This window comes from Undibacterium sp. 14-3-2 (assembly GCF_016595265.1).
In the GTDB taxonomy this organism is placed as follows: Bacteria; Pseudomonadota; Gammaproteobacteria; order Burkholderiales; family Burkholderiaceae_D; genus Undibacterium; species Undibacterium aquatile.
This window is the reverse complement of record NZ_JAENGS010000001.1, coordinates 403,469-461,139: the sequence shown is the minus strand read 5'-3', so window position 1 is coordinate 461,139 and position 57,671 is coordinate 403,469. Positions and strand designations below refer to the sequence as shown.

The window sequence follows — 57,671 nt, the reverse complement described above, 5'->3', positions numbered from 1 at the left end:
GAAGACCAGCGGGATATGCTGCGTGAACTTCAGATGCTGTGCGCTCAGATGCCACACTCATTCAGTCGCATTCATCAGCATCTGAAAAAATTAGCCCTCGGCGGCGGACACTTGCTCAATCGTATGGAACAAATGCCTGAAGCAGTCATGGATCGCTGGGCACTTGCCTTTGTATTGCAATGTCAGCAGCAGCTCGCTGAAATAGAGATGCTGGCGCCATGGCTGGCGTCACCGGCAGTCACGGATTACATAGCGATCTACCCGCAACTGGATATCGTGCCAAGCTTGCGTGACCTGGCACAATTGCGTCTGCAAGGCTATGCAAGTAAAGAACAGAATCTGTCAGTTGATCAATGTGCTCAGCAAGAAGCTAATGATGCTGCGCTGTTTTCCGCAATCAGTGAAGCCAATTTACAAGCGACTTCCCGCCTCGTCCAGATTGAAAAATTAGTGCAGCAGGCACTCAGATTTTCTGAAGCAGATTACGCATTTCTGTATGACAGCACAACCCACTTGCTGGCCATCGGCTACAACGTCAGCGATCACAGACGCGATCTCAGTTATTACGATTTGCTGGCATCAGAAGCGCGCCTGGCCAGCTTCATCGCGATTGCTCAGGGACAAATACCGCAGGAAAGCTGGTTCGCACTGGGTCGCCAGTTAACGCTTGCGGGCGGCAAACCTATACTCATGTCCTGGAGCGGATCGATGTTTGAGTATTTAATGCCGCTCCTGATCATGCCTACGTATCAAAATACGATATTGGAGGAAACCTATCATGCTGCTGTCGAACGACAAATTCAGTATGGTCAGCAGCGCAGCGTACCGTGGGGTATATCCGAGTCTGGCTACAATGCTTTTGATGCCAATTTAAATTATCAGTATCGCGCCTTCGGCATACCGGGATTAGGCTTTAAACGCGGGCTGGGTGATGATCTCGTGATTGCACCTTATGCCTCGATGATGGCATTGATGATAGAACCCGAACAAGCTTGCGACAATCTCGAACGGCTGTCAGCGCAAGGTTTTGAAGGTGACTTTGGCTTTTTTGAAGCGATAGACTATACCTCGTCTCGTGTTCTGCGCGGTCAGAGTCACACCGTCATCAGCTCATACATGGCGCATCATCAGGGAATGGGATTTTTATCCTTAGCGTATTTATTGCTGGATCGTCCACTGCAAAAACGCTTTGAATCTGACCCGGTATTACAGGCGACCATCCCTTTACTGCATGAACGTGTGCCATTGGCAACTGCGCATTACGCTAATACCGCCGAGCTTGCCGATCTGCGCAGCAGTAAGCTCAGCGAGGAAATACCGTTACGCATATTATCCGAGCCCAACTCACGCATACCGGAAGTACAGCTCTTATCCAATGGTCGCTATCACGTGATGGTAACGAATGCGGGCGGGAGTTACAGCCGCTGGGGCGATCTCGCCGTTACCCGCTGGGCGCAGGATGGCACGAAAGACAGCAGCGGCACTTTTTGTTATGTCAGAGATATAGAAAGTCATCGCTACTGGTCTACGACATACCAGCCTACACTGGTCGCACCGAAAAACTATGAAGTTATTTTTTCAGAAGGCCGCGCCGAATGTCGTCGCTCCGATAACAACATCGACCTTCATACTGAAATAGTGGTGTCACCGGAAGATGACATTGAATTACGTCGTACACGCATGGTCAACCGTTCACGTTATCGCCGGACGATAGAATTCACCAGCTATGCAGAAGTTGTGCTAGCACCCGCCGCCGCCGATAACATGCACCCGGCGCTGAGCAAGCTATTTGTGGAAACGGAAATACTGCGCGATCAGTACGCCATTTTATGTAAACGGCGACCCCGTTCTGAATCCGAACAAGTTCCGCTCATGTTTCATCTGATGGCACTGCATGGCGCGAATGCTGATGCGATATCCTACGAGACAGACCGCATGCGCTTCATCGGTCGTGGAAATGACCTTGTTCATCCGGCAGCGATGCAAAACCTAGGTGCATTGTCGGACACAGAAGGCTCGGTGCTGGATCCGGTTGTCGCCATCCGCTTTCAAATCACGCTGGAGCCTGAGCAAACTGCCACGCTCGATATGGTGACGGGTATCGCCACAACGCGTGAATCCTGCTTGCGACTGATAGAAAAATATCAGGACAGGCATCTCGCAGAACGCGTCGTCGATCTGTCATGGACACATAGCCAGGTGGTCTTGCGACAGTTAAACATCAGTGAAAAAGATGCGCAGCTTTACGCCATCCTGGCGAACTCTGTTATTTATGTGAACTCATTGTTACGGGCCAATCAGGACATCCTGCGACAGAATGCCCGAGGTCAGTCCGGCTTGTGGAGTTATGCTATTTCCGGCGACCTGCCTATCGTCTTGCTGCACATCAGTCGTCAGGATCATATCGACCTCGCCCGGCAACTGATACAGGCGCATGCTTATTGGCGCTCACGCGGGCTCGCCGTTGATCTGGTGATCTGGAATGAAGATCATGCAAATTACAGACAAGCGTTACAAGAGCAGATCACCGGCCTGATTTCATCCGTCACAGGTCTGGATTCGGTTGAACGTCCCGGCGGCATCTTTGTCCGTCTGCTGGATCAGATTTCCACCGAAGACAGAATCCTCTTTCAATCGGTCGCCTGTGTCGTCTTAAGTGATCAGCGCGGAACGCTGTCCGACCAACTGAACCGCCGCGATTTGCTGGAGATACGTATACCAGCGCTGATCCCCGTCAGATCACGACTACGTTCGTTAGCGAATTCACTGCCAACGCCCGTCGCCAGACATCTGCAATCAGACAACGGTCTGGGAGGCTTCTCCGCTGATGGCAGGGAATACATCATCACTACGGACAACAATCAACGGACACCGGCACCGTGGGTCAATGTGTTAGCCAACCCCACGTTTGGCAGCGTGATCTCGGAAAGTGGTCAATCTTATACCTGGGGCGAAAATGCCCATGAATTCAGACTGACGCCGTGGAGTAATGACCCAGTCACCGATAACAGTGGGGAATGTTTCTATATTCGCGATGAAGACAGCGGCAAATTCTGGTCGCCAGCTGCGCTGCCATGCCGGGGCAGCGGCGATTATGTCACCCGCCACGGTTTCGGATACAGCACATTCAGTCACACCGAAGATGACATCAGTTCAGAACTGACCGTCTATGTCGCAATAGACTCGCCAGTCAAATACTCGGTATTAAGAATCAGCAATCAGTCGGATCATCCACGTAAACTCAGCGCCACCGGTTATGTGGAATGGGTCTTGGGTGATCTTCGAGCCAAGACTGGTATGCACATCGTCACGAGCATTGACACTGCCAGCGGAGGTATCTGTGCTCACAACGCCTACAACACAGAATTTACCGGACGCACCGCATTTTTCTGTACCGATGCCAGCACGTTTACGGTCACCGGTGATCGTCATGAATTTATTGGCCGCAACGGCAATTTGCAGCGTCCGCAAGCAATGAACAGGACGCGTCTGTCAGGCAAGACCGGTGCTGGTTTCGACCCATGTGCGGCGATACAGATCGCTTTTGAGTTAGCACCGGGGCAAACACGCAATATCGTCTTCACCTTAGGCCTGGCCGATCAGAAACAACAAACGGCGCAACAACTGATTACCCAGTTGCGCGGCAGCCATGCGGCAGATGAAGCGCTGATCCGTGTTCATCAGCACTGGGCCGACACACTCAATATGGTGCAAGTGACGACGCCGGACAAAACGCTGAATATTCTGGCGAATGGCTGGTTGCTGTATCAGACCATCGCTTGCCGCTTGTGGGCACGCAGCGGTTTTTATCAGTCCGGTGGCGCGTTTGGCTTCCGCGATCAATTGCAAGATACGATGGCGCTCGCACATACTGCACATCAACTGGCGCGCGATCAGATTTTATTGTCGGCTGCGCACCAATTCATTGAAGGCGATGTCATGCACTGGTGGCACCCGCCGACACAAAGAGGTGTGCGTACCCATTGTTCCGATGATTATTTATGGCTGCCATTTGCCGTCGCACGTTATGTCCACAATAGCGGCGACAGCGGAATACTGGATGTGCAGGTCGCCTATATTGAAGGCCGCGCCGTCAATCCTGAAGAAGATTCATATTACGATCTGCCTGCCCGCTCCTTACATTCCGCCAGCATTTATGATCACTGTGTCAGAGCAATCCGGCACGGCATGCGCTTTGGTACGCATGACTTACCGTTAATGGGTTCCTGCGACTGGAACGACGGCATGGATAAAGTAGGCGCTCAGGGTAAAGGCGAAAGCGTATGGCTGGGCTTTTTCCTGCATCAGGTGTTAAACGAGTTTGCTGATATCGCCCAGCTCAGGGAAGATGCTGTTTTTGCTGAACAATGCAAAACACAGGCCATCACATTAGCGCGCAACATTGATCTGCAGGCGTGGGATGGCGCCTGGTATCGCCGTGCTTATTTTGATGACGGCACGCCCTTGGGTTCGCATGAAAATATCGAATGTCAGATCGATTCGATTTCACAAAGCTGGTCCGTATTATCCGGCGGCGGAACGCAAGAACATCGCCAGCAGGCAATGCAATCGCTGCATGAACGTCTGGTGCAGAAAGACGATGGCCTGATACTCTTGCTGGATCCGCCATTCAATCAGGCGGGGAAAAATCCGGGCTATATCAGCGGCTATGTTCCCGGCGTCAGGGAAAATGGCGGTCAATATACGCATGCAGCGATCTGGGCAGCAATGGCATTTGCAAAAATGGGCGACACCGCAAAAGCCTGGGAAGCATTCGATATCGTGAACCCGCTGCGCCATGCAGATACCCCCACCGGTATCGCACGATACAAGGTGGAACCTTACGTCATCGCTGCCGACGTCTATGGTGTGGCACCACATACAGGTCGCGGTGGCTGGACCTGGTATACAGGCTCTGCCGGATGGATGTATACCCTGATCGTGGAGTCACTGCTGGGACTGCAACGACATGGTCATTTCCTGACCATAAGCCCATGCATTCCAGCCAGCTGGGACGGTTTTGAGATTCACTATCAGTTTGGACTCAGCATGTATCACATCAGCATACGCGTCAGCCAGGAACCCAATGCCAGCGCGGGCATGTCGCTTGATGCGCAGCCATCTGAGGATCTGCGTATCGCACTGATCGACGATGGCGCAGTCCATCAGGTGGTGTACCGGCTGAGTCGGCCGGGGGAATCGCAATCAGATTCACTTTCACCGCATTAACATCGCAAAGAAGCCCCGTGTCGTCGTTAGTGACGCACGGGGTTCATCTGATGTAGATCAGGCAATCGCTTCGTAAGAGCCAGTGCCGTCTGGCCATGGCGTCAGCACTTCAAAACCGTCGGCAGTCACGACTACCATGTGCTCCCATTGTGCCGACAAGGAATGATCCTGCGTGACGACAGTCCAGCCGTCCTGCAGTTCTTTGACGCCACGCTTGCCGGCATTGATCATCGGTTCTATCGTGAAAATCATGCCTTCTTCGAGGCGCAAACCTTCACCACGTTTGCCGTAATGCAGTACCTGCGGCTCATCATGATAAATTTTGCCAATACCGTGACCGCAGTATTCCCGCACCACGCTGAAACCATCGCGATGCGCAATGCTCTGGATAGCATGGCCTACATCGCCCAGTGTCGCACCCGGGCGCACCTGCATGATGCCCGCCCGCATTGCCTCATAGGTCGTATTCACCAGTCGGCGCGCCTGTGGGCTGGGCTCTCCGGCAAAATACATACGGCTGGTATCACCGAACCAGCCGTCTTTAATCACAGCCACGTCGATGTTAACGATGTCGCCTTTTTTCAGAATTTTTGCCGGCGACGGAATACCATGACAAACCACATGATTCACCGAAGCACAAATCGTTTTTGGGAAACCGTGATAGCCGATATTGGCAGGAATCGCCTTGAGTTCATCCACGATGTAATCATGGCACAGCTTATCCAATTCTTCGGTACTGACGCCCGGTTTGACATGCGGCGTAATCATATCCAGCACCGCTGCCGCCAATTTGCCGGCGGCGCGTGACATGGCGATTTCGTCCGGCGTATTGATTTTGACTTTAGCGCCTCTCATTGCACACCTCCGGCCACGACGCCAGTGCCCGGCCCGGCTGTGCGGATAGAAGACAAAGTCTCCAGATCAAAGCCACCTGCCTGTTCGGCACGAATCAGCAACTGACAGATATCGCGGTGATCCAGATCAGGGTAAATTTCGGCCAACATGCCGATACGCATCCAGTGCTCGGCCTGCGCGTTGATAGAACGAGAGAGCGCATTGCTGGCAACACGCAGATTCTCATGCATTTGTTCGGAAATTTTTACGATGCCCATGGCTTTTATTATATATGAAACATAAACAATTCATATATTACCATAAAGCGCTGCAAGCGTTGCCAGCCAGCGCCTTTTCTAGCCCTGAGCGAGGACCTGCCAACTATTCCGCATCAAATTGCTGTGCTGGTGCCGCCAGTTGAAATGCTTCCAGCGATTCACACGCAGCAACGATGCGGCTGATCACGGGTAAATCGTCCAGCGGGCATTGGAAACGGCGCGCATTGAATACTTGCGGAATCAGGCAGCAATCCGCCAATCCCGGTGTATCGCCGTGGCAAAAAATGCCGGTGTGCGGGTCATTGGCCAGCAATTGCTCGACCGCTGCCAGCCCTTCATTCACCCAATGCCGGTACCAGTCGTTTTTCTGCTCTTCTGTGATGCCGATATTTTTTGTCAGATAAGCGAGCACCCGCAAATTATTCAGAGGGTGGATATCACAGGCGATCGTCTGCGCAATCGCTCTGACGCGGGCGCGCCCGTCGGCATCGTCGGGCAACAAAGCGATTTGCGGATAAGTTTCATCCAGCCATTCGATGATCGCCAGCGACTGCGTGAGCACCGCGTGTTCGGTCTCCAGCGCAGGGACGATACCTAAGGGGCTTTTCTGTTTGTAATCTGCCTGTTTCTGTTGACCACCATCGCGCAGCAAATGCACAGCCACGGCGTCATAAGGCAGTTGTTTCAGATTCAGCGCAATGCGGACACGATAAGCAGCCGAGCTGCGGAAATAGGTATACAGCTTCATGGAAGAAAATTAAGTGTGATGATGATTGATCAGTCGGTTATCCGATACGCCTTTACTCGCATAACCAGAAAATACAGCCACTGTATTCTATTGAAGTTTGAGCGCTAACGTTCGCTTATCTTGTGCGAAATTTGCGTCGAATTTTCCCTGATCTTGCGTTCACCATTCATCACCGCACCAGCCACGACAATCACATCAGGCTGATCACCAATTTTCCTAATGTCTGCAAGGCCGCATCCATACGTGCATCAAAGCGATGACCATAATTGATACGCAAACAGTTTTTGAAATGCCGTTGCGCTGAAAACATCGGTCCCGGCGCAACACTGATACCCAATGATAATGCCCGCCGATGTACCTCTAATGCATCCACATGCGCGGGCAATTCTACCCACGAAAAATAGCCGCCACCCGGCCGCGTCGCTTTGGTCTCTGCCGGAAAATAACGGGCTATCGCCTCAATCACCGCGCTTTGCTGCACCGATAAAACATGCCGCAACTGCCGCAAATGGCGATCAAACTGCCCCTTCGCCAGATAATCCGCCAACGCCTCTTGCGCCGGAACAGACGCCGATAAGGTCGTGGTCAGTTTATGTCTGGCAACCGCGCTGGTGTAACGCCCCGGCATCGCCCAACCGACACGAAAGCCCGGTGCCAGCGATTTGGAAAACGACGAACAATGCATGACCAGCCCTTTGCTATCAAAGGCTTTTGCCGGCAACGGGCGGCGCTCGCCGAAATACAACTCGGCATACACATCGTCTTCAATCAGCGGTAATTCGTAGCGGGTGATCAGTTCCACCAGCGCGCGCTTTTTTTCATCCGACATCTGGCTGCCAAGAGGATTCTGGAAATTCGTCATCAGCCAGCATGCTTTCGGCTGATGCTGTTCTATCGCCTGCGCCAGCGCATTCAGATCAACGCCTTCACGCGGATGCGTCGGTACTTCAATTGCTCTCAAGCCCAGACGTTCGAGTGCCTGCAAGGCACCGTAAAAACTGGGGGACTCAATAATCACCGCATCGCCCGGTCTGGTCACGGCCAGCAGACATAAATTCAGCGCATCCAATGCGCCGCTGGTGATGATGATGTCGTCGGTGTGCACATGCATACCGCTGACCAGATAACGCAAGGCGATTTGCCGCCGCAGATGAATGCTGCCGGGCGTCAGATCATCGACCGTGCTCCACGGGTCCATCACCCGCATGCTGGCATTCATTGAACTGGCGAGCTTATCAAACGGAAACAATAAGGGGCTAGGAAACGCCGAACCCAAAGGCGCAACATCGCGCATTTTGGACGCTTCCAGAATATCAAATACCAGCCGACTGACATCCACTTCGGTCGAACTGCTGGCCGGGCTGGAAACGCGCTCCGGTTCCGGAGGCAGCTTTTTTGCGCCCGCAATCACGTAATAGCCACTGCGCTCTTTGGACCGTATCAGACCACGTGCTTCCAACAAATAGTAGGCTTCAAAAACAGTAGATGGGCTGACGCTGCGACTGACGCTGGTCTCGCGCACCGATGGCAATTTGTCCCCGAGTTTCATGACTCCGGTGCGGATGGATTGGGCGATATCTTCCGCCAGCGTCTCATACAATTTCATATTTTTTCTATCTGCGCAGCCATGTTTCAAAACAGTCATGCCTGATCATCAGCGGTGCTGTCCAACGCTTTTCTGCGTTGGACAGCACATCGCCCCGGCGACCTGGCCACTACCGTGGAACGAAGAACGTCGCTTTTTCAGAAATTTTCACCTGCTCATTATCCAGCGCCTGCAATTCGATATGAATAGGATTAGCACCTTGCACACCGTCACCGCCCGGCACCCGCACTGTCACCGGTACGATTCTGGATTCTGTCGGGCTCAGCGTCACTTCATTGGCCGTTTCCAGCATGATATTCGGAATGCCGCTGACACGAATCTGATAACGATGCACCTGCTCATCCGAATTCATGATATGCAAGCGATACACATTTTCTACCGCGCCTTCATTCACTATCCGCCCCATATTACCGCGATCACGGATCACATTCATTTTTAACGGCACATGCGTCGTCAGCGTATAAGCAAATGCGCCTACCATCGACATCAGAATCAGACTATAAATAAGCACCCGTGGACGCAGAATATTGCGCATGATCTGCTTCGTTGACAGCCCGTTCTGCACTGCATTTTCTGTTGTGAAACGAATCAAGCCGCGGGGTGAGCCTATCTTATCCATCACACTATCGCAGGCATCGACACAGGCCGCACAACCGATGCAATCATGCTGCAAACCATTGCGGATATCGATACCCGTCGGACATACCTGTACACACATAGAGCAATCGATACAACCGCCTTTGGCGATCATCGCAGGGTCAGATTTATTCAACACATTCCGTGGCTCGCCGCGCGCTTTGTCGTAACTGACAACCAGCGTGTCTTTATCAAACATCGAACCCTGAAAGCGCGCATACGGACAAAGGTAACGGCACATCTGCTCACGCATGAAACCCGCATTGCCGTAAGTCGCGAAACCATAAAACAAGATCCAGAATGCTTCCCACCGACCCAAAGAAAAACTCAGCACTTCGCTACCCAGCAAATGCACAGGAATGAAATAACCGACGAAGGTAAACCCAGTCCAGATACCAATCAATCCCCACACCGTATGCTTGCTGAATTTTTTAGTGAATTTTTTCAGATTCATCGACTGCTTCGCCAGCCGCATACGCGCACTGCGCGGCCCCTCGATCTTATTTTCTATCCACATGAAAATCTCGGTGTACACCGTTTGCGGACAAGAAAAACCGCACCAGACCCGCCCCGTCACCGCCGTGAACAAAAATAAGGAATAGGCGCAGATGATCAGCAGCACCGCCAGAAAAATGAAATCCTGCGGGAACAACACCAGACCAAATAAATAAAACTTACGCGCAGCAAGATCAAACAACACCGCCTGCCGCCCATTCCAGCTCATCCACGGCGAACAATAAAACACACATTGCGTGAGCCAGACAAAAAACCAGCGCCAGTTGGTATACCGCCCCTTAGACTGCCGGACATAAATGTCATCAAACTTCCTGTAAATACTCACTACGGATACGCGTGCGTCTGCCTGACTCATCATTTCACTCAATAGAAAAACAGAAATTAATCCCCGCCACCGCATAGTGCACACGACAACGGATGAGGAATAACGCAAACTTGTTCCGGCAAGGCATGGCCTCACATGAATTCACAGAACATCACCATCAGCGCCAGCGATCCAAGCAATGCACATCAGTAAAAGCTGTATCACCGCGAGCCATCACACCACCGTGGCGGTTTTGCGTCCATCCTGTGGATATAAAAAGAGACAGTTCAGATAAAACCGATGCAGAACACCCACCACCGCATCACCCACCATGAACCATCACCACTGGTATTGACGGTGCCAGTGTGCTACGGAGCAGAAGCAAAAAACAGTGGCAGAAACGGATGAAAAACCATATCAGATGGAAATTCAGTGGAGCGGATCAGAGAAATAGTGAAGTGAAAAGCGGCAGGAAACAGAGACGTCAAGAGTAAGTGCTTGGTGAGCGGATGCCTGCATTCCCCTACCGCGAATCTGTGTGTTGGATATCTACTTTGGAATGCTGGTATGAAGTTTATTAAGGTGAAGCAACAACAACGATACTGGGTGATTTAGCGTAAGTCCCATCAATAACAAAATAGTCATTTAACTCGCGAACACAATATCCAAATATGCCTTATCTAATTTTTCAGTCAGGTTTTCAACCTCATAGATGCACTCATCGTCATCCAGCAAATGCCCCAATCTTGTTTTTATCAGGCGAATAGCAAGACAAACCGCCTGCATTGCACTACCACCCTGAATATCAGGGTATTGAGGATCAACACCCTTTAGTTCCGCCGGACAAGCCCATGACAACTCATCGAGTTTATAAGGCTCACCGATCTGCCCGACCACCGGCACCTCACTTCCGTCTTTACGCACCCATAGCAGATTGATTGTCGCTACCGGCCGATACGCCGCACTTTTTGTCATGATTTATTACCTCATTAAAATACGATCTGATAACACCTGAAAACCGTCTCCATCTGGCTCCGCTACCACGATTTGATGACCGCTATAACGTCTCCCTGGGTCCCCCACTTGATCGCAGGGTCAGAATGCGGCATTTGATGCAGAAAACGACCGCCAATACGCCACTAAGTAAGGCACCAACAGCAAGAGATGCCAAGTACGCGATTACCTGCCAAGCGGCCAATAGCGTGGCTGGGATAAAGAGCGAGAGAGCGACCGTAGCAACGACACCACCAATTGCCGCCCCCGCGACGAAAATAACTGCAACTCGAATAGAAAAGGACGTTGGTTGAAAGATGCAAACAACAACGAACGCCATAGCTAATAGAAACACTGCTCCGGGGACTGCAACCAAAGCGGATAACAAAGGTGCCATAGCGTTCTAACGTGGAGCTAATCGGCGCCGGAAGGAGCGCAGCGAGCGCAGGGCACCAACACTGGCCAGCAAAATGCCGCAGGCATGGCCAGTGTTGGCATCCGCTTGACCGACCAGTAAGGCCACAACCTTCAGCGAGCCAAGGCCGCCCGTATTTTGGCAATACCATTCTTAAGCTCCGAGCAGAGGTTTGCGAAGTCACTAGAGTACGAACGATTCGATGCTTGTGGCTCTAGGATTTTGTGGTCAGCTTCGATACGAAGCTTTGCGACGTTTTTTAACGGACCGTTAAAAGCATCAGGCACCCCGAGCTTGGACTCAAGCAAGCCAAGAAGCTGCAAGCTGCTTAGCGGTCGCTTCGACTCGGGATGAATGAAGTCTTCTTGCGTTTGCCCGAAGCGATCTTGTAGCAAAGCCTTTAGTGCCGATTGTGAAAGCGCATCAGGCCCAACAACTTTGTACAGTTCACTCGCGCAGTCGCAGTACGATTTATATGTTTGCTCCACAGGCATTCGAAGATGGACGTTATCTGCGCGAGTGAAAAGCGACAATGGATTCAGGTCTGAGTTTGCGCCAACAACTTCAGTCAATAGATTGCGAATTGGATCAGGGTACTCAACCCATGCTCCTTCATATGTGCGATCAAGGAACCGTTGGAAGTTTTCATCTGAGGTATCTATTGATGGGTCGCTGATTTCATGAGCATGCCAGTAGCGCTGCTCTGAAGCCCCCATGTGCGCAAGATCTTTGTGAACTGCGCTCACTGCAATGCGTCCTGTTTTGAGCTGGCACTTGCCGTACCTTACGTAAAGATGTCGATCCTCACCTGCGTCGGAATTTGCCGTGATAGATCCTCCTGCGAGAGAGTCTTCAATTTCGTAAAACTCTGGGTGTTCAAAATATCTGGCAAGTACTTCTTCGTCGAAGAAGACTAAGCCGTACTGATGCGCACCAAGGTGAAGCCTGACGACGTACTCCGGCAAATTCTGTCTCGGGAGCTTCGAGCCATAAAAGGCATCGGCTAGGACTTGCTTTGATGGGAAGAAGACGTGGGTCCTAAGTGGGGCGGAAGTAAAGCCCGCTTGAGGATTTTCCAGGTCGAAAGATAGTTGAGTGAACTCGGCGTCACGATTTATCTTTCCGTAACCCGCTTCGCACAAAAGCTCAACTTCTTTGCATGCCTCTTCATTGGAAATGCCAAATTTCCTTCCCAAATCGGAGGCTGTTATTCCAGCGGGATTCTTGAACCACCTGTCTGCACACTCCGATAGGAACGCTTTTTGAATTTCATTCATGCTGTCGCTTCGGTCGTGTTTGGTTGTTGCCTAACTTGTTTTAAAGTGCAAAATGGCAAAATATCAGATGAATAGAAAATAGGCAACAAATTCCAATGCGTCGCAAGTCCTTATCTGGTATAGGCTTTTCGTTATACCAATGAAGTACACAGCATGTCCGCCATGCGCGCTCTTTTCCCACAATTCCTCAATGAAGTCCGGCATAGCTTGCAGTGCCAGTATGACGTCCTCGTCACTGAAAAACGCTAACTGCATTGAGGCTGGATTGGTTTGCACTGGTCTGCGTCATCGAACGAAAATAAAGGGGGCTTGAATGCGAGAGCGAGTAGTAGTGTCAGTTTTTTTGATCTCTATGCAGGCATTCTGATGCTGAAGGATAATGGGACATCGACTTCAACTCATCATTCAGTTGAGCACTTTTTGACTAATGTCTGAGCCTGTTTATCTGATTCGATTTTACGTTCATCCCTGAGGAGACTTCATGAAAAATACACTTTGTTCTACTATCGCTGCCGGTTTGATTTCGACTTCCGCTTACGCCGCTGACCGGCTTCCGACCATACCACCCGATCAATACACACCGGAACAACAAAAAGCTGCGGAAGAGTTTTTAGCGACGCGTAAGGTGCCCGTGTTTGGCCCGTTTGAACCCTTGATGCACAGCCCGCAAGTCATGTCGCAGGCCAGAGCCATGGGCGATTATTTGCGCTACAACTCGGCCATTGGCAATACCTTAAGCGAGCTGGCAATTTTAATCACCGCGCGCGAATGGACACAGGATTTTGAATGGTACGTGCATTATCCTATCGCGCTCAAAATGGGCATCAAACCAGAAATCGCCAACGCCATCGCCGACGGCACTCGCCCTGTCGGCATGACTGCGGACGAAGAAATTGTGTATGACTTTTCGACCGAGCTACATAAAAACAAGCGCGTCTCAGACGCCACATTCGCGCGCGCCGAAAAACGTTTTGGTAAAAAAGGCGTCGTCGATTTAACCGGCATCAACGCCTATTATTCTTTGCTGGCGATGCAGCTCAACGTCGCACAATATCAAGCGCCCAAAGAAAGTAAAAAACTCGTCCGTTTTCCAGAATAAACCTGTCCGGTCATTGTGAGAAATGGGGTGTTGAATAGTGAGCGTCAGCACCCTTCTTGTTCAGATGAGCAGGCCACGTTTGGGTGTGAATTTCGACGTTGAGATAGCGGGATCGCCACGATCCGATAAATTATTAAAGAATGCGGTCGTTGTTAGCGATTCCACGTCAACCGTCAAGTTACGTGTTTGCTTATTCGTCCAGGCATTTCTTTTGCAAGAGTTCGAAGATCATCCTACCCTCTTCATCAATTCTATCTTTCGCAAGATCAAGCGCCGTGAGCCCCATCCAGCCGGAGCATGTCGGATCTGCTCCAAGTTGGAGTAGTCGTTGAATCATATCGGTGGAACAAGTCCCGACGGCATATCCCAAAGGCGCGTGATCTTGCCAGCCATCACCGTCCGCTTGCCCATTGGCATCAGCACCTACGCTGATCAGATACTCAACCATCTCAAGTTGATTATTTGCCGCAGCAAAGTGCAACGGCGTTCGCCCGCAAATATCTATCGCATTGATCGCGCAAGCTTGCGACAAAAGAGACTTAGCTGCGGCAAGGTCTCCAACCTCAGCCGCTTGGTGCAACCGGGTATCAACATCGATTTCTGAGGGAATATTACCTAATCGCATAACGTGGAGTTGAGGCGCCTGCGCGGCTTTTTGCACGGGTCGCCTCGAACGCATGGTTAGCGAACATTGAGTTCAATGAGCGGTCCTCGCATTAGCTGACCAGACCCCGACCCAAAGCGACGGGGAACAGTTTCCGATTCAAGGCATTTCGTCCAGAGTGCCTGCGCCTGCTCTTCGGAGACCTGTTCGGTTGCAGTAGCGAACTCGACAAATCGCTTTATCAGCATGGCAATGACAGCATACGAAAATGAGACAACGTGTGGTAGCACGTAGTCTAGGTCTAAGCGACGGAAGCCGTCGTAAGCGAGCTTATCCTCCGAAGCAAGGATGTAGCTCATGAGCAATGCTCGATAGGTTCGATGGGTGTACTTGCTGAAGTCACTGTAGGCGGATCGTAGGCGCTCAAACTGTTCGTTCCCGTGCTGGGATTTAATGAATTCTCGAAAAACTCGGTGGGGTATGACCTCGTTCTCGTACCACTTAGCAAGATTAGCCTGTGCCTTCTCTCCGCCGTGGAAGAAGTAGAACGACGCATCCATTGTTTCGATGAAATCCCGGAATAGCCGCGAGACCAAACGATGCCGCTTATCGTTGGTAAGAGCCAATGCATCTGTCAAAGCACCGAGCGCGTCAACTTGCAACATCCACACTGCCTTTGCAACAGTCTTTTCGTCGCGAGCAAAGGCCCGATCCAATTGCGCGTAGTGCGCCTTTAGCTCACCAAGTACGGCATTGGCTTCGCGCGCAAACTGTTCCTGCCCTCCGTATTCATATGGTTCGGAGAACGCTTCGGCTGACTGTCGATCCCACACAAAGCTTGGCATAACCTGTTCGCTAACTTGTTTTAAAGTGCAAAATGGCAAAATATCAGATGAATAAAAAATAAGCAACGAGTTCCAATGCGTCGCATGTCCTTATCTGGTATCAGCTTTTTCGTTATACCGATGAAGTACACAGTATGTCCGCCATGAACGCGCATCCCCCTCAATTCCTCGATGAAGTCCGGCATAGCTTGCCGTGCCAGTAAGATGTCCTAGCCACTGAAAAACGGTAACTACATTGAGGCTGGATTGGTTTGCTTTGTTCTGGTCTGCGTCAACTACCGTAAATAGGAAAGGCTTGAATGGCGGGAGCGAGGGTTTGGATGGCGCTGCGGATTTGCATTTCCTACTGTGTGGCTAACCGCACGCAAATCACCGTTCTGAAACAATCATTTAGGCAAAAATCAGGGAGTATGTGCCAAAAACACCTTATTCTCAGCATAAAACAAGGGCGTTTAAAAATACTCCCCCCAGTATATTTAGCCCTTCGACAGACAAAATTTGAGGTAAACGACGCAGTTGGCGCGGCTCACGCTATCTGCGCCCTGCGCTTTTTGTAGTTCAGGCGAACAGTTCGACATCGGGCAGATTTGCCAGCACCTGGTCGTAAGTATCGTAGCTTCGCAGCGCGGTAACGACGACGGGTAAAGGCTCGCTCCAGACTTCGGGCAGATCGCGTTCATGCGGTGCGAGGATGGGAAATGCGAGCGCTTCCTGCGGCGGATGAAACTCTGCTGCTACGCCGGGTTTGTTGCCGCGCGCATCAATCCTGTACCAGCCATGTTCCGGCAGATAAACGGCGTTGAGGCCGTGCAGGCAATACGGCGCGCCGTCGCCGGTGACGGACAAGCGTTGATAGCACAGCCCGGTCGGAATGCCGTTCGCGCGCAGCAGCGCAGCGAGCAAGTGGCTCTTGGCGTAGCAGTAACCGGTGCCGTGCAGCAGCACGTCAGACGCTTTGCAAGTCACTGGGTTGAGCTTGTAATCGGAGCTGTGTTTGATCTGATCGCGCACAAAATGAAAGATGTGCCGTATCAGTTCATGCGTGTTAGTCGCGCCAGCGGATGCCGCGAGTTCCTGCGCTTTTTGCCGGATGGTGGGATGGTCAAGATCAATGTATTCGCTTGCGGATAAAAATTGCTTCATAAAAAATTCTGATGAAATGAGGAGTGTGCCGCACCACAAAATACACGATCAAGGTGCCACGAATTTTTAGATTATCACTGATAATGTTCGGCAGGCAGTGCGAGCCTCAATCGCGATGCAGGTCTGCGGAATAGTGAACATTGATTACCGGCCGGTTGCGCATTCTGCGACACGCGCTTTTGCCTGCCCCGCGCAGCGCCAGTAGCAAACGCTAACGCGAGCCCCAACGCCAGCGTGGTGGCTCACCTTTGAGCAGACAAACTGCGATCAGCGCGGCGCAGATGATTCCGAGGTAGAGATTAAATATCAATTGCCCCTGCGTTGGCAGCAAGACGACAGCACCGGCCACTACCAGCAAAAGGAAGACAAACAACACCAGCCAACCTTGCCACACGTTGGGAATACCCCAGCCCCAGCCATAACGCTTTGCGGGAAACCAGTATTTCTTTTCGACTGACATAGTGCCTCCTTGTAAGTGTGTTGCTTACTGAAGTGTAGCATCCGGGCGGCAGCGCTGAACGCGCACAAATGAGAAAACATACACGGCATCGTCTCGCTTCAACATCAGATGCCCGAAGCCACAGCAGGTCTGGTGCAATGATGGATCAGGCTTTGGGAAACCGAACCGGTTCCGGGCCACGTTTTTTTGCTCTGACCACAACTGTGCGTGCCAGCTTATCGTGCCATCCTTGTTTTTTTCTGTCCAAACCGACCCAGATCAAACCAAGGCCCATTGGAATTATCGAAATAAAATAGGCTAAGTATCGTCCCAGGCTTTGAGCAATTGAGAGGCTCTTGCCGGAGTCCGCGTCCAAAATGCGTAAAGATAATGCTGACTTACCCGGAGTGGCTTGCTTTTGCGACCAAAACCAAATGGCTGCAACAACCGGAAAAATCCACGTGATCAAGAGATCTGCCGGTCCCGCCACAATCTTTTCAAAACCGAGATATTCCCAACCGTATATTGAAATAAGAATTGGATATGAAATAACCATTAGCAGCAAAGTATCGATAACGGTAGCACCTACGCGTACCCAAAACCCAGCATATTCAACATCTAATTCGTCCATCGATAACCCCTCTGTTCAGAAGCCTGACTTGATTTAATTTGACAAAAACGAAGATTAACTCGAAGTGTCAAAAAAGACAATTTTCAACATGCCATTAAAACAAACTGCAACAACAGAAAAATTACCGCTCAAAAATCTTAATTTTGATAAAAATCGGGGAGTATGTGCCAAAAACACCTTATTCTCAGCATAAAACAAGGGGTTTTAAATATACACCCCCCAGTATATTCAGCCCTTCCACGGGCTAAAATTGAGCCAACTGGTACGCTCTGAGCGCGCCTGGCAACAGGTATGATTTGCGTGAAATGCGGTTTATCAGGTATTTTTTTCTGTCCACATGGCGTTGATGATCGCCCAGCGTTCATGGTCTTTCCACTCCAGCCCGCCGATTCTCAAATAGTTTTTAGAAAATCCTTCTTTCACAAAACCGGCGTTTGACACGAGGCGGATGGATGCCAGATTTTCTGGTTGTATGTTGGCTTCGAGCCGATGCAGATGCAATTCTTCGAACGCTTCTTTCAGGAGCAGTGCCATGCCCTTGCGCATGTAGCCTTTCCCCTGATGAGGGTGAAAAACTTCGTAGCCTAAATACGCCGATTGAAAATAGCCGCGCACGATGCCGGAGATATGGAAGGTGCCGAGAATATTGCCGTTCGTCGCTGAGCAAACAAAATACCGGTTTTCCTGGCTGATATAGACCTCGTAATCGCGCGGCGCATAAGTCCACGGCTGATGAAATGAAGTGCTTTGTTCGTATAATTTTTTGACTTCAGCAATATCACTGAATTCTGGTTTTCTTAAAATGACCATTTTTTTCTCGTTGCGGTGATGTCTTCAGAGATGCGATGCGCAGCGCCATCTGCATCAGTAAATGCGAATAAGTGCCGCGCGAATGCAGTTCGCAGTTTATTCGCTTTCATTTTAACTTTCACCTGCAAGTCGCCAGGAATTTTGCAGGGTCGAGCAATTTTCCAGTGTTATCGAACCGTATTACCGTCAAAGACGTTGAGCCGATTCAGCTCTGCGCCATAAGTAAATGGCGCTTGCCATCAGGCAGGCGGTTGCAAGTTGCAATGCGTAGCGGAGTGCGCTTGCGTGATCGGCGGAAAATGCATCCATCAGAGCCACGACGACGGGACCGAGCAATTGACCAAACGCGAAGCTGGCGGTCATGCGTGCCAGGACGGCGGTCGGGTTAGTTGCGGCGCGCGCCCGCGCTTCCTGCATCCCCAGCATGGTGATGACCATGAAATTTCCGCCGACGAACAAGGCGGCCAGGACGATACTGGTCATCGAAAGCCAGATGCAGGGCAATATCACGCCGACCGCCATCAGCGCATGAGACGTTGCCCACACATGCAGGCGATTGCATTTGCCGAGCACGCCTGCAACGATCAGGGTCGATGCGGCAGCCGCCATGCCGAATGCGGGCCATGCCCAGCCGAATATCTGCGGGTCATCCAGCAATTGTCTTGCCTGTGCTGGCAGATACGTCGCCGGCAGGATGTAGCCGAAACCAAACATGCCGTAACAGATAATCAGCCCCGTCACACCGGGTGCTGAAGTTAATGCTGATTCTGATGCTGATACTTGCGCGGCATTCACAGGTGTAGCGACGCTGTTTGCAACTGGCGGTAAAGGAAAATAAAAGCCGACGATCAGTGGCAATAGGGCGACCAGTGACGCCAGACAAGCTAAGACTATCCACATCGCACTGGCAGGCATTTTTTCTGCCGCCCACAAACAAAAAATACCCGCCGCGACGATACCCAACCCAACGCCAGCATAGATAAGACCCGTCAGTCGGGGCCTGGCCAGATTCGCCATCCAGCCCAGACCCCACGCGCTGGTGGCAATCAAGGCCCATGCACTGAAGACACCGGCCAGAAAACGCAAGATCAGCCAGGCCCACTCAGACGATGTGATGCCTATCGCAGCGGTGACGATCACGATGTAAATCAGACTGACTGCCAGCAAATTGGCAGGCGACAAGCGCACCCGGCTGGCACAGAGCGCGCCGATCAGATAGCCCAGATAATTACTGGCGGCCAGCCAAGCACCTGCATCGCTGCGCAACACACCATCCCGCAGCATCAATGGAAACAGGGGCGTGAACGCAAAACGACCAATTCCCATCGCCAACGCTAAGGACAACATGGCCGCGATAGCGATGATGATGGCGAAGTGTTGCGGACGTGTAGCAGGATGCAATGCGGGTGTATTCATCCATTCATTAAAATGGAAATCTGCTTCACTGACAAATGAATTATTCTGGATTAAGATTCTCTTTATGAGAACAATAGATTTAGAGTCACTGCTGATATTCCGAACCGTGGTTGAAGAAGGCGGTGTCGTGCGCGCGGCAAGCAAGTTGCATCGTGTGCCTTCGAATGTCACTACACGCATACGGCAACTGGAAGAATACCTGGCCGTTCAACTCTTCCGACGCGAAGGCCGTACGCTGGCGTTGACGACGGAAGGACACACACTGCTGAACTACGCGCACCGATTGCTGCGTCTGGCAGACGAAGCGGTAAACGAAATGCAGACCGGAAAGCCGCAAGGTACATTCCGCCTTGGCTCTCTGGAAAGCACCGCGGGCAGCCGTTTAGCGCCGATACTGTCGCACTATCACGAGCAACATCCGGATGTGATTGTCGAACTGATGACAGGCACCACCGCCGCGCTCATCAAGCGCGTCACGCAGTTTGAGATCGAAGCAGCATTTGTTTCTGAACCATACACAGCGCCGGAACTGGAATCGATTCCCATCTTTCAGGAAAAACTGGTGTTGATCACTTCCAACAAAATCAGCCGCTTGCACAGCCCCAGTGATCTGGGCGGCAGCACCATGATTGCATTTGCGCAGGGCTGTTCGTATCGCCAATGTCTGGAAAACTGGTTAAGCCATCACAATGTGATTCCGCAACGTGTGCTGGAATTTGCTTCCTATCAGGGAATGATCGCCTGCGTTGCCGCCGGAACCGGATTTGCCATCGTGCCGGTATCGGTCTTGAGCGCTTTGCAGGCGAATGAAAAAGTCAATCAGCATGCATTACCAAAACAGGTGTCGTCGAACAAAACGCATCTGGTCTGGCGGGGGCAGGCATCGTCAGCATTAACGGCATTCATCAAAATGCTGAAGACAAAAAAATGAAGCCACAACTGGTCTGCTTCACATCTTAAAATATCCGACAGGCTGATCGCCTTACTAAAATTAAAACAGGAAAAATTCAGGCCAGATCGTGCGCCACCTGGTCTGCGATCTGCGCCCATTCTGCATCGGTGAACAAACGCGAACGGGTGTGAAACGCCTTGCCAGTTGCGCCTTCCAGTGAAAACGTGCCGCCGTGGCCGTCGATCACATCCAGAATCAGCTGGGTGTGTTTCCAGTAATCGTATTGCAGCTTGCCTATGTAAAACGGCACGCCGCCGACCTCGCCTAATTTGATGTCGTAAGGGCCGATCGTCAGGTCGGTGGGCAGATAGCAATTGGCGGCGCTGTTATCGCAGCAGCCGCCGGACTGGTGAAACATAATGCTGCCATGTTCTGCCTGCAATTGCTGTATGAGTTCCAGCGCTGCGGGTGTGGCGGTGACTCGCTCAACCATAATCGCCCCTCCAAAACCGTCCATCTCTATTTTTTAGAGATAGGCAGTGGTTTGTGATGCATTGGGCATGGCGGTTTTGTCCGCCACCCTTGTTCCAATCAATTTTTATGAGCGTTTGCCGTAAGCCGACGCAAATATACCCACAATCTCATCATGAGATGCTTGAATCGGATTGGTTAAACCGCACACATCTCTGAGCGCGTTTTGTGCCAAGACGTCAAAATCCTCTTGCTTCACACCCAACTCTTCGAGCGATTTTGGAATGCCCACGATATCTGCTAATTTTTTAATCGCTTCAATGACGCCCAAACCTGCCAAATCTGGATTGCTGGCATTCAAAATGCCGCCAATTTGATTTAAGCGCTCTTGTGCGGCACGCAAGTTAAACGTTTCCACATGTGGCAAAAGGAGTGCATTGCACACACCGTGCGGTAGATTATAAAAGCCGCCCAATTGGTGCGCCATCGCATGAACGTAACCTAACGACGCATTGTTAAATGCCATACCCGCTAAAAACTGCGCATAGGCCATTTGCTCGCGTGCTTCCTGATTTTTAGGTTCTTTGACCGCAGTTGGCAAATAGCGCCCGATTAACTCTATGGCCTTGACTGCGCAAGCATCAGTCAGGGGAGTGGCAATCGTTGAAACATACGCTTCAACCGCATGTGTCAGTGCATCCATCCCCGTGGCCGCAGTCAAGCCAGCGGGCATCGCCTCCATCAAACCTGAATCGTTGATGGATAAAAATGGCGTCACGTGGCTGTCGACTATCGCCATTTTAACGTGCCGGGTTTCATCCGTGATAATGGTAAAGCGCGTCATTTCAGACGCGGTTCCAGCCGTTGTATTCACGGCAATGAGCGTCATTTGTGGCACTTTGGATTTATCTAAGCCCTCGTAATCCTCAATTTTCCCGCCATTGCTCGCAACCAGCGCAATGCCTTTGGCACAGTCATGCGATGAGCCACCACCCAAAGAGATGATGAAATCGGCTTGCGCGGTTTTGAGTTTTTCCAGGCCGGAATTGACGTTACCAACGGTTGGATTGGGTTGCACGCCATCGAATACGTCTGCCGAAATACCTTGGGCAGCTAGCTTATCGGCGACGGTTTTTGCTAAACCCATTTTTGATAAAGCACCGTCCGTGACGATTAAGGCTTTTTTATAGCCCATTTGTCCTATTTGATTAATTCCCTCATCTAAAGCACCTAAACCAAGAATGTTTTTACCTGGCATAAAAAATTGTGAAACGCCCATAACGATTTCCTTAATATTTTTAAATTAGAACTTACGTAAATTTGTCGCGGCAAGGTATGGCGACGAAGACAGTACGCACATGACAAATAGTACAAACAGTACGGAAGGGAGTAATAACGCAGCCGTGACAATTTTGCGTAAGTCCTGCAAATATTCAATCAACACCAAGGGGCACTATGGACAGGTGACGAGTCACCCGTCCAAATCAGAGACTTAACTCCCCATGGAAATTAAAAGAAGCCGAGTTTATTCTCACTGTAGCTGACCAGCAGATTTTTGGTTTGCTGGTAATGATCGAGCATCATTTTGTGAGTTTCACGTCCGATACCGGATTCTTTATAGCCACCGAATGCCGCATGCGCTGGGTAAGCGTGGTAGCAGTTAGTCCAGACGCGACCCGCTTTGATGGCGCGCCCCATGCGGTAAGCGACATTACCATTGCGGCTCCATACACCGGCACCCAGACCATACAGCGTGTCGTTGGCCAACGCCAAGGCTTCAGCTTCGTCTTTGAAGGTGGTCACTGCCAGCACAGGGCCGAAAATTTCTTCCTGGAAGATGCGCATTTTGTTGTGGCCTTTGAACAGCGTCGGCTGCACATAGTAGCCGCCTTCCAGATCGCCACCCAGATGCGCCTGACTACCACCCGCCAGTACTTCGGCACCTTCTTGTTTGCCGAGATCCAGATACGAGAGGATTTTGGTCAGTTGCTCTTTGGATGCCTGCGCACCCATCATGCTGTCGGTATCCAGCGGATTTTTATGCTGAATCGCGGCAACACGTTTCAAGACACGTTCCATGAATTTGTCGTAGATCGATTCCTGTATCAGTGCACGCGATGGGCAGGTGCAAACTTCACCCTGATTGAAGGCAAACAAGACCAGACCTTCGATGGCTTTATCGAGAAATTCGTCGTCTTTGTCCATGATGTCGGCAAAGAAGACGTTTGGCGATTTACCACCCAGTTCCAGTGTTGCAGGAATCAGATTGTTGGCTGCTGCCTGCGCAATCACGCGACCTGTGCTGGTCGAACCGGTGAACGCAATCTTGGCGATACGCTTGCTGGTCGCCAGTGGCATACCGGCTTCGCGCCCGAAACCGTTAACGATATTGAGCACGCCGGGTGGCAACAGATCGGCAATCAGATCCATCAAAATCAGAATCGAGATCGGTGTGGATTCGGCTGGTTTGAGCACGACGCAATTACCTGCGCCCAGCGCCGGAGCCAGTTTCCATGCTGCCATCAGAATCGGGAAATTCCACGGAATGATTTGCCCGACCACGCCGAGCGGCTCCTGAATATGATAGGCGACGGTGGTTTCATCGATATTCGACAAAGCACCTTCCTGCGCACGCACGCAACCGGCAAAATAACGGAAGTGATCGGCGGTCAGTGGAATATCGGCATTCAGCGTTTCGCGAATCGCTTTGCCGTTATCGACGGTTTCGGCATAGGCCAGCAATTCCAGATTCGCCTCAACACGGTCAGCAATTTTCAGCAGGATATTGGAGCGTGTGGCGGCATCGGTCTTGCCCCATGCATCGGCTGCAGCATGTGCTGCGTCCAGCGCCAGCTCGATATCTTCGGCTGTTGAGCGCGCTGCCTGTGTATAGACTTTGCCGTTGATCGGGGTAATGACATCAAAATACTCACCTTTCACAGGCGCTGTCCATTTGCCGCCGATGAAGTTGTCGTAACGGGATTTATATTGGATTTTGGCGCCTGCAGCACCTGGGGCTTCATAGATCAAGGTTGTCTCCTTCAGTTAGTTGTTATTGACAGTCACAAAGTTTTTTTGCGCTGGTCAGCGCCACTATTCGCAAAAGCCATGCCAACCGCGGATGGCAAGATAATCTGACCTGCTTTCCCTTCTGGCGTCGTCTGTAGGGAAGCAATGACGACGGCTATACATGCACTTTTGCCGACGGATTCCTGCTAAGATAGTTGTCAACTGTCCGCTGATGCCTGTGACACCTGACACAAAATGAGACAGGTATAACAGTGGCAAAAACAGCAGTAAATGCAGCAGCAAACACAGCTACAAACACAGCACTAAACACAGCGGCAACTACCGATGCCGCAGGAGACAAGTTCATGCGCAACCACGCCATTCTGCCCTCATCCCATCTGAAGCAGGCCCGTTTGCAACTGGTCGAATATGGCATAGCTCCGGCCCCGGGCATTGATGATCGCATTGCCGAATCCTGGCAGCGCAGCTTGTCGGCGGGGCTTTTCCCGGTAGGACGGGTCGAATGCGAAGACAATTTAAGCAGCAGCAATTTACAACATGCCCGCCACTTCAATCATGAGCTGATCAGCCATTCAGAACCGGTGATCGAATATCTGTTCGAACAGGTACGGCACAGCCATAGCATGGTGATACTGGCCGATGCGCAAGGTGTACTGATGCATACGCTGGGCGATCTGGATTTTCTGAGTAAGGCTGAGTGTGTGGCATTGAAATGCGGTGCCACCTGGGCGGAAAACCAGCGCGGAACGAATGCGATTGGCACGGCCGTGGCAGAGGCGAACGAAATCGAGATTCACGGCGCGGAACATTATCTTGAGCATAATGAATTTCTGACCTGCGCTGCGGCCCCCATCTTGTCCGCACAAGGTAAGCTGATGGGAATACTGGACATCTCCGGCGACCATCGCAGCCGCCATCCACATACGCTGGGTCTGGTCTCTACAGCGGCGCAAATGATAGAAAACAGCATGGTACTGAGCGCTTGTCAGCATCAGATTATCGTGCAATTGCATCCGCGCGCCGAAGGTTTGGGCTCGGTAGCGCAAAGTGTGCTGGCATTCTCAGAAGATGGCTGGCTGACTGGCGCGAATCGTAAAGGGCTGGCATTACTAAAATTGCAGTACAAAGACATCGCGGCAACCTGCTGGTCGGATTTATTCGAGACAGAATTTCAACAGATACTGTCATTTCACCAGCGCGCAGTGATACGGCCTGAAACGCTGCGAACCAAAGATGGCGGCATGTTGTTTGCACAGGTACATAGTCACAGCCTGGCGCGGCAAGCACTAAGCGCCAATACAAAAGCCGCTCCGGCAACACCCATATCCCCGGCGACGAATGAAGATGCCCAGTGGCTGGCCGCAAGCGAGCGAGCACGCAAGGTCATCGACAAGGCGATTCCTTTACTGGTGACCGGCGAATCGGGGGTTGGTAAAGAATTGTTTGCACAGGCAACACACCGGGCATCACTGCGCCGGAATAAGCCGTTTGTCGCGGTGAATTGTGCAGCGATTCCAGAACATCTGATCGAAGCTGAATTATTCGGTTACGTCGCAGGCGCATTCACTGGCGCGACAAAACAAGGTGCACAAGGACGTTTGCGCGAAGCGCAGGGCGGCACTTTATTTCTGGATGAAATCGGCGACATGCCTTTAGGCTTACAAACACGATTGCTGCGGGTGTTACAGGAACGTCAGGTTACACCGCTGGGAAGCAGCACGCCGATGGCGGTGGATTTCAATTTAATTTGCGCCACGCATCAGAATTTAAAAAACAGCATCACTGCTGGCCGTTTCCGCGAAGATCTGTTTTATCGCATCAATGGTTTAAACGTCTGCCTGCCTGCGTTACGGGCGCGGACGGATTTTGAGTTTTTATGCGGAAGACTATTGCAAGAATTTGCACCGGACAGCGATCTGCACATTGCACCTGATCTGCTGGCGGCGATGAAAACCTTTCACTGGCCCGGCAATCTGCGTCAACTCAGCCACGTGCTGCGCGCTGCGGTGGCTTTACGGGATGATGACCAACACTGCATCAGTTGGGAACATCTGGCAGACGATTTGGTCGCAGAGTTACAGACGCCGACTGCTCAGAAAGCCGCTGCGACAATCGTCAGCGACAACGCTGGTGAGCCACAAGAACTCAGCTTGCATGCACGTTCGATGAAAGCGATCCGACAGGCGCTTACTAATGCGAATGGCAATGTCTCGGCAGCGGCACGTGAATTAGGTATCAGTCGGCAAACGCTGTACCGCAAGCTGCAAGAAACTTAATCCGTCAGACAATTCCGGCAAATTCTTTTTCTGACGAGGCATAAAAAAACACTGGCTCACAAGCCAGTGTTTTTTTTCGCTATCAGTCTTATTACTATCCACTCAGGCGTCTAAGCGGATAGTGACGGAATCTGCATTGTAAGTGACCGTCGCTTTAGGAAAGCCATCGACCGTCACGGTAGCGAATTTACCACCGACCGATTTGGCGTTCAGTACCGTCAAAACGGTTCCGGCAGCAGGTTTGTAATCGGCTGCAAATTTCAGATTCAGACTGGCCGCACCGTCAATCGCGACCGCACCTGCGACCTGAATTTTTCCGAGGTTACTGCTGTTGGCGACGATTTCCAGCGCGCTGCCAGTGAGTTGCGTGTAGTTTGCCAGCAGTTGCAAAGGCAATTTGCTGTTATGCACCAGCTTGCCGCCATTCAGATAAACGTCACCTTTACCAAATGCCTGATTGCTGTCTGCTGCCAGCGTGCCTGCGCTGATAATCGTGCCGCCGCTGTAGCTGTTATTGCCGCTCAGGCGCAGAATACCTGTGCCCAGCTTCGTCAGGCGTCCAATACCGCTGATGTCATTTCTCCAGCTATCCTGTGCAAAAAAGCCACCTTTCGTTGCATCCATCGTGACGCTCACATCGCCGTTGAATGCAGCGTAAGCATCCGCCGCCGCGAACAGATTCAAGCGGCCCCAGCCTTCTTCATCATCCAGAATCGGATAGCCGGATGGCAATGCGGTGGTTTTCAGCACAACGCGACGCTGATTTGCATCGAGATACGGCAAACGCGTTTCCAGTAATATTTCCGCCCCTTTTGGCACAACAGCTGGTTTGCTGGTGTCGCCAATCGCTGGCAAGCCAAAAGTCAGACGACGCAGATAATTTGCCTTATTGATCTGGTAGTCAGCAAACCGGTCGTTCGCCGCCGTGCCGCTATGCGCATAGATCTGCAAAGCGGCAGCATCACTCAGTTTCAGGGCGGTTTGCAAGCCGGATTGTGCCTGTTGATATGCCTGCATTTTCAGATCATTCTTAGCATTCGCACCAGTGGCAATACTCGCTGTCGCCACGGCCTGCGCCTGCACGCGGCCACTGATCACATCGAGCGGAGAGTGCATACCAGCGAGGATACGGTTTTCACCGAGTTCCAGACCCCGCGCCAGCATTTCCTGATAGCGTTGCGGCACCAGATACGCCATCGCAATCGCTTTGCGCACCGCTTCTGCAGAGTGGCCGCTGATATAACCGCCATCGGTTGCCGGGGTGGTGCTTTTCGCTGGTTCCAGCGCCGCGACAACCTTGACATTGCTGTTCCAGCGCCATGGACGGGCATATTTGAAGAAACGTTTGGCAGGTTCGGTAGAGCCATTTTCACCGATGTTATTGATGAAATCGACCGCGAGACCAAAACTGGTGTTGGTACTGCTGCCGACGCCGGTATCATTACCTTTATCGTCATAGCGCACAGTCGTCGCATCCGCCGCGATGTCGGTGATGGTGGTGGTTTGTTGCGCACTGCTACGCCATGCCTGCGTCAACGGCCCCATACCATCGCTGATACTGTACCCCTTGTTGCGGCGATCATCCAGATAGGCGGCGAGTTCCTGCTCAGGCGTACGCGCTTTGCTTGCATCGACTACATACTGAATATTGGCGTTGTGTATCGTCGTGTTGAGCACTTTGCCATCGGTCGCATCACCTGGAATACCAGTCCAATCCGATGCTGTCACTGCCGGAAAACTGCCATTCGCTGCTGCCGGAGAACCCGCATCCACCAACAGACTGCGCGGTTGCCAGAGTTGCAGAAAGCCCGCAACGACGCGCACACCGGCGTTGGTCTGCAAGGTCGCATAGCGTGCATCGCCGCGTTGATTGGTATAAGCAAAGTCAACGTATGGAAGCACTTTACTTTCGTCAGCAACCGGCGCGCTATCGGTAACACCAGAACCTTTAGGTGCATCCGGAATAACTAACGGCGCCGTCGCCACGACTGAATCGGAAGATCCGCCACAAGCGACAAACATGAAGGCAGAAATCAGAACGGCGGAAATCGTACGTAGCGGAAATGAGGTTTTTATCATTTTCTATACACAGTGAGATGAATGGGTCGGCCGAATCAACGAACAGAACAAGTCGAATACGGGCGCTCACTATAAGGGCGGCGTATGTCATCTCTGTGACACCGTTCATTCAATGAAGACTACGACGAAAAATAACTCACCGATTCAGGCGTAAGACTTATTTTTTAAGTATTTACTGAATGAGATATAGTATCCCCCCCTACCCTATTTTATTTAACATGAGCCATACGATTAAAGATAAGCAAAAGCTACTGAACCGGGTGCGTCGTATCCGTGGCCAGCTCGATAGCATAGAGCGGGCACTGGAGGAGGAAAAAGGCTGCATGGAAATCCTGCATCAGATCACCAGCTGTCGCGGCGCGATGAATGGCTTACTCGCAACGGTACTTGAAGACCACATACGCACGCATCTGATCGATGCGCCGCATGACAGCACTGAACACAATGAAGAACATACCGATGCACGCGAACAGCTGATTGATGTGGTGAAAAGCTACTTAAAATAAAGCGCTCAATATGATTGAATTCTCAACTCTGCTACAACAGGGCGCAACGAATGCGTGGCTGTTTATTCCCAGCGCCATCCTACTTGGCGCTTTGCACGGACTGGAACCCGGCCATTCAAAAACCATGATGGCGGCATTTATCATCGCCGTGCGCGGTACACTGACACAGGCTGTTTTGCTGGGTTTGTCGGCAACCCTGTCGCATACCGTCGTTGTCTGGATCATCGCACTGGCCGGTATGTATTTCGGCCAGCAATGGAATGCCGAAGCCACTGAACCTTACTTACAGGTTGTGTCTGCAATCCTGATTATCAGCATCGCAGTCTGGATGATGTGGCGTACCTGGCGCGAGCAGCATCATGCTCACGACCATCACCACCACGATGATATGCAAGAGATCGATACGGGGCATGGCGTTATACGACTGGAGATATTTGAGGATGGCGTACCGCCACGGTTTCGTATGTATCAGGACAACCATGCATGGGCAGCAGAACAGCTGACATTGGAAACCGTGCGCAACGAGAAAGACAGCCAAACTTTCAGGTTTGTGCAACGGGAAGGCTTCATAGAATCGGAACAGACGATCCCTGAACCGCATAAATTCTCTGCCCATTTGCACTTAGGTCATGGCAACCACTCGCATGAATATGTCGTGTATTTCAAAGAACATGAACATCATCATGCTGAGTCCGGCGATCTTGATACTGGCAGTGACGAATATCAGGATGCGCATGAACTTGCCCATGCGAACGACATACGCCGTCGCTTCACCAACCGCGAAGTAACGACCGGACAAATTGTCATGTTTGGTTTAACCGGCGGCCTCATTCCCTGCCCGGCATCGATCACGGTCTTGCTGCTCTGCCTGCAACTGAAAAAGGTCGCGCTGGGTGCAACACTGGTACTGAGTTTCAGCATTGGCCTGGCGCTGACCATGGTCATGTCTGGCGTGTTGGCCGCATTGAGCATCAAACACATCTCGAAACGCTGGAGCGGTTTCGGCACATTTGCCCGCAGAGCGCCGTATTTATCCGGCGCTCTGATTTTACTGGTTGGTTTCTATCTGGCTTATGAGGGCTTGCATAGCTTACTGAAATAAGATGAGTAAAGAGCGGCAAGAAAAGCCGCTCCGCTATCAGCGCTGATTGCGCCCTGCCCCAGCATTAAAACGTTTTGCTGATGCTGACGACCAGGGCGGTCTTACCAAGAAACTTCCCGTTTGCAGGCGATGCATAGCTCGTCTCACTGGCATTCGTACCAACCACCGCCACAGCGCCCGTCAAGACACCGAAATCTTTGGTGATGCCGATTTTCCAATCCGTATAGCTGCTGGTACTGTTATTTTTCACCTGTTGACGCCCCGCATGGATGTTCAACGTCAGCCCAGTGGCGACGTCGATGTTGGCACCCAGATCCAGATAGCCACTGTTTTTACTGTCAGCCATACCGAATAAATTGGTGACCGCATGTGAATACTTCACGTAGGCGGGGCCATAAGTCAGTTGCCCGTAAACCTCGGTGGTATTCGCATCCGTGGCCAATCCATTGGAAGGATAAACATAAGTCAGAACACCAATGTCGTAGCTGACGTCTTTGTTTATCTCCCCACGGCGACCAGCATACAAATCCGCTTCAAGATTACCACCGCCGCCAGCATCTTTCGTCCACTTAATGCTGGATAACCATGCACCCGCATACAATCCGCTAGGATTATGAACGTAATCAGCACCGCCTTGCAAAGCTGCTTGCAGACGTGTTTGCGAAATACCGCGATAACGGTAGTCGGAAGTCAGCGCAGCATTAAAACTGACTTCGTTGTCCGGTTTCATTTCAGGTTTGACTTCCTGCGCCTGGACATAAGCCACAAAAAATAAGGTCGGGAAAATTGCTGCAACAAGTATTTTTTTCATAGCACTTCCTTTCATGATAACGACAATGTCGTTCTAATTGATGTTCATCGTTCGCCGCAAATTTCAATTCACCGCGTGACGAAAAACATATAAAAACTTAAATAACAGGCGTGCAGACGCCCCTCCGGCGAGCAGATTCTGGCGCCGGATACTCAGAGAAAAAATGGAAAATCAGCTAGGTAATAACAATCGGTAACCGACCGCTGTTTCCGTCAGAAGATAACGTGGCTGGGTCGGATCATCTTCTAATTTATGCCGCAGATAGCGCATGTAAATGCGCAGATAATGGCCACTTTCCGCATGCGATGGCCCCCATACTTCGCGTAATAATTGCGGATTCGTCACGACCCGGCCAGCACTATTGATCAGTGCACTCAGCAGACGAAATTCAGTCGGGGTGAGTTTGACGATGACGCCCGCTTTCGTGACCATACGTGCCTGCACATCAACTTTAACGTCGCCAAACTGAACGACGCCATCTGGTGTACTACCGGGTTGACGCTGACGCCGTAAAGTTGCCCGCACCCTCGCTTGCAATTCACCAACACCAAATGGTTTCGTCAGATAGTCGTCGGCACCGGCATCCAGCGCTTTGATTTTTTCCGCTTCGCTCACTCTGGCTGACAACACGATAATGGGGACACCCGACCATCTGCGCACGTCTTTAATGAAGTCGATACCGTCACCATCAGGCAGACCAAGATCAAGAATAATCAGATCAGGCTGGCGGGTACCGGCGTCGACCAGTCCGCGTTGTAAAGTGCCGGACTCAAACACCTGCCAGCCACCTTCTTCTAAAGAGCTGCGGACGAAGCGGCGGATTTGCGGTTCATCTTCCACCAGCAAAGCGGTGGGCAGAGTGGCATTGTGTTCTGACATAGGCGGCGTCGATGCTGATGTGTTCATACGGATAATGGTCGTATCGGATGGTTGCTGCCGATGGTGTGTGCATCTTGGTTCATGAGGCTCATGATTTCCATGTCCGGCATATCTGGCGGATTTCCTAATGGCAGAGAAATGATAATACAGGCACCGCCATCGGGTGATACCCCAGCATGGATACGCCCTTTATGGGCTTCAACGATAGCGCGACAGATGGCCAGCCCAAGACCCACACCCGGTTTAGAGGATTCTCTTTCACCGCGGGTGAATTTTTCAAACACGGCCTCTTCTCTGCCCTGTGGCAGACCCGGCCCATTATCAAATACCTTGATATCGATGTCGGCTCCGCTGGTTTCAGCACTGAGGGTAATACGGGAACCTGCCGGTGTATATTTCGCCGCATTTTCCAGCAGATTACAAAGCACACGTTCTATCAGCACGGCATCAAAATGAATTAACGGTAAATCCGCTGCCATGATAGTCTGCACCTGATGCTCTTTCAGTTGTGGAGCGCAGATACGGATAGAACTGCCGATCACTTCTTCCAGTGGCTGCCATTGCAGATCGAGTTTGATTTCACCACTCTGTATGCGCGCCATATCTAAGAGATTGGAGACCAGCGCACTCATACGCAAGGTTTCATCATGTAAGGCATGTGCCATTTCTTTTTGGCGATCACTGAGCGGCGGTGTTGACATCGTCAGCGATTCGGAGATCCCCACCAGCGAGGTCAGCGGTGTACGTAAATCATGTGACAGAGCGGCCAGCAAGGAATTACGTAAACGCTCGGACTCCATGTGCACCAGCGCATTCTGCGCCACCTCAATGTAATGCAGACGCTCCAGCGCAATCGCCGCCAGCGCGGCAAATGTATCCAGCTGCTGCCTTTGTTCCGGTATGAGTATCCAGCGACGATTATCAGGTTGTATCGCCAGCAATCCGCGTGTACGCATAGGCGCTACCAGTGGCAGATAAAAGAAATTGCTGGCAGGCAGAGTGTCAGTGCCGATACCTGCGGTTTCTGCTTTATCAAAAGCCCATTGCGCTATTCCCATGTCTAAACCTGCGACTTCGGGTGAAGGCGGTTGTAAGCGACCTTCATCGTCAGGCAACAAAAGTGTCGCGTTCGCCCGGAATGCACGCTGTATGATGGCCTGGGTTTTGTCAGAGATCTGTTCGCCTTGTAAAACGCCGGATAAATCACGGGCAAATTCGTATAAGGCGCGGGAGCGGGATTCTCTGCGTGAGGCGACTTTCGCCTGATACCGCAAACCCGCCGTGAGATGTCCGGTAATCAGCCCCACCACTAACATCACGACAAACGTCATGGCGAATTGCAGATCACTGACGGCAAACGAAAAACGCGGTGGTACAAAAAAGAAATCAAACGCCAATACGCCCACCACCGTTGCCAGCACGGACGGCCCCCGGCCAAAACGCACAGCGACCAGCACGACCGTCAATAAAAACAACATCGCAATATTGACCAGATTAAAAATGTCGAGCAAGGGAGTCGCCACCAGCGCTGTCGCCATACTTGCCAGAGCGGCCAGCAGATAACTCCGTATCTGGTTTCGGTTGTATCGATTGGCAGCCGGAATGCGTTTATCCGGAGAGTGCATCGCAACGGATTCCGCCGCCATTTCTGACAGCGAATCCTCATGATCAGATGCGGCGCGACCAATTTCTATCAGATCAATATGCGGCGCTAATGCAGCGACTGTCCTCGCATACGATGTCGTCCACGGTAACCGACGTGACAGGCGTGACTGCCGCCCCATCACGACGCGTGAAAAATTCTGTCCGTTCGCATAATCAACAATTGCCTGCGCAATGTCATTACTGAATAACACCGCAGTGTTGGCACCCAGATCCTGCGCCAGCTTCAGACTTTTTAAAATGCGTTCACGCTGCGCAGCCGGTAACTTTTGCAATGCAGGTGTTTCGATATAAACGGCGTGCCAGACTGCATTCATCTGCCCCGCCAGTCTGGCTACACTGCGGATCAGATGATCCGCGCCACGCCCTGGTCCAACACAAGCAAGCAATGCGGCATCCGTTTTCCAGACGATATTAATCGATTTTTCAATTTTATAGGCACGGACATCGTCCTCTACCCTATCGGCAGTGCGGCGCAAGGCCAGCTCACGCAGCGCAATCAGATTTCCTTTGCGAAAAAAATTCTTCGCGGCGCGTTCTGCCTGCGGTATCTGATATACCCGCCCTGATTTCAGTCTGGCTAACAGCTCATCAGCAGGAATATCCACCAGCACCACTTCATCGGCTTCATCAAACACGGTATCCGGCACGGTTTCTGCCACCCGTATACCGGTAATACTGCCGACCACATCATTCAGACTTTCTAAATGCTGGACATTCACGGTCGTGTAGACATCGATGCCGGCATCCAGTAATTCTTCGACATCTTGCCAACGTTTAGGATGGCGGGAACCAGATGCATTCGAGTGTGCCAGCTCATCCATCAGTATTAGTGGCGGATGCCGCTCCAGTGCTGCGTCAATATCAAACTCGGACAACACTTTGTCGCGATAAGGAATATTCCGGAGCGGTAAGACGTCCAGACCATGAAGCAATGCAGCGGTTTCTTCCCTGCCGTGGGTTTCTATCACGCCGACTAATACCTGACGACCATCCGCTATCAGTTTTCGCGCGGCGGTCAGCATTGCATAGGTTTTACCGACACCGGCAGACGCGCCGAAGTAGATGCGCAACTTGCCACGCGCGGCGCGGCGCTCCTGTGCCTGCACATGTGCCAGCAACATATCGGGGTTAGGACGCTGATCGCTATTGATGGCCATCGTTATTGTATTTCTCTTGAAAATCAGTCAAAGCAGCTGAGTGACAGAATTGCCGGAAGCGCAGCATTCGCGCACTTCCATATCACATCAAATTTCTGCAACATGTGGCACTACTTATTTTTTCTTCTGATCCAGCGCCAGGTTTAACGCCAGAACATTGACCCGTGCTTCGCCAAATAAACCGACCACCGGATGTTCGGCAAGTTCATCAATCAGGTTACGCACCTGGTCTGTTCCTATCTGACGCGCATGCGCCACACGAGACGCCTGATAATACGCTGCAGCAAGGCTGATGTCAGGATCCAGCCCGCTGGCAGATGCCGTCACCAGATCGACCGGGATTTTGGCCGTGTTTGCAGGATCTGCAGCTTTCAGAGTATCGATACGGGCTTTGACGGCATCCGTCTGAGCCTGATTGCTCGGACCAAAATTGCTGCCGCTGGAAGCAAGCGGGTTGTTCGGCATAGGGCCTGTAGCGGAAGGACGCCCCCAAAAATACTGTGGCGAGCTGAAAGCTTGTCCTATCAGAGAGGAACCAACAATTTTCCCCTCTTTGCGGATCAGACTACCTTCCGCTTTATCTGCAAAAGCGATCTTACCGACGCCGGTCAGTGCAACCGGATAGAGCACGCCAACCAGAATTGACAGGCTGCAAAACAGCATGAATGCTGGACGCAGCGTGTGAGTGAAAGAGTGAGTGACAGAGTTCATGAATATCCTCGATTTCTACGTTAAGCCAATTGCAATGCGGTCAGAATCACATCGATCAGTTTGATACCGGCAAATGGCAAGAGAATGCCGCCAAGGCCATAAATCAACAGATTGCGACGCAATAACAGCGATGCACCGATCGCACGGTATTTCACGCCTTTGATCGCCAGCGGAATCAGAAACACGATGATCAGCGCATTAAATATCACCGCAGACATGATCGCAGATGACGGGCTGGTCAGATGCATGATGTCCAGCGTTTTTAATTCCGGATATGTCGCCACAAATGCGGCCGGAATAATTGCAAAATATTTAGCGATATCGTTGGCGATAGAAAAAGTCGTCAAAGAGCCGCGCGTCATCAGCATCTGCTTACCGATTTCAACGATCTCCAGCAACTTGGTCGGATTCGAATCCAGATCCACCATGTTTCCCGCCTCTTTAGCGGCCTGCGTACCGGAATTCATTGCCACCGCCACATCCGCCTGTGCTAATGCAGGCGCATCATTGGTACCATCACCAGTCATGGCGACGAGGCGACCGTCGGACTGATAACTGCGTATCAGCTTGAGCTTATCTTCCGGCGTCGCTTCTGCCAAAAAATCATCGACACCCGCCTCTGCCGCAATTGCTGCTGCCGTCAGCTTATTGTCGCCGGTAATCATGATGGTTTTAATTCCCATACGACGCAACTCGGCAAAACGTTCCTTGATGCCCCCCTTGACGATGTCTTTCAGCTCTATCGTTCCCATCACCCGGCCATCATCCACCACGACCAGCGGCGTACTGCCACGACGGGAAATGTCATCGACTGTTTTCGCGACTTCCAGCGGAAACGAACGCCCCATCGCTTCGACAAATTTTCTGACTGCGTCAGCAGCGCCCTTGCGTACAACGCGTTCGCCAATATCAACGCCACTCATGCGGCTTTGTGCAGTGAACTGGACAAACTGTGCGTGGAGTGAAGACATTTCTCTCTCACGCAAATTAAAGCGTTGTTTTGCCAACACCACGATACTGCGTCCTTCCGGTGTTTCGTCGGCCAGCGATGCAAGTTGCGCTGTATCTGCAAGTTCGGAAGGCGTCACGCCGGGTGCTGGGAAAAACTCGGATGCCTGACGATTGCCTAAGGTAATCGTGCCGGTTTTGTCGAGTAACAGGATATCCACGTCCCCGGCAGCTTCAACCGCACGACCTGACGTAGCGATCACATTTGCCTGCATCATGCGACTCATGCCCGCCACGCCTATGGCTGACAACAAGCCGCCGATGGTCGTTGGGATCAGGCACACTAACAGCGCAATGAGTACTGTGATAGAAATGGGCTGTGAAGTCATCCCCAGCGCTTTGGCCGCATCGACACTGAACAATGAGAACGGCAGCAGGCTTACCGTCACCACCAGGAAAATAATGGTTAAGGCGATCAGTAAAATAGTCAGGGCAACTTCGTTTGGTGTTTTCTGACGTTTAGCGCCTTCGACCATGGCGATCATACGATCGATAAAGCCCTCGCCCGGATTCGACGTCACACGCACCACCAGCCAGTCGGATAACACCCGGGTACCACCAGTCACGGCAGAGAAATCGCCGCCAGACTCACGTATCACCGGGGCAGACTCGCCCGTGATTGCGCTCTCGTCGACGGTGGCAACACCCTCTATCACTTCGCCATCCACAGGAATAACATCATTGGCTTCGACTAAAAAAACATTGTCTTTACGCAGATCTTCCACCGCCGCTGGCAGCCAGGTGGTGCCATGTTTAGGGATAGCCAGCTTTTTGGCCATCACCGTTTGCTTCAGCGCCCGTAATGATGCCGCCTGTGCTTTGCTGCGCCCCTCTGCCAGCGACTCAGCAAAATTGGCGAACAGGACAGTGAACCATAGCCAAACGGAAATGGCCAGAATGAATCCGGAGCTGGCTTCCCCTTGACCAAACAGGGATTGCAAAAATAACAGACTCGTCATCACACTGCCCACATATACGACAAACATGACCGGGCTGCGCAACTGTGTACGTGGACTGAGTTTTCTGAAAGAATCGACAATTGCCGGGCCTATCAGACTCGCATCAAAGAGCGGAAGACGAGGCTTGCCGCCGGTTTGGACGGTATAGTCAGCCCCTACGCTGGTACGGTCGGCGGAACCAGCTTTGTTATCAGAACTTTTTTGGACATTGGTACTGGACATCAGATTTCCCCTCAATTCTTAGCGTGGTGCAACAAGCTGCAGATGTTCGGCGACCGGCCCTAAAGCCAGCGCTGGCACATAGTTCAGTACGCTGATCAGAACCACGGTACCTGCCAACAAGGCGATAAACATCAAGCCATGCGTAGGCATCGTGCCGGCATTCACTTCCAGACGTTTTTTCGCAGCCAGCGAACCGGCAATTGCCAATACAGGCACAATCATGGCGAAGCGCCCGAACCACATCGCAATCGCCAGCATGATGTTGTAGAAAGGTGTGTTGGCACTGATACCGGCAAATGCGCTACCGTTATTGTTAGCGGCGGAAGTGAATGCATACAGCACTTCAGAAAAACCATGCGCTCCCGGATTCAGAATGCCGGCACGACCAGCCTCTGTCATGACTGCAATCGCGGTACCTGCTAACACCAGTACAGGCGTGACCAATATAGCGACTGAGGTCATTTTCATTTCATACGACTGGATTTTTTTACCCAGATATTCAGGCGTACGACCTATCATCAGACCAGCAATAAATACTGCGAGGATGGCAAAAATCAGCATCCCGTACAAACCCGAGCCAACCCCGCCGAATACAACTTCACCAAATTGCATCAGGGCGACAGGAACCAAACCACCGAGTGGCATTAGGGAGTCATGCATCGCATTCACCGCACCACAAGAAGCCGCAGTAGTCACTGCGACAAACAGTGAAGATGCACTGATACCAAAGCGAGTTTCCTTGCCTTCCATATTGCCACCTGACTGCAGAGCGCTGCTGCCCTGATCAACATTCATCGCTGCCAGTGCAGGATGTGTCTGCTGCTCGGCCACCGTCACACCGACCGTCATTACAACGAATAGTAATGTCATCGTCGCCAACACCGCCCAGCCTTGTCGCTGATCGCCGACCATGTGGCCAAATGCAAAACACAAGGCTGCCGGTATCAGAAAAATTGCGATCATCTGAAAGAAATTGCTCAAAGGCGTAGGATTTTCATAAGGATGAGCAGAGTTCACATTGAAGAAGCCGCCACCGTTGGTTCCCAACAGCTTGATCGCTTCTTGCGAGGCAACTGGCCCCATCGCCAGTGTCTGTGTGCGGGTTTTCATCTCTTCCGTTACAGGTGCGCCTTTGCTGTCTTTTAAGGGCTGACCATCCGCGCCAGTCTTAGGCATGCTATAGGTCACGGCATCGGCTAACTGCACGTCTTTATATGCTGAGAAATTCTGCACCACGCCTTGTCCCATCAGGAAAACAGCGAAGATCACAGACAAAGGCAGCAACAGATATAAGGTCGAACGCGTGAGATCGACCCAGAAATTACCTATAGATTTGGATGAGTGTGCGGAGAAGCCACGGATCAGGGCGAAGACCACGGCAATGCCGGTCGCCGCTGAGAAAAAATTCTGCCCGGCCAACGCCAGCATCTGCGTCAGGTAACTCATCGTTCCTTCACCGACGTATCCCTGCCAGTTCGTGTTACTGACAAAGCTGACCGCTGTGTTAAAGGACGAATCAGCACTGACATTCGGCATCGCTTGCGGATTCAACGGCAACCATAATTGCAATCGCTGTATCGCATAAACAAACAAGGTACCAAGTACATTAAATACCAGTAAGGCTAAGGTATACCCTTTCCAGGTCATCCCTTCGTCTGCGTTGACTCCGGCGAGTTTATACATGCCTCGCTCTAACCAGGCCAGCCATCGCATTCCGGGCACGGGCGCTTTGCCATCAGCAATTTTTGCAATCAACATCCCTAAGGGATACGACAACACCAGTAATACCGCTAAAAATACGATTAATAGAATAAGCGCTTGTGTCGTCATCACAGTTCCTCTGCGTTCAATAACGCGATCACCAGATACACCAACAAACCTGCGGCAATTAACGCACCGCCGATATAAAACATGTTCATGACTTCGCTCCTAATTTTTCACACACCAACATCAGGATCCAGATCATCAAAAAACAGATGACTATCCCGCCTGCATAAAGAATGTCCATCAACAATTCCATCACATACCTCTTCCGGTTTTTCCACACTGTGGAGAATAGACAAAAGGGTCTAAGAATTTTGTTAAAACTCTGGGTGAAGCTGTAAACAAACTGTAAAAATTTTTGTTGGAAGAGAACTCGTGCAGATGCGGTACGGACTACGTCGAGACGACGACATCAGAACAGGCAAATTGAAAGGGAACTATCAGTGCAAAGGAGGGGTACAAGCAGTGATCGCTTTGAATTAAGCCGCTTTCCGTATTGGAAAAGGCGTCATTACCGCGAGTAAATGTAGCTATCGAATAGACGGGGAAGACAGTAGCAGCTTTTGTTATACCGGTTAAACAGCATTGGAGATAACAACGTACTACTAGTGGTGGCTCGACTTACCAGTGAATATTCACCCAGCCTTCACTTTACTTATGTCAGGCATAGAGTCAACCGTGTCTGTCGATTGCTGTAAACAAACGATCTGATTTCTGCCCTGTGCTTTTGCTGCATACAATGCCTCGTCGGCACGGGTGAGAGTTTTCTCGAACGCCTCTCCTGGCTTGTATCTGGTCACACCGATAGAGACGGTCAGGCTGATCCATGAACCGGCGAATTTGACAACATCGGCTGCGACTGCGGCACGCACACGTTCAAGGCAAATCAGTCCGACGTCGAGTTCAGTCTCTGTCAGTAAAATCAGGTATTCCTCACCGCCCCAGCGCGCCAGAGTATCGGTAACACGGATTTTTTCCTGCACTGTTTTGGTAAATTTCTGTAATGCGACATCTCCGGCCTGATGGCCATAGGTATCATTGATGCGTTTGAAATAATCGATGTCCAGCATCGCTACCAGCAACGGGTTCGCAGAACGATCGGAACGCTGGCTTTCGTACTGTATCAGTTGCAGCATATGGCGCCGGTTTGCTGCACCGGTAAGTTCATCATAGTTAGCGGTTTGCTGAATTTTTTCCAACGCTCGTGTCAGTTGCAGCTTCTGATGACGCATGTGCTCACGCATTTCGCACAGTCGCCAGGTCAAAAAAGTGGAACTGGCAAGCACAATCACTACCATGAAATAGTAGGCACCATACAAATAGTAGGTCGTTCTTTCTGTCTCCCGCAGCAGAGAAAAAAGAATCGCTTCAGCAAACAGCATCAGGCCGTACACCGCAACGGTAATCACCTGCTGTATAGATAAACCAAACATGCCGAACATCAGAATCACGGCCAGCAACGGTAAGGTCACGCCTCTGCCATCACCGGCCAGCGCGAACGCTGCAGCATTGCAGGCAATCGCAAACAGCATTTGCACAAATGCCAACGAAGGGTCAGCCCAGCGCAAGGAATAGCCACTGCGTATCAGCGCATACACAATCATCAGACCTGCGGTTGAACAGGCTGCCCACAATCGCACGTCGCCCATCCCTCCAATGCCCACCGATTTCATGAAAAATAAGACACCAATGCTCGCCAGCATCAGCAATGCGGCGAGTACAAACTGGCTGGTACGGATGCGCATCGCCTTTCCCGATCCGAGTACCAGATCAAGGCTGTACCTGATGAGTGTCTTCATAACAGACATGCAAAAAACTCCGACCATCAATCTGAGAAAAATTACCAACTGTCTGCGCACATACCAGTTGTACGCCTGACAGCAAATGCCTGAAACCAGATACTGCTACGACACTGACTGTTGACTACTAAAACAAATGCAAGATATCGGAAGAAATAACAAATGGAGGTCACGCAGTGTATCTGTTGTATTTGGGGAATTCCCACCCTCATTTATTCATGGCAAGCGCTGAACCCTGCTGCCATCCACAGATACAGGATGTATAGGTCTCCGATCTATTCGATTTATTCTATTTTTCCTACGCAAGCAATGTCTTCACAGCACGCTGTCGTCATTCCGCTTTGCATTTATAACATTTTTAAAAAGACAGATCAGCCTAATTCAAAAAAGACGTCCCTCGGCTCCACTTGCGGACAACGGTTTACCTTGAGCTGAACATCTGCCGATATTGTCACTTGATCATACCGACATATGACGGCATCGCGTTTCAGATTACTGCTTTTTTGACCAAATTTCACATTGGCAATTATTTTAAAGAATTACAATGGAATGATGTGTAGCACATACGCACCAAAGCCCATGAAAACCTGATCAATAAACATGCGATCCGAAAATATAAAGAACAGGCATGCAGAATCTTTTAATCAATACTTTGCGCCCCGCTGACGATCAGGAATGTGATGTCGAGGCGCACCTGCTGTATGCAACATACAGCCAGGAGCCACTGAATCAGACGATGGCTGTGATTACTGCGGTCTTCGGTGGCGCTATCGTTTGGGGCATCGTTCCCGTCCCGCAATTGTTACTCTGGATCGCCGCTGTATTAGGAAGCGCAGCACTCGGACATGTGCAATATCAGTTCTTTAAAAAGGCAGCACCGTCCGGTTCCGCCATCAAAAAATGGCAAAAAATATTTTTTGTACAGGCAACGACGCATGGTGCAGCGTGGTCTCTGGGACCTGTCTTATTACTCCCTCACAGCAGCGGCGTTCTGCCAGCCTTTTTTATCGGCACCCTATTGTGCGTCAGTGCCGTTTCGGTCAGTACAGTAGCAAAACAGTTTCATGCCATGCGCGGATTTATCGTCGCCAATCTGCTGCCTCCTGTCGTTGCGATATGGCTGTCCGGTGACAGCAAGGAACTCATGCTGATTCTGATCTTGCTGGCCAGTAGCATGGCATTTATCGCCGTTGGCTACTACTCAAATCAGTCTGCACGCACGATCTACGAAACGCAGTTTCAGCTGCGGGGAATTTTAAATTCGTCGCAGGACGCGATTATCACCATCGACTCCAGGGGCAGAGTATCCGACTGGAATCCGCGGGCAGAACAAATGCTGGGCTGGACAAGGGCCGAAGCGCTGGGGCTGGTATTAAATGACACTATTACGCCCCCCAAAAACCGCGAGTATTTTCAGTACGGAATGAAACGCTTTCTGGCGTTAGGTGAGGGACTGATATTAAATAAACGCATAGAGACAAGCGCATTACATAAAAACGGCACAGAATTTCCAGTTGAGCTGACCTTCACTCATCACAAATTAGGACGACATTTTTATTTCACTGCCTTTATCACCGACATCACTGAACGCAAGGCGATAGAAGACCGTCTGGAATTATTCCGTCGGGTTTTTCATGCCAGTAATCAGTGTGTCGGCATCTGCGATGGCAAAGGCTATCTGCTGTATCAGAATCATGCTCTGGAAAAAATGCTGGGGTATACCGACGCAGAAATAATCGGTCAGCATTTCAGTTTTGCTTTAGCAGAAGCACAGGCAAAAGAGATTACGCAGGAAGTGGGCAGGTGTATCCGAAGCGGTAAAAACTGGGTCGGGGAATTGCCGCACCGACGCAAAGATGGTTCCGTTTTCATCACCATGAGCAACATCGGTTTTATCAAAAATGATCTTGATGAAATTCAATACATCTTTAATATCTGGACTGATTTCAGCCAGGAAATCTCCCGCAGAAACGAACTCGCCCTGGCGCGAGAAGCGGCAGATAAAGCAAATCAGGCAAAGTCAGAATTCTTATCCAGCATGAGCCATGAATTGCGCACACCCTTGAACGCTATTCTCGGCTTCGCCCAGATGCTGGGCTATGAAGCTCCACTGACTCCCGCTCAACAGGATCATGTACAGGAAATTCTGAAAGGGGGGCGACATCTGCTGGAGCTCGTCAATGAAGTGCTGGAACTGGCCAAAATAGAAGGTGGCCATGTGCGCCTGTCGCTGGAACCTGTCAACCTTGAAGACCTGATTACAGAATGCTTCGATCTGATCCGGCCGTTAGCGGCAGAAAGAAAAATATCGATGCAATCGCTGATTACCTCGCCCGTCGCCGTGCGTGCCGATCGTGTCCGCTTAAAACAGGTTGTATTGAATCTGCTGTCCAACGCCATCAAATATAACTACACCGGTGGTAACGTGCAGGTCGATGCCGCAATACAGTCTTCCGGAAATATGCGGCTGTCTGTGACCGATACCGGCATCGGCATTCATCCGGATAAGATGGGTGAACTGTTTCAGGCATTCAACCGGCTTGGCGTAGAACTGGGAGATACCGAGGGCACCGGTATTGGTCTGACGATCACGCAAAAACTGACCGAACTGATGCATGGAAAAATCGGCGTGGAGAGTAAATTAAATCACGGCAGTTGCTTCTGGATTGAGCTTCCAGGTGACGCCATTCCTACAGCGCCTATGCCTGCCGCGTCTATGCCTGTTGCACCGCAACTGTCTGACGAACCAGTCTGCGCCTGGGGAAATAATGCGGTCATCCTGTATATCGACGATAGTCCGGTCAATCTGAAACTCGTCAGACAAATCCTCGGCTTACGATCTGGCATGCAATTACTGACAGCACAAACACCGCAAGCTGGCATTGAGCTGGCGCACCAGCATCAGCCGGATATTGTGCTGCTCGACATTAACATGCCAGGGATGGATGGCTACGCGGTATTGCGTCAGATGAAAGCAGATACCCATCTGCGTTGTACGACATTTATTGCATTGACAGCGAATGCAATGAGGCAGGATATTGAAAAGGGGCTCAACGCCGGTTTCCATTCTTACCTCACCAAGCCGCTGGAAATTAATACCCTGCTATTAACGATAGACCGCTGTCTGGCACCCGGAAATGGGCGTGCTACCGCGCAAACACCTGAACCATGAGCATTGCCAGCCTGAGTGAGGACAGCATGCCCGTTTACGCACGTATCAGCAATGTGAGGAAAAGCGCACGTATTTTTTCCTGCAATGCCAGCGAAGGATAATCGGCGATCAGCGCTTGGTTCAAAGCATTTGTCTGGCATCCCTGTGTACGGAATTTCTGCAGTACGTAATGTTGCACACCGATTGCCGACAGTTCCAGCGCCAGCGCCATTATTTTTTGTTCACTGAGTAAGGTCGGATGTATGGTGGTCCGGCATTCGTAATCAACGCCGCTGGCAAGTATCATTTCTGCGCATTGGTGAACTGCACGGTCGCTGCCCTGCACACCGGTAATAGCTGCGTAGTCCGCCAACGGTGCCTTGACGTCGAAGCCAACCCAGTTCAGCAACGGCAACACACGCTCTAACTGTTTGGGATAGATGCAGGCAGTGTGCAAGCCCACCTGAAAACCGAGTTCGCGAACCTCTTTCATTGCCAATGCTAAAGCGGGATCCATCGTCGCTTCGCCGCCGCTGAAAACGACCGCATCAATCAATCCGGTTCGGCGTGACAAAAAACTGCGGATAGCCTCCCAAGTCTGATCCGTTGCGGTTCCGCGCTCCTGCAAATGTGGATTATGACAATAGGAACAACGCCAGGGACATCCTTGTACAAACACCACAGCAGCGAGTTTCCCCGGATAATCTGTTGCGCTGAATGGGGTGAACCCGCCAATTCTCAGGCTGTTCCGCATGCCACGGTTATCGCAGCTGAGCGGCATTTTCGGTGAAATAGGTACGCTCGCAGAACTCACCTTTTTTCCCGGTGTTGAAAGAACTGACCGGGCGATGGTAACCCATCACCCGTGTCCATATTTCACATGGCTGACGTTCTTCGTCATTGAGTACAACGCTATGTTTTTCAATAGTCTGAGCGGTATGAAGTAATGACATAGTGAATGACCTCTGGTTAGTTGGTGGTAGTTTGCATGGCTGTCATGCGTTTGCGGGCAATGATCTCGTCATCACATTTCGGACAGAATGGATGGCTTCCCTGCAGATATCCATGCTTAGGACAAATGGAAAAAGTCGGCGTTACTGTGATGTACGGCAGCCTGAAACGGCTCAGTGAGCGCTGCACCAATTGCCGGCATGCTTCGCCGCTGGATAAGGCTTCGGTCATGTACAGATGCAGCACGGTGCCGCCAGTATATTTACGCTGCAAATCGTCTTGCAGCTCCAGCGCTTCAAATGGATCTTCGGTAAAGCCGACCGGTAATTGTGATGAGTTAGTGTAGTAAGGCATCTCGGCCGTACCGGCCTGCAGAATATCCGGAAAGCGCTTGCAGTCTTCTTTCGCAAAACGGTAGGTTGTTCCTTCCGCAGGTGTCGCTTCCAGATTGTACATATGGCCGGTCTCGTCCTGAAATTTCAGCATTCTGGCGCGGATATGATCCAGAAAACGAATCGCCATCGCATGGCCAGCAGCGCTGCTGATATCGTCTTCACCGGCAGTGAAGTTACGTATCATCTCGTTGATACCGTTCACACCCAGCGTCGAAAAGTGATTACGCAAGGTTCCCAGATAGCGCTTGGTATAAGGGAACAGGCCGTTATCCATGTGGCGCTGTATCACTTTGCGTTTTATTTCCAGGCTGGTTTTTCCGAGTTCCAGCAAATGATCCAGTGCTGCCAGCAAGGCAGACTCATTACCTCGATAGCGATAACCGAGACGGGCGCAGTTAATCGTGACCACACCGAGCGAGCCGGTCTGTTCAGCAGAGCCAAACAAACCGTTACCGCGCTTCAGCAATTCGCGCAGATCCAGCTGCAAGCGACAACACATAGAACGTATCATGTTCGGCTTGAGTTCAGAGTTAATGAAATTCTGAAAATACGGTAAGCCATAACGTGCCGTCATTTCAAACAGACGTTCGGCGTTCGGGCTGTACCAGTCAAAATCCTCGGTCATGTTATAGGTAGGAATAGGAAAGGTGAACGCGCGCCCTTTTGCATCACCGGCCATCATCACTTCGATGTATGCACGGTTAATCATGTCCATTTCGGCCTGTAATTCACCGTAGGAAAATGGCATTTCGATGCCAGCGATCACAGGTATCTGATCACGTAAATCAGCCGGGCACACCCAGTCGAAAGTCAGATTCGTAAAAGGCGTCTGAGTGCCCCAGCGTGACGGCACATTCAGGTTGTAAATCAGCTCCTGCATACACTGTTTAACACTGGCGTAACTCAATGCATCCTTGCGCACGAAAGGCGCCAGGTAGGTATCGAAAGAACTGAATGCCTGAGCGCCCGCCCATTCATTTTGCAATGTCCCGAGAAAATTCACGATCTGCCCGACCGCGCTCGATAAATGTTTTGGCGGCGCAGACTCGACCTTACCCGGCACGCCATTCAAGCCCTCGTTCAACAAGGTACGTAAAGACCATCCGGCGCAGTAGCCAGCCAGCATATCCAGATCATGAATATGCAGATCCGCTTCCCGGTGTGCCATACCGACTTCTGGCGGATACACATGACTCAGCCAGTAATTCGCAATGACTTTGCCGGAGACATTCAGAATCAGACCGCCGAGCGAGTATCCCTGATTGGCATTTGCATTGACACGCCAGTCCTGACGCTGCAGGTATTCATTGATGGATGATTCGACATCAACGAGGGTGTGTTGGTCATGCCGCAAACGTTGGTGCTGTTCGCGATACACAATATAGGCGCGCAAGGTCTGGCGATAACCGGACTCAAATAAGACTGATTCGACTACGTCCTGAATCTGCTCGATATGCAGTAGCGGCGTAGCGTTTACCATCGCATTACTTTGCATTACCTGTGCACACAAATCACTCGCCACGCGTAAATCAAATTCACCACTCGCCTGACCTGCGCGCTGCAGGGCAAATTCAATTTTCTTTGCATCAAATGCGCTGATGCTGCCATCCCGCTTGATGACCTGTGTCTGCGACTCACAAAATTGCTCAGTCATTATCGTTATCCAAATACACAATATTTAGTAGTTGAATTTAGAATAATCACTAAATATAGTATAGTCAAACGAAGACTGATGCTTTTTTAAAATCATTGATCCGGGTCAAAAAACTCATAGATCAACTGATTGATACGAAAAAACTCGCAGCACCACGATATTACGCTTGCTGTGCTGATCGGCCTGTCGCCACTGTAATGAGCACTTTCTATCAGTCTTTCGAGATCAAAAAAATGACTTCTGGCAGACATCTAAGCCTGCGATATATCAACGCAGGCATAAAGAAAGACCGCGGGAAGCCGGCGTGTGCAAATCTTGCCTGCGGTAACTATATAAACAGATACAGAAATATTTGTACTGACGCCACAGCCATACACGAAGGAATGTGGCAACATTCATAGCCATAAAGGGCAAGTCGGATTACGAGACGACAATCGACTGCATCAACACTACAATGCTCTGCAATTGCTGAAACGTATCCGGGATTGCTTACTATTCTAAACATAACGCGTTCAGGTATGAGACAAACGATGAACTTGTTGATGCAGATAATGACGGCGTTAATTTCAACAAGTGTTGCGGCTGAAACACCTGGAAATTTACATATTTCTGTCAACGTCGACTCTGCCACTGGCATGATTGCAGCATCCATACTTCGCGAAGTCTACAAACAGACGAAGCTGGAATTTTGTATTATCAACTTGCCGCCACTGCGCGCAACCAAAGAAGCTAAGGCTGGAAACATAGACGGCGAAGTATTGCGGCCACCCAATTACGCAGCGTCACATCCAGAGTTAATACGTATTGATCCGCCTTATATCGTCGTTGAAACTCTGGCGTATACATTAAAAACCCGCAATCTGACTATTCAGAAAAAAAGCGATTTAAAGCCACTCAGAGTTGGTGTCGTGCGCGGAATTATAAATGCGCAAAATGCGACCGAAGGGCTCAACGACATTACGTTTGCTGATACGTCAGAAAGTCTCTTCAAAATGTTGACCGCTGGTCGTATTGATGTCGCGGTGGACTCCAGATATAGCGCAGACCGGGCAATGAAAAAAACAATGATCAATGACATTGTTTCGGAAAAAATCGTCTTACTGGTACAACCCGCTCACCACTATCTGAATATCAAACATAAAGCGTTGGCAGCGAGTCTGGCCACAACGATCAGTCAGCTCGCGGCAACTGGAGAATTGCAGCGACTGGCAACGACTGCGGAATCTGAGCAAATGAAAAACGACAACGCAACAGCGACACTTCCTGTGAAAAACTGTAACTGAATTACAGTCAGATAGAAAAGTGATTTTATGCAGCAGATTCATCCGTAGTGTGTTTCACCCCGTGTGTCAGAAGAAAAGAAACGTCGATAGTAATCGCAGGCCTGAACTCAACAATATACGAAGAGGACACCATGAAAACGCGTTTATTTTTATCCGGAATAAGTCTGGCAGGAATGTCTGCCTTTTCACCAACTGTTTCAGCACAATCGAATGTCGTGCTGTATGGCATCGCAGACCTTGGCATTCATTACAGTAATGGATTAAACGCCAGCAATGCTCCCACAGCATCGAATTCCACCACGGCTCTGAGCAGCGGCATCAACAATACCAGTCGCTGGGGTATCAAAGGTCAGGAGGCGCTGGGAAATGATATGTCAGCTCTTTTCCAGCTCGAAGGCGGCCTGAATATTGATACGGGTGGTTCTGCCAAATCGGATAAGTTGTTTGACCGGATCGCATTTGTTGGCTTAAAGACCAGTGCCGGCGTACTGACGGCCGGACGTCAGGCGACGATATTATCGGATGCGATATCGCCGGTCGATCCTTTAGGAATGCGCTTTGCCAGTTTCAACCCTAACATCAACGTAACCGCATTAAGTAATACGGCTTTTGGCACTCATGCCTTTGGAATGCAATACGGCACCAGCGGCTACAACGACAATTACTATCGTCTGGACAATATGCTGAAATTCACCAGTGACTTTGGTCCGGTGACAACTCGCGTCTCCTATTCATTTGGTGAAGTGGCGGGAAACACCAGCGCGTTGTCGACGGTGGGTGCGGGTCTGAGCTATCAGCAAGATGGCCTGGCTATATCTGGCGCGTATATGAAATTGAAAAACAGTGCCAGTTTCAGCCTTGACGCCTATACGCTGGGCGCTGCCTATAACTTTGGTGAATTCACACTCAAAGCCAATTATGGCAATAACAAAGCAGAAACGGCAATCAATAAGGAAACAAAAGAAAATATCTATTCAGGCGGCGGCAACGTCGTGATTCGCCCCGGCCTATCGCTGACCGCCGCGTATTATCGTGTACGACGCGACAGCACAGGCTTTACCTCCGATGGGTTTGATCGTGTGGTTGCCTATCTCGAACAGGAAATGTCAAAGCGCAGCACCTTATATGTCGAGCTTGATTCAACCAAGTGGAACGGTAATGCGGCAGGCACAACCGGAACGCAGGCCAATAAATCCAATGGATATGGCTTCACCCTGGGTCTGATGCATAAATTCTGAAGTACGTCTGCAGGACCATCTGCCATAGCGCGCGGCTGAAACAGATTCAGCCGCGCTGCAGAGTCAGGCAATTACTATCCCAGCCTGCGGGTAACACGGGTGACTGAAGTCGCATCCAACCGGAAGACACTCACGGCATTTGTCAAATGCACGGCCTGATCCTGCATGGATTGTGCTGCCGCTGCGGCCTCTTCCACCAATGCAGCATTTTGCTGAGTCACTTCATCCATCTTGATGATGGCGTTATTCACTTCCTCAATTCCTATGCTTTGCTCTTGTGTCGCCGCACTGATTTCATTGACGATATCGCTGACTTTACGCACACTATCAACCACTTCATCCATGGTGCTTCCTGCCTGATTCACCAGCTTGCTACCAGCCGCCACTTTTTCTACTGAATCGTTAATCAAATCCTTAATTTCTTTAGCTGCTGCGGCACTGCGCTGAGCCAGATTCCGGACTTCGCTTGCTACCACAGCAAAGCCGCGCCCCTGTTCTCCGGCGCGAGCTGCCTCTACTGCAGCATTCAGTGCCAGAATATTCGTCTGGAACGCAATACCATCAATCACGCTGATAATGTCCACAATTTTGCGGGAAGACTCGTTGATGGAACTCATGGTCGCAATCACTTCGCCAACGACTTCTCCTCCTTTGCCTGCGACCGTTGTGGCAGACCCGGCCAGACTATTGGCGTGTCGCGCATTGTCTGCATTCTGCTTTACTGTCGACGTTAACTCTTCCATCGCCGATGCGGTTTCTTCAAGAGATCCCGCCTGTTGTTCAGTACGCGCAGACAAATCAAGGTTGCCGGTCGCGATCTCCTGAGAAGCGGTATTGATTGCATCCGTACCCTCGCGAACCTGTCCCACCAGTCTTTGCAGGCTCGCATTCATCGTTTTCATCGCGCGCAGTAACTGGCCGATCTCATCGTCCGATTCAGCCTCAATCGATACCGTCAGATCACCGCTGGCAGCACTTTCCGCCATACTGACTGCCGCACGCAGTGGTCGGCTGATCAGGCGTGCAATCCATAAAGCCAGAATCACGCTGAGCACCATTGCCGCACTCATAATTCCAATAATCCACGAGCGTGAAGACGAAAACAAATCATCGTTGGTGACCAGTGCACGCTCGCTTTCAGCCTGACTCATCTCCACCAGTTTATCGACGAGATCGTTCACAGATCGAAATAATTTTACGGAATCACCACGGATCGCTTTCCGCGCCTCATCCTGATTTCCGGCACGGGATAGCTCAAGCACTTTTTTGCCAGCATTGCGATACGATATAAACGACTGATCTAAGGTATCGAATATTTTTTTCTCTTCTGCCGAGTTGACCAGAGATCGATATTTTGTTTCATACCCCGTAAATTCTGAAGTACGGGATTCAATACTCTTTTCGTAATAACTGAAATCCGACTCTTCGCTGGAAAGAATATGCTGCAATTCCGATACACGCATACGGTTCAGCGTTGCCTTCATCAGCAGCGCATAACGCACTCCCGGCAACGTATCATTGAGTACCGTCGTCGACGCAGCATTCAGGCGCGCGGTCTGAACGATGCCAAAAATGCCTGTAGCCAGGGTCAGACTCAGGGCAATAAAAAAAGAAAGCAGTAATTTATACGCAATCTTCAGATTCAGAAACCAGCTCATATAAGCTCCTTTAAAGCTATTAACAACGACGTTTCCCGCGACGAAGTAATGAATTCATTTTCAAATGCTCTTTGCACGAAGGAGGACCAGAATTTGATTCTGCACAGAATCCAATGACTGGCCGTCCTGACGTTGCTTAGAAAAAAGAATCGACAGAATGGTAATCACCGGCGTTGCGACAGGCAGATCTGCTCCTATCATTCACACGAAAAGCGATGATGGCAAACAATAAGAAGCGACTCAGAATTCCTTTTTCCAGAAATGTTGTCAGCCAGAGACACATATCGGTAAATTGACAGTCATGCGCTTTCTTAAACCTCGTACAAATAATAAAAAAGCAGGCAGTAGTGATTCACTCACTATCTGCCATGCTTTTTACTTTGAAAAACTGGCTTTAATTGCCAGCCTGGGCAATTAACGTTCCTTGACTACACCGCGATAAATCAGGAAAGTCGCCAGCAAGCCAACACTGCCAGCCATTGCCATCCAGTATCCTGGTGATGCTTTATCGCCCGTAGTTTCTATCAACCAGGTGGAAATCAGCGGTGTCAGACCACCAAACAAGGCTGTTGCCAGGCTATATGCCAGTGAGAAACCTGTGGTACGGATACGGACAGGAATGATTTCTGTCAGAGCAACAATCGTCGCACCGTTATAACTTCCGTACAGGAACGACAGCCATAATTCTGCCAGCAACATATGCTCAAAACTCGGATTGGCGATCAGCCATGACAACAGCGGATAAGCCGTCACAGCAGTCAAGCCGGAAAACAGTGCCATGATGGGCCATCTGCCGATACGGTCAGACAAGCCCCCCATAACTGGCAACCAGATAAAGTTGGATACCCCTACACACAGCGTCACCACCAGACTCTCGACTGTTGTCAGCTTCAGTACGGTTTTACCAAAAGTTGGCGTATAAACGGTGATCAGGTAAAACGAAACCGTAGTCATCACGATCAGCATGGTGCCGGTCACAACCAGTGGCCAGTTCAGAGAAATAGTTTTCAGCATTTCTCTGAACGTAGGATGCGTTTTTTGTGCCAGATATTCTTCTGTCTCTTGCAAAGAACGACGAATGAAGAAAACTACCGGAATAATGGAGCAACCAATGAAGAAAGGTATGCGCCAGCCCCAGTCCGCAATGAATTCCTTACTCAAGGTTTCATTCAGAAAATATCCCAACGCTGCGGAGAAAATGATGGCCACTTGTTGACTGGCCGATTGCCAACTGACGTAAAAACCTTTGTGGCCCGGCGTTGCCATTTCGGATAAATACACAGACACGCCGCCCAGTTCAACCCCGGCAGAAAAACCCTGTAGCAAACGACCAATCAGGACCAGCAAAGGTGCCAGCAAACCGATGGTGGCATAACCGGGGATAAAAGCGATCATGGCGGTACCCGATGCCATAATGCCCAGCGTCAGCACCAAGCCTTTGCGGCGACCGATGCGGTCAATATAGCTACCCAGAATAATCGCGCCGAGCGGCCGCATGAAAAAGCCCGCGCCGAAAGTCGCAAATGTCATCATCAGCGCCGCGTATTCACTGCTGGCAGGAAAAAAAGCTTTAGCGATATAGGTTGCGTAAAATCCAAACAGGAAGAAGTCATACATTTCAATGAAATTTCCACTCGTCACGCGGATGACGGTAGAAAATTTCGAGTGGCGTTTTGCCGCAACATGACCATCCTGATGGACGTTGCTTACTGCGTTAGAAGTTGTGCTGGACATACTATCTGACCTTTTCAATCGGCGGCCATGCAGATACATAGCCTAACCCGTCAAAACAAGATAAAAAGAAAAAAACGAACAAAGATTAACGCTGAATCAGCGTCTTACTTTTTAGCAGCAACCGGCGCCAGGCCAGTCTCTGCAATCACACCGGCATTTTTTTCCGACGACAGGAAATCAAGCAAAGCCTGTGCGTTTTTCTGTACCTTACTGCCACTGACTATGGCTGCAGAGAAAGGCGTGCTCAGTTGTACTTCCTGCGGCAGCAAGCCAACAATATCAATTCCCGCGACTGGCAATAATTCACTACGTTGCTGGCACCCGAAATCGGCCTCACCGTGAGCGATGATTTCACCGACAGGTGTGGCTGGAATTTGTGCTGCCTTGCCCTGCATCTGCTCTGCAATACCCAGCTTTTTCATCAATTGGTGCTTGATGTATTCACCGCTGGCACTGTCGGAATAAGCGACTGTTCGCGCTTGCAAAAATGCTTGTTTCAGACCATCAACGGTGCTGATATCGGGCTTGGCATTCCCCGTTTTTACCGCGCAGGCGATCAGTGAATTTGCCAGCACCACTTTGCTACCGGCAACCAGTTTTCCTTCCTTCATCAAGGTGTCCAGAGAATCACCTACCATGATGACGACATCAATATTCTCACCACGAGCCATACGCACCGGGATCGCATTTGCGGTTGTTCCCATCGATGGCCCCCAGCCAGATATCAGCTTATCGCTACTACTTTTTTCATATGCAGAAGCGAGATTTTTGTATGCTTGCGCAAAGCCGCCCGAACTGATGACGCGAATGTCCTCCGCTGCTGCCAGGCTGGTAACAAATAAGCTGCTGGCCGCCAGCGTGATTGCCGTCATATTGAAACGAAGCTTAAACTTCGACATAGTGATTCCTTTCATTGCTCAGAACTTGTGCATCAGACCTATCGTCAGGCCATAACCGTTACTGCTGTTCGTTTTGTTACCGCTAACACCGGCAGCATTAGCTTTCCAGTTTGTGTAATCAGTTTCGATATACGCAGTGCTACGTTTTGACAGGGATTTTTCCAGATAAATAAAGCTGCGATCAAAGCCATCATCGGCAAAGCCGGTGGCTTCACGACGGACGCGGTAGTAAGCCGATGTCAGTGTCAGATCAGCAGTTAATGCCAGCACAGCACCGCCGGAGGCGATGTGTTGGCGGGTTTGTTTTGTTGCGCTGGTATCGGCGCGGTTCTGACCAAAATTGACCTTCAGTTGCACGCTACCCAATTGATAGGCCGCACCCAGGGTATAAGCCTGTAAATCAAAGTCAGCGCTGTTCTTGAATTTCATCCAGGCACCAGAGATATTCAATCCGTCTTGTTGATATGCGAGGCCGACACCCATGGTCGACAAGGCGCTGCTATTACCTGCCACCTCACCAAATGAATATGACGCGCGCGCCACCAGCGGACCAAAGTCACCGGTGTATTTCAGCATGTTGTCCAGACGATAGTAATTGTCGTTGTAGCCGCTGGTACCATACTGGACGCCAAACGCATGAGTACCAAACGCGGTATTGCTCAGTGCCGTGACGTTGATGTTTGGGTTGAGGCTTGCATACCGCATCCCCAGCGGATCAACCGTCGAAATCGCATCCGACAGTATCGTTGCCTGGCGGCCGGCGGTCAGGCTGCCATAACCGGTTTTAATGCCAACGAAGGCGAGGCGATCAAATAGCTTGTCTGATTTTGCAGATGCGCCGGTATCGATGTTTAAGCCGCCTTCAAGCTGAAACAGGACAGTCATATCTGCACCAAGAGACTCTTGTCCTTTGAAGCCCCAGCGGCTGGTATTATTGACGCCGCTGCTGACGGAACCGGTGGAACCGGATACGACAGGCGCATTGCTGGCATTGATGCCGTTACTGTAATGCACTCCAAGATCCGCGATGCCATACGGTGTGACAGTAGATTGTGCAAGGGCACCGCTGCTGATGCCCAGCAAGACGATGAGATAAGAAGGTTTCATGTGGTCTCCGTGGTATTGCCTTCTTAATGAGGCCTTGAAATGTCTGTAATGCTTGGTTTGAGCCGGTCAATATTCACGTACCGCCGACTTTTTATTTGGTCTGCATCATCCGCCACATGGCATAATTTGTGAATTGCAATATTTATTAAGATTAATGCATGGGACGCATCAATTTCGATTTACAAGAACTGCAGGCCTTTGTCGCCGTCGCAGAACGCAGCAGTTTTAAACAGGCGGCGGAAGATCTGTTTTTATCGCAACCGGCATTGAGTCGCCGCATTGAAAAGCTGGAAGATATGCTGGGCGTCAAATTATTTGAACGGACCACGCGGCGCGTGCAACTGACTAATATCGGCAGAGTATTTCTGAGCAATGTCCGTACCGCACTCGATGAACTGGAAGGCGCGATACTGAACATGTCAGATCTGGCTGCGCACCGCACAGGCATCGTGACCCTGGCATGCGTTCCATCGGCAGTGCATTATTTTTTGCCCGACGTATTGAAAGGTTTTACCGAGCGCTTTCCCAAAATACGCGTGCGCATATTTGATGAGAGCGCGCAAGACGTGCTGAATCTGATATTGGCTGGCGAGGCGGATTTTGGTATTAACTTTGCCGGTGCTGAAGACCCGGAAATTGATTTTCACCCAATTTACAAGGAGAGTTATGTGCTGGCGATGCGCCATGATCACGCACTGGCGAAACGCAAAAAGTTATCCTGGAAAGAAACTGCCAGCGAGCGTTATATCTCGGTCTCCAAGTCCAGCGGCAACCGCAGCTTGATCGACAATGCGTTGGCGGGCGTAGAAAAACACCCCGTCATTTTTTATGAAGTGAACCATGTCTCTGGCATTCTGGCACTGGTTGAAGCAGGCATGGGAGTCGCCGCCGTTCCTCGCTTATCGCTGCCAAAATATATGGATGCAACGCTGGTCGGCATTCCCTTAGTCAATCCTTCCATCCACAGAACCTTAGGTTTGATCTCTAAACGCGGGCGCATCATGCCACCAGCAGCCAGAACCTTATTCGACATGTTGGTGCAAAGTAGTAAAACGAATAAATCAGTGCTGCCGAAATGACCTTGCCCTTCTCATTTCTGAGCAAACGTTTGTATCTGCAAGTTTTGCTTGCCGTGTTTCTCGGCATAGGATTTGGTCATTTCTGGCCAGCACTGGGAACAGAATTAAAACCGCTGGGAGACGCATTCATCAAACTGGTCAAAATGATGCTGGCACCGCTCGTGTTCTTTACGATCGCCGGCGGTATCGCAAGCCTGAATGAGCGTCGCGGAGTTACCAGCACGCTCGTCAAAGCGATGCTGATTTTTTATTTTCTGACTTTACTTGCGTTGTTAACCGGATGGCTGGCAGCATCCCTCATGCGTCCAGGGGCTGGCTGGCATTTTCACCCAACCGCCACCGACAAAAATACTCTGTCGCCGATGTTGGGTCATACCGGATATCAGGGTTTCGCCGATTTCATTCTCCACATCATCCCACATTCCTATGTCGGTGCTTTTACCCAGGCCGAGGTCTTACCAGTCTTGTTGCTTGCGGTACTGACCGGTTTTGCGATCGCCCGTAGCCGACGCCCCGGTGACCGTATGCTGACAACAATTGATGAGTTAAGCCGCCTGTGTTTTAACATTTTTGATTACGTCATGAAACTGGCGCCATTGGCGGCATTCGCCTCTATCGCCTATACGGTGGGACGTTTTGGCATAAAGTCCGTGGCTGCGTTCAGTTATCTGATTCTGAATTTCTACATCGCTTGCGCGGTTTTTGTCATCGTCATTCTTGGAAGTCTTGCGAAGCTGCATGGTTTCAGTCTGTGGAAACTGATGAGTTATATCCGGGAAGAGTTGCTCGTTGTATTGGGTACATCCTCATCAGAGCCGGTGCTGCCGCCGCTCATGAAAAAACTACAAACGCTCGGTTGCAAAAAAGATGTTGCAGGACTGGTGTTACCGATGGCGTATTCGTTTAACCTCGATGGCACCGCAATTTACCTGACGCTCGCCTCAATGTTTATTGCCCAGGCCTGCGACATACAACTCAGCAATGGTCAGATCCTGAGCCTGATCGCCACTATGCTGCTGACATCAAAAGGTGCCGCCGGTGTCAGTGGCAGTGGCTTCGTCGCACTGTTGGCAACGCTTACTGTCATTCCTGATCTGCCGTTGGCAGGTGCTGTTTTATTGCTTGGCATAGACAGATTCATGTCAGAAGCCCGCGCCCTTACCAGCACGATCAGCAATGTTGTGGTGTGTATCGTCGTTGCACTCTGGGACGGTGCCTGTGACAGAACGATACTCAAACATCAGCTTGAAACGTCAAAGTCAATATAAGGCCGGATGTCGTCATGTATTGCAGAGGTTATCTATCCTGAATTCGTCGTATTCAAGCTTGTTCACAAAACGGGTTCACAATAATACGACGAGACTGAAT

44 protein-coding genes (1 of these 44 cut by a window edge) are annotated in these 57,671 nt (G+C 50.8%); 11 read left to right on the top strand and 33 right to left on the bottom strand.

The window, feature by feature from the left end; all coding sequences use genetic code 11:
* Positions 1 to 5,229: the 3' portion of a glycoside hydrolase family 94 protein gene (locus tag Undi14_RS02045; protein ID WP_234030362.1), read on the top strand. Its footprint begins 3,555 nt before the window's first position; 5,229 of the gene's 8,784 nt are visible here — the last part of the coding sequence; its start codon lies beyond the left edge, outside the window; its stop codon occupies positions 5,227 to 5,229.
* Positions 5,230 to 5,286: 57 nt separating this feature from the next.
* Here the strand turns inward: Undi14_RS02045 and map are convergent, their stop codons facing one another.
* The 7 genes from map to Undi14_RS02010 form a co-directional block, all read right to left on the bottom strand.
* A complete protein-coding gene (gene map / locus Undi14_RS02040) occupies positions 5,287 to 6,084 on the bottom strand; it encodes a type I methionyl aminopeptidase (RefSeq protein WP_200177745.1) in 798 nt (265 codons plus the stop codon).
* The gene (locus tag Undi14_RS02035; RefSeq protein WP_200177744.1) at positions 6,081 to 6,341 is read right to left on the bottom strand and encodes a ParD-like family protein; all 261 of its coding nucleotides are present in this window, start codon (positions 6,339 to 6,341) and stop codon (positions 6,081 to 6,083) included. Before Undi14_RS02035 ends, map begins: the two co-directional genes overlap by 4 nt.
* Before the next feature lie 103 nt (positions 6,342 to 6,444).
* The gene (maiA, locus tag Undi14_RS02030) at positions 6,445 to 7,089 is read right to left on the bottom strand and encodes a maleylacetoacetate isomerase (protein ID WP_200177743.1); all 645 of its coding nucleotides are present in this window, start codon (positions 7,087 to 7,089) and stop codon (positions 6,445 to 6,447) included.
* A gap of 190 nt (positions 7,090 to 7,279) precedes the next feature.
* Positions 7,280 to 8,695: a PLP-dependent aminotransferase family protein gene (locus Undi14_RS02025; RefSeq protein WP_200177742.1), complete on the bottom strand. Its 1,416-nt coding sequence runs from the start codon at positions 8,693 to 8,695 to the stop codon at positions 7,280 to 7,282.
* Positions 8,696 to 8,804: 109 nt separating this feature from the next.
* A complete protein-coding gene (gene ccoG, locus Undi14_RS02020; protein ID WP_370589861.1) occupies positions 8,805 to 10,205 on the bottom strand; it encodes a cytochrome c oxidase accessory protein CcoG in 1,401 nt (466 codons plus the stop codon).
* Positions 10,206 to 10,796: 591 nt separating this feature from the next.
* On the bottom strand, positions 10,797 to 11,126 hold the full coding sequence (locus Undi14_RS02015; protein ID WP_200177741.1) for a hypothetical protein: 330 nt from the start codon (positions 11,124 to 11,126) through the stop codon (positions 10,797 to 10,799).
* 546 nt (positions 11,127 to 11,672) lie between these two features.
* Positions 11,673 to 12,836: a hypothetical protein gene (locus tag Undi14_RS02010; RefSeq protein WP_200177740.1), complete on the bottom strand. Its 1,164-nt coding sequence runs from the start codon at positions 12,834 to 12,836 to the stop codon at positions 11,673 to 11,675.
* 481 nt (positions 12,837 to 13,317) lie between these two features.
* On the opposite strand from Undi14_RS02010, the gene Undi14_RS02005 reads away from it, so the two are divergent.
* Positions 13,318 to 13,935 (top strand): carboxymuconolactone decarboxylase family protein, encoded by a 618-nt coding sequence (locus tag Undi14_RS02005; RefSeq protein ID WP_200177739.1) that lies wholly within the window; start codon positions 13,318 to 13,320, stop codon positions 13,933 to 13,935.
* Positions 13,936 to 14,125: 190 nt separating this feature from the next.
* Here Undi14_RS02005 and Undi14_RS02000 read toward each other — a convergent pair whose 3' ends face one another.
* From Undi14_RS02000 to Undi14_RS01970, 7 genes are all read right to left on the bottom strand, one after another.
* Positions 14,126 to 14,596: an ankyrin repeat domain-containing protein gene (locus tag Undi14_RS02000; RefSeq protein WP_200177738.1), complete on the bottom strand. Its 471-nt coding sequence runs from the start codon at positions 14,594 to 14,596 to the stop codon at positions 14,126 to 14,128.
* A gap of 20 nt (positions 14,597 to 14,616) precedes the next feature.
* Entirely contained in the window at positions 14,617 to 15,450 is an 834-nt protein-coding gene (locus Undi14_RS01995; RefSeq protein ID WP_200177737.1) for a hypothetical protein, read from the bottom strand.
* A gap of 492 nt (positions 15,451 to 15,942) precedes the next feature.
* Positions 15,943 to 16,527 (bottom strand): transglutaminase family protein, encoded by a 585-nt coding sequence (locus Undi14_RS01990; protein WP_200177736.1) that lies wholly within the window; start codon positions 16,525 to 16,527, stop codon positions 15,943 to 15,945.
* 211 nt (positions 16,528 to 16,738) lie between these two features.
* On the bottom strand, positions 16,739 to 16,987 hold the full coding sequence (locus tag Undi14_RS01985) for a hypothetical protein (protein WP_200177735.1): 249 nt from the start codon (positions 16,985 to 16,987) through the stop codon (positions 16,739 to 16,741).
* A 145-nt stretch (positions 16,988 to 17,132) separates the two neighbouring features.
* Entirely contained in the window at positions 17,133 to 17,597 is a 465-nt protein-coding gene (locus Undi14_RS01980) for an RDD family protein (RefSeq protein ID WP_200177734.1), read from the bottom strand.
* 315 nt (positions 17,598 to 17,912) lie between these two features.
* Positions 17,913 to 18,407: a GNAT family N-acetyltransferase gene (locus tag Undi14_RS01975; RefSeq protein ID WP_200177733.1), complete on the bottom strand. Its 495-nt coding sequence runs from the start codon at positions 18,405 to 18,407 to the stop codon at positions 17,913 to 17,915.
* Positions 18,408 to 18,593: 186 nt separating this feature from the next.
* Positions 18,594 to 19,823, bottom strand: coding sequence for a YbfB/YjiJ family MFS transporter (locus Undi14_RS01970; protein ID WP_200177732.1), 1,230 nt, complete (start codon positions 19,821 to 19,823; stop codon positions 18,594 to 18,596).
* A 64-nt stretch (positions 19,824 to 19,887) separates the two neighbouring features.
* Here Undi14_RS01970 and Undi14_RS01965 point away from each other — a divergent pair, with 64 nt between their 5' ends.
* Positions 19,888 to 20,754, top strand: coding sequence for a LysR family transcriptional regulator (locus Undi14_RS01965; protein ID WP_200177731.1), 867 nt, complete (start codon positions 19,888 to 19,890; stop codon positions 20,752 to 20,754).
* A gap of 76 nt (positions 20,755 to 20,830) precedes the next feature.
* Here Undi14_RS01965 and Undi14_RS01960 read toward each other — a convergent pair whose 3' ends face one another.
* The 3 genes from Undi14_RS01960 to Undi14_RS01950 all read right to left on the bottom strand — a co-directional run bounded on the left by Undi14_RS01960 (position 20,831) and on the right by Undi14_RS01950 (position 24,216).
* Entirely contained in the window at positions 20,831 to 21,208 is a 378-nt protein-coding gene (locus tag Undi14_RS01960) for a DUF779 domain-containing protein (RefSeq protein WP_200178173.1), read from the bottom strand.
* A 105-nt stretch (positions 21,209 to 21,313) separates the two neighbouring features.
* Positions 21,314 to 22,465, bottom strand: a complete 1,152-nt coding sequence (locus tag Undi14_RS01955; RefSeq protein WP_200177730.1) for an iron-containing alcohol dehydrogenase — start codon at positions 22,463 to 22,465, stop codon at positions 21,314 to 21,316.
* Positions 22,466 to 22,695: 230 nt separating this feature from the next.
* Positions 22,696 to 24,216, bottom strand: coding sequence for an aldehyde dehydrogenase family protein (locus Undi14_RS01950; protein ID WP_190477003.1), 1,521 nt, complete (start codon positions 24,214 to 24,216; stop codon positions 22,696 to 22,698).
* A 344-nt stretch (positions 24,217 to 24,560) separates the two neighbouring features.
* Here Undi14_RS01950 and Undi14_RS01945 point away from each other — a divergent pair, with 344 nt between their 5' ends.
* Positions 24,561 to 26,492, top strand: coding sequence for a sigma-54-dependent Fis family transcriptional regulator (locus tag Undi14_RS01945; protein ID WP_200177729.1), 1,932 nt, complete (start codon positions 24,561 to 24,563; stop codon positions 26,490 to 26,492).
* 102 nt (positions 26,493 to 26,594) lie between these two features.
* Here Undi14_RS01945 and Undi14_RS01940 read toward each other — a convergent pair whose 3' ends face one another.
* A complete protein-coding gene (locus Undi14_RS01940) occupies positions 26,595 to 28,571 on the bottom strand; it encodes an autotransporter-associated beta strand repeat-containing protein (RefSeq protein ID WP_200177728.1) in 1,977 nt (658 codons plus the stop codon).
* Between the two features lie 218 nt (positions 28,572 to 28,789).
* Between Undi14_RS01940 and Undi14_RS01935 the strand changes: the two genes are divergently transcribed.
* Positions 28,790 to 29,077 carry a metal/formaldehyde-sensitive transcriptional repressor gene (locus Undi14_RS01935; protein ID WP_200177727.1) on the top strand — a complete coding sequence of 96 codons (288 nt, stop codon included), beginning with the start codon at positions 28,790 to 28,792 and terminating at the stop codon, positions 29,075 to 29,077.
* Between the two features lie 10 nt (positions 29,078 to 29,087).
* Positions 29,088 to 30,179, top strand: a complete 1,092-nt coding sequence (locus tag Undi14_RS01930) for a nickel/cobalt efflux protein RcnA (RefSeq protein WP_200177726.1) — start codon at positions 29,088 to 29,090, stop codon at positions 30,177 to 30,179.
* A 64-nt stretch (positions 30,180 to 30,243) separates the two neighbouring features.
* Here the strand turns inward: Undi14_RS01930 and Undi14_RS01925 are convergent, their stop codons facing one another.
* From Undi14_RS01925 to Undi14_RS01890, 8 genes are all read right to left on the bottom strand, one after another.
* On the bottom strand, positions 30,244 to 30,990 hold the full coding sequence (locus Undi14_RS01925) for a TorF family putative porin (protein WP_200177725.1): 747 nt from the start codon (positions 30,988 to 30,990) through the stop codon (positions 30,244 to 30,246).
* 171 nt (positions 30,991 to 31,161) lie between these two features.
* A complete protein-coding gene (gene kdpE, locus Undi14_RS01920; protein WP_370527116.1) occupies positions 31,162 to 31,896 on the bottom strand; it encodes a two-component system response regulator KdpE in 735 nt (244 codons plus the stop codon).
* On the bottom strand, positions 31,893 to 34,691 hold the full coding sequence (kdpD, locus tag Undi14_RS01915) for a two-component system sensor histidine kinase KdpD (RefSeq protein WP_200177724.1): 2,799 nt from the start codon (positions 34,689 to 34,691) through the stop codon (positions 31,893 to 31,895). The genes kdpE and kdpD overlap by 4 nt, the downstream gene beginning before the upstream one ends.
* A gap of 114 nt (positions 34,692 to 34,805) precedes the next feature.
* Positions 34,806 to 35,402, bottom strand: a complete 597-nt coding sequence (gene kdpC, locus Undi14_RS01910; protein ID WP_200177723.1) for a potassium-transporting ATPase subunit KdpC — start codon at positions 35,400 to 35,402, stop codon at positions 34,806 to 34,808.
* A gap of 20 nt (positions 35,403 to 35,422) precedes the next feature.
* Complete coding sequence (gene kdpB / locus Undi14_RS01905; protein ID WP_200177722.1) at positions 35,423 to 37,591, bottom strand: potassium-transporting ATPase subunit KdpB; 2,169 nt, start codon at positions 37,589 to 37,591, stop codon at positions 35,423 to 35,425.
* A gap of 18 nt (positions 37,592 to 37,609) precedes the next feature.
* A complete protein-coding gene (gene kdpA / locus Undi14_RS01900; RefSeq protein WP_200177721.1) occupies positions 37,610 to 39,421 on the bottom strand; it encodes a potassium-transporting ATPase subunit KdpA in 1,812 nt (603 codons plus the stop codon).
* Positions 39,421 to 39,510: a K(+)-transporting ATPase subunit F gene (gene kdpF, locus Undi14_RS01895; RefSeq protein WP_186883864.1), complete on the bottom strand. Its 90-nt coding sequence runs from the start codon at positions 39,508 to 39,510 to the stop codon at positions 39,421 to 39,423. The genes kdpA and kdpF overlap by 1 nt, the downstream gene beginning before the upstream one ends.
* Before the next feature lie 480 nt (positions 39,511 to 39,990).
* Complete coding sequence (locus Undi14_RS01890) at positions 39,991 to 41,163, bottom strand: GGDEF domain-containing protein (protein ID WP_200177720.1); 1,173 nt, start codon at positions 41,161 to 41,163, stop codon at positions 39,991 to 39,993.
* Between the two features lie 619 nt (positions 41,164 to 41,782).
* On the opposite strand from Undi14_RS01890, the gene Undi14_RS01885 reads away from it, so the two are divergent.
* Positions 41,783 to 44,326: a PAS domain S-box protein gene (locus Undi14_RS01885; protein ID WP_200177719.1), complete on the top strand. Its 2,544-nt coding sequence runs from the start codon at positions 41,783 to 41,785 to the stop codon at positions 44,324 to 44,326.
* A gap of 34 nt (positions 44,327 to 44,360) precedes the next feature.
* Here Undi14_RS01885 and Undi14_RS01880 read toward each other — a convergent pair whose 3' ends face one another.
* Genes Undi14_RS01880 through Undi14_RS01870 form a run of 3 tightly spaced genes read right to left on the bottom strand, consistent with a single transcriptional unit; the run spans position 44,361 to position 47,305 of the window.
* Positions 44,361 to 45,059 carry an anaerobic ribonucleoside-triphosphate reductase activating protein gene (locus Undi14_RS01880; protein WP_200178172.1) on the bottom strand — a complete coding sequence of 233 codons (699 nt, stop codon included), beginning with the start codon at positions 45,057 to 45,059 and terminating at the stop codon, positions 44,361 to 44,363.
* Positions 45,060 to 45,066: 7 nt separating this feature from the next.
* Positions 45,067 to 45,258 carry an anaerobic ribonucleoside-triphosphate reductase gene (gene nrdD, locus Undi14_RS01875; RefSeq protein ID WP_186883868.1) on the bottom strand — a complete coding sequence of 64 codons (192 nt, stop codon included), beginning with the start codon at positions 45,256 to 45,258 and terminating at the stop codon, positions 45,067 to 45,069.
* 16 nt (positions 45,259 to 45,274) lie between these two features.
* Positions 45,275 to 47,305, bottom strand: coding sequence for a ribonucleoside triphosphate reductase (locus Undi14_RS01870; protein WP_200177718.1), 2,031 nt, complete (start codon positions 47,303 to 47,305; stop codon positions 45,275 to 45,277).
* A gap of 530 nt (positions 47,306 to 47,835) precedes the next feature.
* Between Undi14_RS01870 and Undi14_RS01865 the strand changes: the two genes are divergently transcribed.
* Both Undi14_RS01865 and Undi14_RS01860 read left to right on the top strand, forming a co-directional pair.
* Entirely contained in the window at positions 47,836 to 48,588 is a 753-nt protein-coding gene (locus Undi14_RS01865) for an ABC transporter substrate-binding protein (protein WP_200177717.1), read from the top strand.
* Between the two features lie 131 nt (positions 48,589 to 48,719).
* Positions 48,720 to 49,826, top strand: a complete 1,107-nt coding sequence (locus Undi14_RS01860; RefSeq protein ID WP_234030361.1) for a porin — start codon at positions 48,720 to 48,722, stop codon at positions 49,824 to 49,826.
* A 74-nt stretch (positions 49,827 to 49,900) separates the two neighbouring features.
* Here Undi14_RS01860 and Undi14_RS01855 read toward each other — a convergent pair whose 3' ends face one another.
* The 4 genes from Undi14_RS01855 to Undi14_RS01840 form a co-directional block, all read right to left on the bottom strand.
* A complete protein-coding gene (locus tag Undi14_RS01855) occupies positions 49,901 to 51,484 on the bottom strand; it encodes a methyl-accepting chemotaxis protein (RefSeq protein WP_200177716.1) in 1,584 nt (527 codons plus the stop codon).
* Positions 51,485 to 51,898: 414 nt separating this feature from the next.
* Positions 51,899 to 53,218 carry an MFS transporter gene (locus tag Undi14_RS01850; RefSeq protein ID WP_200177715.1) on the bottom strand — a complete coding sequence of 440 codons (1,320 nt, stop codon included), beginning with the start codon at positions 53,216 to 53,218 and terminating at the stop codon, positions 51,899 to 51,901.
* 104 nt (positions 53,219 to 53,322) lie between these two features.
* A complete protein-coding gene (locus Undi14_RS01845; RefSeq protein ID WP_234030360.1) occupies positions 53,323 to 54,117 on the bottom strand; it encodes a substrate-binding domain-containing protein in 795 nt (264 codons plus the stop codon).
* Positions 54,118 to 54,135: 18 nt separating this feature from the next.
* Positions 54,136 to 55,224 (bottom strand): porin, encoded by a 1,089-nt coding sequence (locus Undi14_RS01840; RefSeq protein ID WP_200177713.1) that lies wholly within the window; start codon positions 55,222 to 55,224, stop codon positions 54,136 to 54,138.
* A gap of 158 nt (positions 55,225 to 55,382) precedes the next feature.
* Between Undi14_RS01840 and Undi14_RS01835 the strand changes: the two genes are divergently transcribed.
* Together Undi14_RS01835 and Undi14_RS01830 are read left to right on the top strand one after the other, a co-directional pair.
* Complete coding sequence (locus Undi14_RS01835; RefSeq protein WP_186883875.1) at positions 55,383 to 56,303, top strand: LysR family transcriptional regulator; 921 nt, start codon at positions 55,383 to 55,385, stop codon at positions 56,301 to 56,303.
* A 2-nt stretch (positions 56,304 to 56,305) separates the two neighbouring features.
* On the top strand, positions 56,306 to 57,571 hold the full coding sequence (locus tag Undi14_RS01830; RefSeq protein ID WP_200177712.1) for a cation:dicarboxylate symporter family transporter: 1,266 nt from the start codon (positions 56,306 to 56,308) through the stop codon (positions 57,569 to 57,571).
* The last annotated feature ends 100 nt before the right edge of the window (positions 57,572 to 57,671 follow it).

What these genes read in the sequence shown, in the direction of transcription:
- map (WP_200177745.1), bottom strand. Translation starts at nt 6,084, where the DNA reads ATGAGAGGCGCTAAAGTCAAAATCAATACGCCGGACGAAATCGCCATG.
- Undi14_RS02035 (WP_200177744.1), bottom strand. Translation starts at nt 6,341, where the DNA reads ATGGGCATCGTAAAAATTTCCGAACAAATGCATGAGAATCTGCGTGTT.
- maiA (WP_200177743.1), bottom strand. Translation starts at nt 7,089, where the DNA reads ATGAAGCTGTATACCTATTTCCGCAGCTCGGCTGCTTATCGTGTCCGC.
- Undi14_RS02025 (WP_200177742.1), bottom strand. Translation starts at nt 8,695, where the DNA reads ATGAAATTGTATGAGACGCTGGCGGAAGATATCGCCCAATCCATCCGC.
- ccoG (WP_370589861.1), bottom strand. Translation starts at nt 10,205, where the DNA reads ATGATGAGTCAGGCAGACGCACGCGTATCCGTAGTGAGTATTTACAGG.
- Undi14_RS02015 (WP_200177741.1), bottom strand. Translation starts at nt 11,126, where the DNA reads ATGACAAAAAGTGCGGCGTATCGGCCGGTAGCGACAATCAATCTGCTA.
- Undi14_RS02010 (WP_200177740.1), bottom strand. Translation starts at nt 12,836, where the DNA reads ATGAATGAAATTCAAAAAGCGTTCCTATCGGAGTGTGCAGACAGGTGG.
- Undi14_RS02005 (WP_200177739.1), top strand. Translation starts at nt 13,318, where the DNA reads ATGAAAAATACACTTTGTTCTACTATCGCTGCCGGTTTGATTTCGACT.
- Undi14_RS01990 (WP_200177736.1), bottom strand. Translation starts at nt 16,527, where the DNA reads ATGAAGCAATTTTTATCCGCAAGCGAATACATTGATCTTGACCATCCC.
- Undi14_RS01985 (WP_200177735.1), bottom strand. Translation starts at nt 16,987, where the DNA reads ATGTCAGTCGAAAAGAAATACTGGTTTCCCGCAAAGCGTTATGGCTGG.
- Undi14_RS01980 (WP_200177734.1), bottom strand. Translation starts at nt 17,597, where the DNA reads ATGGACGAATTAGATGTTGAATATGCTGGGTTTTGGGTACGCGTAGGT.
- Undi14_RS01975 (WP_200177733.1), bottom strand. Translation starts at nt 18,407, where the DNA reads ATGGTCATTTTAAGAAAACCAGAATTCAGTGATATTGCTGAAGTCAAA.
- Undi14_RS01970 (WP_200177732.1), bottom strand. Translation starts at nt 19,823, where the DNA reads ATGAATACACCCGCATTGCATCCTGCTACACGTCCGCAACACTTCGCC.
- Undi14_RS01965 (WP_200177731.1), top strand. Translation starts at nt 19,888, where the DNA reads ATGAGAACAATAGATTTAGAGTCACTGCTGATATTCCGAACCGTGGTT.
- Undi14_RS01960 (WP_200178173.1), bottom strand. Translation starts at nt 21,208, where the DNA reads ATGGTTGAGCGAGTCACCGCCACACCCGCAGCGCTGGAACTCATACAG.
- Undi14_RS01955 (WP_200177730.1), bottom strand. Translation starts at nt 22,465, where the DNA reads ATGGGCGTTTCACAATTTTTTATGCCAGGTAAAAACATTCTTGGTTTA.
- Undi14_RS01945 (WP_200177729.1), top strand. Translation starts at nt 24,561, where the DNA reads ATGCGCAACCACGCCATTCTGCCCTCATCCCATCTGAAGCAGGCCCGT.
- Undi14_RS01940 (WP_200177728.1), bottom strand. Translation starts at nt 28,571, where the DNA reads ATGATAAAAACCTCATTTCCGCTACGTACGATTTCCGCCGTTCTGATT.
- Undi14_RS01935 (WP_200177727.1), top strand. Translation starts at nt 28,790, where the DNA reads ATGAGCCATACGATTAAAGATAAGCAAAAGCTACTGAACCGGGTGCGT.
- Undi14_RS01930 (WP_200177726.1), top strand. Translation starts at nt 29,088, where the DNA reads ATGATTGAATTCTCAACTCTGCTACAACAGGGCGCAACGAATGCGTGG.
- Undi14_RS01925 (WP_200177725.1), bottom strand. Translation starts at nt 30,990, where the DNA reads ATGAAAAAAATACTTGTTGCAGCAATTTTCCCGACCTTATTTTTTGTG.
- kdpE (WP_370527116.1), bottom strand. Translation starts at nt 31,896, where the DNA reads ATGAACACATCAGCATCGACGCCGCCTATGTCAGAACACAATGCCACT.
- kdpD (WP_200177724.1), bottom strand. Translation starts at nt 34,691, where the DNA reads ATGGCCATCAATAGCGATCAGCGTCCTAACCCCGATATGTTGCTGGCA.
- kdpC (WP_200177723.1), bottom strand. Translation starts at nt 35,402, where the DNA reads ATGAACTCTGTCACTCACTCTTTCACTCACACGCTGCGTCCAGCATTC.
- kdpB (WP_200177722.1), bottom strand. Translation starts at nt 37,591, where the DNA reads ATGTCCAGTACCAATGTCCAAAAAAGTTCTGATAACAAAGCTGGTTCC.
- kdpA (WP_200177721.1), bottom strand. Translation starts at nt 39,421, where the DNA reads ATGACGACACAAGCGCTTATTCTATTAATCGTATTTTTAGCGGTATTA.
- kdpF (WP_186883864.1), bottom strand. Translation starts at nt 39,510, where the DNA reads ATGAACATGTTTTATATCGGCGGTGCGTTAATTGCCGCAGGTTTGTTG.
- Undi14_RS01890 (WP_200177720.1), bottom strand. Translation starts at nt 41,163, where the DNA reads ATGTCTGTTATGAAGACACTCATCAGGTACAGCCTTGATCTGGTACTC.
- Undi14_RS01885 (WP_200177719.1), top strand. Translation starts at nt 41,783, where the DNA reads ATGCAGAATCTTTTAATCAATACTTTGCGCCCCGCTGACGATCAGGAA.
- Undi14_RS01880 (WP_200178172.1), bottom strand. Translation starts at nt 45,059, where the DNA reads ATGCGGAACAGCCTGAGAATTGGCGGGTTCACCCCATTCAGCGCAACA.
- nrdD (WP_186883868.1), bottom strand. Translation starts at nt 45,258, where the DNA reads ATGTCATTACTTCATACCGCTCAGACTATTGAAAAACATAGCGTTGTA.
- Undi14_RS01870 (WP_200177718.1), bottom strand. Translation starts at nt 47,305, where the DNA reads ATGACTGAGCAATTTTGTGAGTCGCAGACACAGGTCATCAAGCGGGAT.
- Undi14_RS01865 (WP_200177717.1), top strand. Translation starts at nt 47,836, where the DNA reads ATGAACTTGTTGATGCAGATAATGACGGCGTTAATTTCAACAAGTGTT.
- Undi14_RS01860 (WP_234030361.1), top strand. Translation starts at nt 48,720, where the DNA reads ATGAAAACGCGTTTATTTTTATCCGGAATAAGTCTGGCAGGAATGTCT.
- Undi14_RS01855 (WP_200177716.1), bottom strand. Translation starts at nt 51,484, where the DNA reads ATGAGCTGGTTTCTGAATCTGAAGATTGCGTATAAATTACTGCTTTCT.
- Undi14_RS01850 (WP_200177715.1), bottom strand. Translation starts at nt 53,218, where the DNA reads ATGTCCAGCACAACTTCTAACGCAGTAAGCAACGTCCATCAGGATGGT.
- Undi14_RS01845 (WP_234030360.1), bottom strand. Translation starts at nt 54,117, where the DNA reads ATGTCGAAGTTTAAGCTTCGTTTCAATATGACGGCAATCACGCTGGCG.
- Undi14_RS01840 (WP_200177713.1), bottom strand. Translation starts at nt 55,224, where the DNA reads ATGAAACCTTCTTATCTCATCGTCTTGCTGGGCATCAGCAGCGGTGCC.
- Undi14_RS01835 (WP_186883875.1), top strand. Translation starts at nt 55,383, where the DNA reads ATGGGACGCATCAATTTCGATTTACAAGAACTGCAGGCCTTTGTCGCC.